This is a genomic window from Cellulomonas sp. WB94 (assembly GCF_003115775.1).
Taxonomy (GTDB): domain Bacteria; phylum Actinomycetota; class Actinomycetes; order Actinomycetales; family Cellulomonadaceae; genus Cellulomonas_A.
In genome coordinates this window covers 2737470-2780765 of sequence record NZ_QEES01000002.1, presented here as the reverse complement: position 1 = coordinate 2780765, position 43296 = coordinate 2737470, and the positions used below count along the sequence as shown (strand labels likewise).

The following is a 43296-nucleotide window of genomic DNA, read 5'->3' as shown; positions in this document are numbered from 1 at the left end:
TCCACGTGGCCGAACGCGTCCAGCGCCATCCCACGGAACTGCTCCGCGATCATCTTGGCGGTCGACGCCGAGCAGTTCACCGACGTCAGGACGCCGACGTAGTTGCGGGTGCCGACCCGGCCGTTCGCGCGGTGGTACCCGAGGAACGTCCGCTCGGGGCCGACGGGCGCAGGCAGGACGGTCCGCTGCGTCCCGAACTCGTACGCGCGCTCCGTGGAGTCCATCCCGAGGTTGTGCACGTGGACGTGGTCGCCCGCGGCGATGTCCACCGTGGCCAGCCCGATCGACTGCCCGTACTTGTGCACCGGTGAACCCGCGGGCACGCTGCGCACCGCCAGCTTGTGGCTGCGCGGGACGTCGTCGCGCACCACCACGGTTCCGGTCGCTGTGACGACGTTCGTGCCGGCGGGCAGCTCGCGCGTGAGCACCACGACGTCGTCGTCGGCGCGCAGGAGCAGCGCGCAGTCGGCGAGCGCGATCTCGTGCGCCTCACTCATGGTCATCTGTCCTGCCTCTCCTCGGCGGCTGCGCCGGTCGGGTCCGTCGGTCGTCGCGGCTCATCGCCGGTCACCAGTCGTGCATCGTGCCGTCGAGCAGGCGGTTCACCGGCAGGTAGGCCGGCGTGTACTCGAAAGACGCGGCCGCCTCGAGGTCGAGCTCCACGCCGAGTCCTGGCAGCTCACCCGGATCGAGCAGCCCGTCGACGAACGTGTAGCTCGTCCGGAAGACCTCGAGCGTCTGGGAGTTGTGCTGCATGTACTCCTGGATCCCGAAGTTGTGGATCGCGACGTCGAGGTGCAGCGCGGCCGCCATCCCGACGGGCGACACGTCCGTCGGGCCGTGGAACCCCGACTTGATCTGGTACATCGCTGCGAAGTCCATGAGCTTGCGGACGGCCGAGATCCCGCCGGCGTGGGTCACGGACGACCGCACGTAGTCGATCAGCTGTTCGGTGATGAGGGTCTGGTAGTCGAAGACGCCGGTGAACACCTCGCCGATGGCCAGCGGGGTCGTGGTCTGCGACCGGACCCGGCGCAGCCCTTCCTGGTTCTCCCCGGGTGTGCAGTCCTCGAGCCAGAAGAGGTCGTAGGGCTCGAGGGACCGACCAAGCTGCGCGCTCTGGTTGGGCGTGAGCCGGTGGTGCGCGTCGTGCAGCAGCGGGAGTGCGGGCCCGAACTCCGCACGGACGGCCTCGAAGACGGTCGGGATGTGGCGGAGGTAGGCACCGGTGTCCCAGCTCTCCTCGACCGGCACCGCGACGCGGCCCGCCGGCTCGTAGTCGTAGCGCTCGCCGGCTGCCAGGTCACGGCCGACGCCGTAGACCTTGCCGAGGCCCGGTACGCCGGTCTGGACCCGGATGGCCCGGAAGCCGTCGTCGAGGTTGGTGCGGATCGACCGGAAGAGCGCCTCGAGGGTGGATCCCGACGCGTGCGCATAGGCGAGCGCACCGCGCCTGCTCCGGCCGCCGAGGAGCTGGTACACGGGAAGGCCCGCGACCTTGCCCTTGATGTCCCACAGGGCCATGTCGACGGCGGCGATGGCCGCCATGGTGACCGGGCCGCGCCGCCAGTACGCGCCGCGGTACAGGTACTGCCAGGTGTCCTCGATGTTGTGCGCCTCGCGGCCCACGAGCAGCGGAGCGACGTGGTCGCGCAGGTAGGAGGCAACCGCGAGCTCGCGGCCGTTCAGGGTCGCGTCGCCGAGCCCGACGACTCCGTCGCTCGTCGTCACGACGAGCGTCACGAAGTTGCGACCGGGGCTCGTGACGACGACGTCGACGCTCTCGATCTTCATGGGGCGGTCATCTCGGCACCGCGGCCGTAGACGTGCTGAACGGCTGACATTCCGTCTCCTCATCGAAACAGCATGAGCGTCTCTGCAACGCTTCCCAGAGGCTAGCACCGGAGAGGCCCCTCGCACCGAAATGGCCCCTGACCTGCACGGAGATCCGTCCAGAGCGGTGGTCCGCAACCCCGCCCCAACCTCGTGGTGACGAGCCCTTGACGTGATCCCGCATGCGTTTGCATACTTGCGTGTGCCACACCGCCGTGGCCGATGACGCCGATGGAGGTGGGCGCGTGGCCGTGAACGCCCGCGATGTCGCCCGGGTTGCCGGGGTGTCCGTCTCCACCGTCTCCCGCGCGCTCGCCAAGCCGGACGAGGTCGCGCCGGAGACCCTGGCGCGCGTCCTGGACACCGCCCGGGGCATGGGCTACCGCCCCAACCTCACGGCAAGGGGCCTCATCACCGGTCACCGTGGCGCGATCGGGCTGGTCGTCCCTGACCTCGAGAACCCGTTCTTCTCGTCCGTGACGAAGGGCGTGCAGAACCGCGCCCGCGCCGCCGGCTACGCCGTGATGATCGCGGACTCCGACGAGGACCCCAGCCAGGAGGCCGACCTCGTCCGCGAGATGAGCCGGCACGTCGACGGCATCGTCCTGTGCTCCCCCCGGGCACCCGACTCGGTGATCCACGAGCTCGCCCAGGAGTGCGTCCTCGCGCTCGTCAACCGACGTTGCGGCGAGCTCCCCGCGGTGCTGATCGACAACCTCGACGGGGTGCGGAAGGCGATGGCGCACCTGCGTGCGCTCGGGCACCGGACCATCGCGTACGTCGGCGGACCGGCCATGTCCTGGTCGAGCCAGGAACGGCTCGCGGCAGCCCGCCTGGTCGCGGCCGAGCACGCCGACACCGAGCTGATCGACCTTGGCTCCTTCAAGCCCTACGTGTCCGGGGGCGTCGCTGCGGCGGACGTCCTCATCGCCAGCGGAGCGACCGCTGTGCTCGCCTACAACGACCTCGTCGCGCTCGGGCTCCTCGAGCGCCTGCGCCAGCGCGGCGTCGCTGTCCCCCACGACATCAGCGTCGTGGGCGTCGACAACATCCCGATGTCGGCGCTGAGCTCACCCGCCCTGACCAGCGTCGGGATCCCTCTCGTCAACTGCGGCCGGGCCGGCGTCGACATGCTCCTCGGTCTCCTCCGAGACCCTTCAGCGCCGGCGACGCACCACCACGACCTGTCGTTCCAGCTCGTGGTGCGCGAGTCGACCGGTCCCCTCGCGGCCGAGCGCGGCCTGCGAAGCACGGCCTGAACGTCACCTGTGCGGCCAGCGGTTCGGGCAACGGTGCCCCGACCAAACAAGAGAGAAGGCTGTCAATGAGAATCTCCCGACCACTTCAGATCGTCGCCGGTGTCGCGGCGCTCGGTGTCGTCCTTGCCGCATGCAGCGCACCGAACTCGGGTGCGACCGCCAAGACGCCGGCAAGCACCGCGTCCGGGGCAGCGACCGGGGCGGCGAGCGACGTACCGGACAAGCCGTCGGCTCCCGTCAGTCTGCACATCCTCGATGTCGCGGGGAACCAGAAGCTCACCGGTCCGATGGTCGACGAGTTCGTCAAGACCCACCCGGACATCGTCTCTGCCGTGACCTGGGAGAGCGCGGGCGCGCCCGACCTCGTCGGGACGATCAAGCCGCAGGTCGACAGCAAGAACCTGTCCGTCGACCTCGTGATGACCGGCACGGACGGCCTGTCCGCGGGCGTCGGTCAGAACCTGTGGACGCCGATCGCCGCGGACTTCGCCGACCGCCTGTCGAACATGAAGACCTACCTGGACCCCGCAGCGAAGATGCAGGCCCTGGCCGGCGACTTCGGCGTCGTCACCACGTACTACCCGTCGGGCCCGCTCATGCAGTACGACCCGGCAGTGGTCAAGGACGTGCCGAAGACCCCCGAGGCGCTGCTCGCCTGGGCCAAGGCCAACCCCGGCAAGTTCGGCTACGCACGTCCGGCCAACTCCGGTCCGGGTCGGACGTTCCTCATGGGTCTGCCCTACATGCTCGGAGACAAGGGCCCGAGCGACCCGGTGAACGGCTGGGAGAAGACCTGGGCCTACCTCAAGGACCTCGGCCAGTACGTCGACAACTACCCGACCGGCACCGGTCAGGTCATCTCGAACATGGCGGACGGCACCTGGAGCCTGATCCCGACGACGACCGGCTGGGACATCAACCCCCGCGTCCTCGGCACCGAGCCGAAGACGATCGAGGCGGCAGCCTTCGACAAGTTCACCTGGGTGACTGACGCCCACTACGCCGTCGTGCCGAAGGGCCAGAGCGCCGACAAGATGTCGGCGATCCTCCAGCTCCTGCAGTACATGCTCACCCCCGAGGTCAACGCCATGGCGTACGACAACGGCTACTTCTACCCCGGGCCGGCCGTCAAGGGCGCCACGCTCGACAAGGCGCCGGCAGCGAGCCAGACCGCGATCAAGGACTTCGGCCGTGACTGGTACGACGCCCTCATCGAGAAGATGCCCAAGGCGACTCCGCTCACGCCCGCCAACCTGGTCACGGCGTTCGACATGTGGGACCGCGAGATCGGTACCGGAAAGTACACGGTGAAGTAGGCCATGTCGACGCCGACCAGAGCATTCCAGTCCCTCCGGCTGAAGAACGTCGGACGCAGCTTCGGTGGTCAGGACGCCCTGGTCGGCCTCGACCTGACGATCCGGCAGGGCGAGTTCATCGCCCTGCTCGGACCGTCGGGCTGTGGCAAGTCGACGGCGCTCAACTGCCTCGCCGGGCTGCTCCCCCTCACGCACGGCGAGATCCTCATCGACGACCAGCGCGTCGACCTGCTCCCTGCCGAGAAGCGCGACTTCGGCATGGTCTTCCAGAACTACGCGCTGTTCCCCCACCTGACGGTGGAGAAGAACATCGCGTTCGGCCTGGAGATGCGCAAGATCCCCAAGGCCGAGATCAAGCGACGCGTGGCCGACGCCATCGCCCTCGTCAAGCTCGAGCAGCACGCGACGAAGCTGCCCGGACAGCTCTCGGGCGGCCAGCAGCAGCGCGTCGCGATCGCCCGGGCCGTGGTCGTCGAACCGCGGCTGGTCCTCATGGACGAGCCGTTGTCGAACCTCGACGCCAAGCTGCGGCTGGAGATGCGCACCGAGATCCGGCGCCTGCACCAGTCGCTGGGCCTCACGACGCTCTACGTGACCCACGACCAGGAGGAGGCCCTGTCCATGGCGGACCGGCTCGTCGTCCTGCGCGAGGGCCGCGTCCAGCAGATCGGCACGCCGGCGGAGCTCCACAACCATCCGGCGAACTGGCACGTCGCCGACTTCATGGGCTACCGCAACCTCGTCGACCTCAAGGTCACCGCCGTCGACGGCTCGGCCATCACGGTCGGCGCGCCCGGGTTCACGCTCCGGGGCACCGCGGCCCAGCCGGTGACCGTCGGCGAGAACGTCCGGGTGGCGATCCGGCCCGAAGACCTCGTGGTCGTCTCCCCCGATGTCCCCGTGCACGCAGGGAACTCGGTGCGGGCGACGGTGTCCGTGGTCGAGTACCACGGTCGCGAGTTCGCGGTCGGCGTCACGGGTCCCGACGGCCGGAACCTCCATGTGCGCGCGGACCATGCCCCCGACGTCGGCAGCGTCGTCGAGCTCACAGCGGACCCCGCGCGTGTGCTCGTCTTCGCGGCGGACCTCCTGGACCCGGCGACCCTGTCGGTCGAGGAGAGGGAGCTGCTGGAGGTGCGCACATGAGCGCGCCGACAGCTCCGGGACCGACGCGGACCCGGTCGACGGCGAGCCTGCGGCACCGGCTCGCCGAACGCGGGGTCGACAAGTCCCTGTGGATGCTCGCCCCGGCCCTGTTCTTCGCCGTGGCCCTGTTCATCTACCCGTTCTCCTACGGGATCGGTCTGACGTTCCAGCCGTCGCCCGCGATGCAGGAGAAGTGGGGTGCGGGGATCTGGTCGAACTACGTCGGGTTCTTCAAGGACTCGTTCGTGTTCGACTCGATCTGGCTGACGATGCGCCTGGCCTTGCCCGTCGCCCTGTTCAACGTCCTGGCTTCCGTGCCCATGGCCTTCAAGCTCCGTCGTCGCTTCCGCGGCAAGAAGCTGCTGACCACGCTCCTCGTCCTGCCCATCACGCTCGGCACGGTGCTCACCGCACAGGGCCTGCTGATCTTCGCGGGGCGCCAGGGCTGGCTCAACCGGTTCCTCATCCAGATCGGCGTGATCGACCAGCCGCTCGCCCTCGTCAACAACTACCTCGGCGTGGTCTTCTCGCTGGTCATCTCCGGGTTCCCGTTCGCGTTCCTGCTCATCTCGTCCTACCTGTCCGGCATCGATCCCTCGATCGAGGCGGCTGCGAAGACGATGGGCGCGAACTGGGTCCAGCGGTTCCGGCGGGTCATCCTCCCGCTGCTTGCGCCCGGCCTCGCGACGACGTTCATCCTGACGTTCGTGCTCGCGTTCAGCGTGTTCCCGTCCGCCCGACTCGTCGGTGACGCCATGGGTTCGACCCGCGTCATGTCCCTCATGGCGTTCCGAGCGTTCGGCGAGCAGAACGACTACCCGATGGCATCGACCATCGCGGTGATGATGGGCGTCGTCGAGCTCGTCGTGATCGCGCTGGTCCTCCTGTGGAGGTCGTCCATGTACAAGGGTTCGACTGGAGGCAAGGGCTGATGGCGACACAGACTGCTCCGCTGGGCACGCGCGCACCGATCCAGCGCGGACGCGCTGCGCGGAACGCGCGCAACGCCGCAGCCCGCGCACCCGGCGAGCGCTCGCTCACGGCCGCACCCTCGACCTGGTTCGTGTGGGCCGGCACAGCCGCGTTCTTCATCTTCCTGGTGGGGATCCTCGTCAGCGTCGTCGTGGACTCGTTCGGGAAGGGATGGTTCAGCACCTGGCTCCCCGAGTCCTTCTCGACCAGCTGGTACTCGGGGGCGTGGGAGACCTTCGGCATGGCGCAGATCATCGGCGTCACGCTCACAGTCGCCCTGCTCGTCATCGTGATCTCGGTGCTCATCGGCGTCCCGGCCGCCTACCTGCTCGCCCGACGCAGCTTCCCGTTCAAGAAGGCCGTCACCCTGCTGTTCCTGCTGCCGGTCATGATGCCGCCGATCACCTACGGCATCCCGCTGGCCACCGTGATGTACAACTTCGGCCTCGGACGCACGCTCACGGCCGTCATCCTCGTGAATCTCGTGCCGTCCGTCCCGTTCGTGATCATGACGATGACCCCGTTCATCGAGCAGATCAACCCGACCATCGAGAACGCGGCGCGGATGTCCGGTGCCTCCATCGGGAAGGTCTTCACCAAGATCCTCTTCCCGCTGCTGATCCCTGGTGTCCTCGCCGCCTCGATCCTCGTCCTCGTCCGCACCGTGGGGATGTTCGAGCTCACGTTCCTCGTGTCAGGCCCGCAGTCCGACACGCTCGTCGTCGCGATGTACCGCGCGATGACCGCCGCCGGCGGCGGCACGGAACGTCCGCTCATCTCCTCGATGGCCGTCGTCTACACGGTCACGATGATGGTCATCCTCATCATCGCGCTGCGCTTCGTGAGCCCCACGCAGCTCGTCGCCCGGGTCAAGGAGTCACGCGAGGACTGACGGCATGCCGGACCCCAGCGGCACCCGAGCCGTGTCGATACGTTGGGTGCCGTGGGGTATCGCTCCGAGCCGGGCCTGACGGCCGTCGAGGCCGCGGTCCGGCTTGCGACCGACGGTCCGAACCAGCTGCCCGAGCCCGCGCGGCCGCACCCGCTGCGCGAGCTCGCGCGCCAGATGGTGGGTTTCTTCGCCGTCATGCTGTGGGTCGCGGCCGGGCTCGCGCTCGTCGCGGGGATGCCCGCGCTCGGCGTCGCGATCGCCGTCGTCGTGGTCATCAACGGGCTCTTCTCGTTCGCGCAGGAGTACCGGGCCGACCGGGCCGCCGAGCGGCTGCGAGACCTGTTGCCGGCGCGCGCGACGGTCCGCCGGGACGGGCGCGCCCAGGTGGTCGATGCTGCCGACCTCGTCGTCGGCGACGTCGTGATCCTCGAGGCGGGTGACCGGGTCTCGGCGGACCTGGTCCTTGCGCCCGGCGGACAGGTCGGGGTCGACGAGTCGATGCTCACGGGCGAGAGCATCACGCGCGTGCGCGACGCCGGAAGCGACCTGCTCGCGGGTACGTACGTCGTGGAGGGCCACGGCGAGGCCGTCGTGAGGGCCACCGGCGCGGCCACCCGGCTGGCCGGGATCTCCGCCGTCACCCAGAGCGCGGTCCGGCCGCGCAGCCCGCTCGCCCACCAGCTGCACCGCGTCGTCCGGGTCGTCGCTCTCGTCGCGGTCGGGGTCGGGGCGGTGTTCTTCCTCACGGCCCTGCTCCTGGGTCGGACGGGGAACCAGAGCTTCCTGTTCGCGATCGGGGTGACGGTCGCCCTCGTCCCGGAGGGGCTCCTGCCGACCGTGACGCTGTCGCTCGCCCGCGCCGCGCAGCGCATGGCCGGCCGACACGCCCTGGTCCGCCGGCTCGAGGCCGTCGAGACGCTCGGCCTGACGACGTACATCTGCACCGACAAGACCGGCACCCTGACCCGCAACCAGATGTCGGTCGTGCAGGCGTGGACCCCCGCCGGGGTCGTGGACGTGGTCGGGCTCGGCTACGCGCCCGCGGCGACCCTGCACGGCTCCCCCGAGGCACTGGGCGCGTTGCGGCTCGCGGCGTCGAGCGCGGAACGCTGCTCCCCGGATGCGCACGCGGTGCAGCACGGCGAGGACTGGGCTCCCGTCGGCGACCCGATGGACGTCGCGATCCACGTCCTCGCGAGGCGGGCCGGCGCTCCCCCGTTTCCCGTACGGACCTCGCGCCACCCGTTCGATCCCCGGCGCCGGCGGTCCTCGGTCGTGGACCACCACGGCGTGCACGTCGTCGGCGCCTCGGACTCCGTGCTCCCGCTGTGCCGCGACGCACCCGCCGCGGCCGACGACGCCGTCACCGCGATGGCCGCCCGCGGACTGAGGGTCGTGGCTGTCGCGGGGCGCGCGGCGGGCGCGGGCGACGTCGGGACGGACGCCGCCGACGTCGAGCGCGACCTTCGCCTGCTCGGGCTGCTCGGCCTCGAAGACCCACCACGGGACGATGTCGCCGACGCCATCGCGTCGTGCCGGTCGGGCGGGATCCGCATCGCGATGATCACCGGCGACCACCCGATCACCGCCCTGACCATCGCCCGCGAGGTCGGCCTGGTGCAGGGCGAGGCCCTCGTGGTCGAGGGCAAGGACCTGCCCGCGGACGACGACGCGCTGGGCGAGCTGCTCGACCGCGACGAGGTCGTGGTGGCCAGGGTCGCTCCCGAGGACAAGCTGCGGATCGCCCGCGCGCTGCAGTCCCGGGGCCACGTCGTGGCGATGACGGGTGACGGGGTCAACGACGGTCCCGCGCTGCGCACCGCGGACGTCGGCATCGCCATGGGCGCCTCGGGCACCGACGTCGCGCGCGAGGCGGCCGACCTCGTGCTGCTCGACGACCACTTCGGCAGCATCGTGGCCGCCGTCGAGCTCGGCCGGTCCACGTTCGCCAACATCCGCAAGTTCCTCACGTACCACCTCACGGACAACGTCGCCGAGCTCACACCGTTCGTCGTGTGGGCGCTCTCCGGGGGCTCGATCCCCCTCGCGCTGACCGTGCTCCAGGTTCTCGCCCTCGACATCGGCACCGACCTGCTGCCTGCTCTCGCGCTGGGCGCAGAACGACCCAGCAAGCGGACGATGACCGGTCCGTTCCGGCTCGGCTCGCTCATCGACCGCCGAGTCCTGCGTCGCGCCTTCGGCGTCCTCGGCCCGACCGAGTCGCTCGTCTCGATGGCGGCGTTCGTCGTGACGCTCCGCCTCGGCGGCTGGTCGGTGGGCGCTGACCCTGGCCCCGCCCTGCTCGCGGCCGCGTCCGGGACGGCCTTCGCCGCGATCGTCCTCGGGCAGCTCGCCAACGCGTTCGCGTGCCGAAGCGAGAGCCGTTGGATCGGAGCGACGGGGTTCACCGGCAACCGGCTCCTGCAGCTCGCGGTCGCCACCGAGGCTGCCGTCCTGATCGCCTACCTCGCTGTGCCACCCCTGTCCGACCTGCTCGGCGGTGCGCTGCCCGACGCCACCGGGTGGTTGCTGGCCCTCGTGGCGATCCCGGCGGTCTGGGCCGTCGACGCCGCCGACAAGTGGCTGCGGCAGCGCTCCCGGACCAGCCACCCGACGCGTTGGCCGGGCCCGCCGGGTGATCGAGCCTGGCGGCGCGCAGAGCGCGTCTGACACCGCTCCTCCCCCGCATCGTCGTCGCCTCGGCACCGTGCGTCGACACCGGTGGACAGCCCCCGGCGTCCGGCGGACAGTGAGAGTGGAAGCAGGTTCTGGCGAGGACATCGACGAAGGAGAGACGCCATGGCACGCACGGTCGTCGTCGGGATCGAAGGGACGGACTCGAGCCGCGCCGCCTTGATCTGGGCGGCGGCGGCCGCAGCCTCGCGCCACGACACGCTCGAGATCCTGCACGGGTCAGGGTTGCCCGTGGAGATGTACGACGACGCGCTCGAGCAGGGCGCGCAGTCGCTCCTGCACGACGAGCGCGAACGAGCTCTCGCAGCGCAGCCGAACCTCACCGTCACGACGACGCTGACCCGCGACACCCCCGGCAAGGCGCTCACCGAGGCGTCCGAGCAGGCGGACCTGGTCGTCATCGGCACGCACCCGTACAGCCTTCTCGAGCGGGTCTTCTCGGGCTCGCTCGCCTACCAGGTCGCCGCGGGGTCGCACTGCCCGGTGCTGATCGTGCCGCAGGAGACGGGTGAGGGCGGCTCCGGTGTCGTCGTCGGCGCGGACGGGTCCCCCGACTCCGTCTCGGCCGTCGCCCTCGCCGCAGCCGAGGCCGACCGGCTGGGCCAGGAGCTCACGGTCGTGCACGCCTGGCGCTCGCCCGACCTGTTCCTGGCCGGCGACACCGGACAGGGCTACCGCGACGAGCGGGTCGAGGAGGGCGAAGGCGTCGTGCTGGCCGAGTCGATAGCCGGCCTGGGTGAGCGCTACCCGGACCTCGTCGTCCACCGGCAGCTGGTCCAGAGCCAGCCGGCGCAGGCGCTGCTCGACGCGGCCAAGGGTGCCCGGCTCCTCGTCGTGGGCAGCCGCGGGCTCGGAGGTGTCGCCCGCATGCTGCTCGGCTCGGTGAGCCACACCCTCGTGCTGCACCCGCCCTGCCCGGTGCTCGTCATGCGGTGACCGACGGGTCAGGCGACCGCCCCGGGGACGCGCTCGTCGGGCGCGCCGACGCGGGCGGTCCCGGCGCCCGCGCGCGGACCCCACGTGGGCGCAGCCGGCTTGGCGAAGAACAGCACGACGACCGACCCCACGACCGCGGCGCACGCAGGCAGCACGAGCGACTGCGACATGGCCGACGTGAAGCCTGCATGCAGGAACGGCGGCAGAGCCCCCGCCGCGGAGAACCCCGCGGCGGGCGCCGCGCCGCCGGAGCTCGGCAGCTCGGCAGCGAGCCGCGCCTGCATCAGTGCGGCGATGCAAGCACTGCCGAGCACCGCGCCGACCTGCCGGGTCGTGTTGTAGACGCCTGACCCCGCGCCTGCCTGCTGGCGCGGGAGGTTGCGGGTCGCCGTCGTCGAGATCGGCCCCCACATGCACGCGTTCGCAAGCCCAGCACCGCACCAGGCAGGAGCAGCAGGGCGACCGCGGTGTCCGGGGTGAGCAGCTCCGCGTACCAGAACAGCCCGAGCGAGAGCAGCACCAGGCCGGTGAACGCCACGTAGCGCGGGTTGACCCGGTCGATGAGCTTGCCGACGAACGGCGCGAGGACACCGGAGATCACCGCCATCGGCGCGAGCATCAGCGCCGACTGCGTCGGGGTGAGCCCGCGGACGATCTGGAAGTAGAAGACCAACGGCAACGACATGCTCGTGACGGTGAACCCGACCACCGAGATCGCACCGTTGGCGAGGGAGAAGTTGCGGTCGCGGAACAGGGCGAGCGGCAGCAGCGGCTCCCCCGTGTTCCGCGCCTGCCAGACGACGAACCCGACCAGGACGACGACCCCCGCGACGATCAACGACCACACCGAGACCGGACCCGCGATCGTGCCCCAGTCGTACGAGGCGCCCTCCTGGATGCCGAAGACGAGCAGGAGCATCCCGACGGCGCTCAGCACGACACCGGGGATGTCGAACTTGTGCGGGTGCGTGGCGAGCGCCGGCACCAGGCGCCAGGCCAGGACGAACGCGACGATGCCGATGGGCACGTTGATGAAGAAGATCCACTCCCAGCCGAGCCCGTCGACGAGGACGCCGCCAAGGATCGGCCCCACGAGCGTCGCCACCCCGGCCGCCGCGCCCCACAGCCCCATCGCCGCGCCACGGCGGTCGGGCGGGAAGATGCGGGTGATGACCGCCATGGTCTGCGGCGTCATGAGCGCCGCGCCCAGGCCCTGCACGACACGAGCGACGATGAGCGTCGTGATGGCACCCGACAGGCCGCACCACGCCGACGCCGCGGTGAAGACCACGAGGCCGGCGAGGTAGAGGTTCTTCGGGCCGAACCTGTCGCCCAGGCGCCCGGTGATCAGCAGCGGGACGGCGTAGGCCAGCAGGTAGGCGCTCGTGACCCAGATGACGTCGTTGATGCCGGCGTGGAGCCCCGCCATGATCGCCGGGTTGGCGACCGAGACGATCGTCGTGTCGATCAGGATCATGAAGAACCCGATGACGAGCGACCAGAGCGCGGGCCAAGGCTTGGCGACGTTGTCCATGAGGGTCTTTCGCTGAGGGCGGCCGGGGCGCACCGCGTCGAGGCCCGCGAGCTCGGCCCGCAGGGGCACCGCCGGACTCACGAGGAGGCGGACGGTTGCCCATCATCCACTGCTCCGCAGGCCGGCGCGATGCCAGGGCTACGACGCTGCCGTGTCCTTCGCCACAGCTCGGGTCTCGGGCATCGCCACGGTCGTGGCGAACGCCAGGCCGGACACCGCTGCCGTCGCGAGGAACGCCACCTCGAACGACGCGGCGTCGGCGAGCACGCCGGCAACGAGCGGTCCGATGAACGCACCCGCGTCGGACGCCATCTGGAAGGCCGCGACGGGCGCGCCGCCCCGTCCGCCGATGACGTCGCCGACGACGGCCGCCGTCGACACCCCGAGCAGGGCCGAGCCGGTCCCGTACAGGGCCATGCCGACCAGGAAGAGCGGTGCACTGCCCGCGAGCGCCATCGTGAGCCCTGCGGCGAGCGCGAACGCTGCGCCGGCGCGGAGGAACGGCCGGCGCCCGCGGGTGTCGACCATCCGGCCGGCCGGGACGAGGACGAGCGCCTGGACCACGGCCGACAGCACCAGACCCGCGCCTGTCCACGACGGCCCGAGCCGCAGACCCTCCACGACGAACAGCGGGACGAGCGACGCACGGACACCGAAGATCGCCCAGCCGACCGCGAAGTTGTTCGCCACCGCGGCCCGGTACGCCGAGCTCCGCAGCGCGGCGCCCAGCGACGTCGGGAGATGGTCGGCGGTCCCAGCCGCGCGTTCGTGCTCGGTCAGTGCCGTCCGGGCGAGGAAGACCGTCGCGACCGCGCCGGCCACCAGCAGCGTCGCTGCGTACACGACGAAGGGCGCACGCAGCGACCAGGCCGTCAGTGGACCGCCGAAGGCAGGACCGGCGATGCCACCGAGCAGGAAGCCGGTCTGGTAGACGCCGGTCGCCCTGCCTCGCTCAGAGGGCGCGACGACGCGCAGGAGCAGCGCGAACGACGACACCGTGAACATCGCCGAACCGAACCCGCCCACTCCCCGCAGCACCAGCAGCTGGACGTAGCTGTGCGACAGCCCGGCCAGCAGGCTCGACACCCCGACGATCCCGATCCCGCTCGCCAGCACGAGCCGTTCCCCGAGCCGGTCGACCAGACGCCCGGCCACGGGCGCGGAGGCGAAGCGCACCAGCGCGAAGACCGACACGACGGCCCCGGCCGCGAAGTTGCTGACGCCGAAGTCCTTGGCGAACAGCGGGATCGCCGGGGCGACGATCCCGAAGCCCAGCGCCACGGAGAACGCGACCGCAGTGAGCACCGCCACCTCGGGCGGCAACAACCGGAACGGGTTGCTGGTCGTCCCGGCGGGGCGGCTCACGCGTGCCTCACGACGGCTCTCACCGGTGCCGTCAGGACGGGTCTGCCAGGAGCCGGCGGTGCAGCTCGGTGGTCAGTGCGTGGATCTCTCGGGTGATGTCCGTGTTGGTCTTGAGCTCGAGCTCCTGCTCGACGAAGTCGTGGTCCGCCTTCGCCTGCTGGAACGCCGCCTGGCGGTTCTGGCCGATCATGACGAACGTCGACAAGAAGATCGCCTCGAGCGAGACGACCAGCGTCAGCGTCGGCCACGGGCTCTTCTCGACCGCCAGCATCCAGACGGCGAAGACGACAGCATGCAGGTACAGGAAGGTCATCGAGCCCGCGAACGCCGTGATCTTGTCCGCGACCCGGAGCTGCAGGTCCTCAGCCCGACGCTTCGCCAACGCCGACACGACGGGATGATGCGCGGGCCGAGCCTGAGTGGTGGTAGTCATCGAAGCCTCCGGGGTCGTCGCGCGACCGGTTCGCGCGGGCACGGGCCCTGCGCCCATCATGCCGGTGCGGGAGTCGTGACTCCGCGCGACGAGGCCGACAAGGTGCTCGCGGGTGTGCGATGCTAGGGACGTCGAATCCGTTCGCGGTTCTCGACGCACTTGAGGCCCGGTTGATCCCGCCAGATCCCGGGCCTTTCGTGTGCCCGACAAGCGACGGTGCGCGACTCAGGACGACGGTGCGAACCCGCCCGCGCGCCATGGGTCGCGGCTCGCGGTCATGTGAGCAGCTCGAGCACTGCTCGCTCAACCGGCGCGCGGGCCCGTCCCGGCGTGATCATCTGCCCGCGCTCCCAGAGGTCGATCAGGCGAGGGTCGATGTAGGCGGACCGGCACACTGCCGGCGTGTTCCCGAGCACTCCGGCGACATCCTTGACGACGCCCGCCACGACGCGCCGGCGCGCGCGCTCGGAGCGTGGCGGCGGGCCAGCCTGCGCGAGGCCGGTCGCCGCCATGACCGTCGCGTGCCACGTCCGGAAGTCCTTGGGCCGAGCCTCGGGGCCCAACCGCTGCTTCACGTCGGCCTGGATGTCACCGCTCGTCACGTCGTGCCACCCGGCGTCGTCCTGCCAGGCGAGCAGCTCGGTGCCGGGGTCGTCCCTGTCCCTCAGCTCACGGATCAGACCGCTCACGGCCGGATCCTCGACCTGGGACCGCCGGACCTGTCCGCTCTTGGCGGGGTAGCAGAAGGTGACCCGATCCCCGTCGATCTCGACGTGGTCGCGCAGCACCGTGGCCAGGCCGTAGCTGCCGTTCTCCTTGGCGTAGCTCTCGCCGCCGGCCCGGAAGTAGGCGTCGTCCAGCAGCCGGAAGGCGAGCGCAAGGACCTTCTCGCGCGGAATGCCGGGCAGCGCGAGATCCGCGCGCACGCCGCGTCGCGCCCGAGGCAGCCGCTGGGCGACCTCGAGGACCTGCTCGTGCTTGGCGCGATCCCGGCGCTTGCGCCACTGCGGGTGGTAGAGGTACTGGCGGCGGCTGGCGTCGTCGGTGCCCATCGCCTGGATGTGGCCCTGCGGAAAGGGACAGATCCAGACGTCCCGCCACGCCGGCGGGATGACGAGATCCCGGCACCGCGCAACGATCTCCGGATCGGTGATCCGGGTGCCCGTCTCGTCGAGGTAGGTGAACCCGCGGCCGTGCCTGCGCCGTGTCCACCCGGGGTCGCCGGCCCGGACCCTGCGGAGTCGTGGCATCACCCCAGTGTGGGGTGCGTCGCCGCGACTGGCATGCCGAGCGCGGGCAGAGGCCGCACGCTTCAACCCGTTCGAGAGGGCTGTCGTCGTCGGGCGCGAAGCACTCAGCCAGAACCCGGACGTCGGGCCTTCCGCACCTAACCGGGCACGATCTCAGCCGTCGGCTCGGGGCTGTGCCGGGTCCCCGGTACCGCCTTCGCACGGGCTGACACACGAAAGGCTCCGACCCGCGTCTCCGCTGGTCAGAGCCTTACATGTTCGCTGTCTCAACGAGTGTCCGGAGGGGGACTTGAACCCCCACGCCCTTTCGGGCACTAGCACCTCAAGCTAGCGCGTCTGCCATTCCGCCACCCGGACAGGTGGACCAGACGGGTTCGCCAAGCGGTGCTGAGCACTGCCTGTCGACCTGTCAGGTGCGGCGGTAAAGATAGCACGGTGTCGCCGCCGGACAGGAATTCGCGCGACAGGGCAGACTTGCCGCCATGACGGATCAGGACAACCAGGGCGACAGGTCGGCGACGTCGCTGCGGCACCTCGTCGGGGCCAGTCCGGCAGCCCGGAAGGTCGCGGGCGCGCGACGCAACCCGTCGGTCGTCGGGTACGAGCAGACCGCCCCGAAGTGGTTGCGTGAGATGGCCGGCGTGTCGTGGCGGCTGCTGGTCGTCGCCGCCGCGATCGCCGTCGTGTTCTACGCCACGTCGCGGGTCCAGCTGCTCTTCATCGCCGTGTTCATCGCCTTCGTGTTCACCGCCGTGCTGCGGCCTCTCGTCGACCTCCTCGCCCGGGTCATGCCGCGGGGCCTCGCGACCGCCATCGCGCTGCTCGGAGGCATCGCCGTCTTCGCGGGCATGCTCACCTACGTCGGCTACTCGGTCGCGAACCAGTGGGACGCGCTGTCGAAGCAGTTCGGCAACGGCATCGGCGAGATCACGAAGTTCCTGGAGAACGGCCAGCTCCCGTTCACGATCACGAACGACCAGATCGTCCAGTGGATCGACACGGGCCGCGAATGGGTGCAGCAGCATGCCGGCGACCTGGCCAGTCAGGCCGCGGCCAGCGCCGGTTCCGTCGTCCAGGTGTTCACGGCGCTCGCCCTCGCCGTCTTCTGCACCGTCTTTTTCCTCGCCCGGGGCCACGAGCTGTGGACCTGGTTCCTCAACCAGCTGCCCGTGCGCGTGCGCGAGGGCTGGCAGGTCGCCGCGGGCGCCGGGTGGTACACGTTCTCCGGGTACACGCGCGGAACGGTGATCATCGCCACGACGGACGGCTTCCTCGCCTTCATCGCGCTGTCGATCATCGGGGTCCCGCTCGCCGCACCGCTCGCCGTGCTGGTCCTCATCGGCGCGTTCATCCCGCTCGTCGGTGCGCCGGCGGCGATGGTCGTCGCGATGATCGTCGCCCTCGCTGCCAACGGCCCGATCTCGGCCGGCGTCGTCGGGATCTGCATCGCGCTCATCGGGCAGTTCGAGGGCCACATCCTCCAGCCGCTCGTCATGGGCCGGCAGGTCTCGCTGCACCCGGTCGTCATCGCGGTCACCGTCACCGCCGGGACGCTGACCGCGGGCATCCTGGGGGCGGTCATCGCGGTTCCGCTCGTCGCGGTGGCGTGGGCCGTCTTCTCCAAGCTCCGGCGGATGGACCCACCGATGGACGAGGAGCAGGAGGCCGAGTCGGACGAGGACGTCGAGTTCCCCGAGCCCGCGACGCCCGCCGACGCCGGTTAGCACCGAGGAACCTCAACGGAAGTCGCGCGACGTCGCCCGGACCCGCAGCGAGAGCGGGGCCAGGTGCTCGGCGAGCAGGTTCGTCGCACCGTCGGCCCGCTCGACCCGCCCGCGCACGACGAGGGCCGACGACGTGCGCGCCACCTTGCGGAACCGCTGCCACAGGCCCGTCGTGCAGATCACGTTCAGGAGACCCGTCTCGTCCTCGAGCGACAGGAACGTGACCCCACCCGCCGTCCCCGGACGCTGGCGGTGCGTGACCACTCCGGCGACCGCGACCCGACGGCCCGCCTCGTGGCGGTACACCTGCTCGACCCGCAGGACCCCGGCGGCGTCGAGCCCGGCACGCACGTGCTGCGTGGGGTAGGAGTCGACCGAGATGCCCGTCGCCCACACGTCCGCCACGGCGAGCTCGACGTCGCTCATCCCCGGGAGCATGGGAGCGCTGACCCCCACCGACACACCCGGCAGCGTGTCGGGGCCCTCCTGTGCGAGCGCCCCCGCAGCCCAGAGGGCCTCGCGACGCGTCGCACCGAGGCTGTCGAGCGCACCACCCGTCGCGAGCGCCTCGAGGTGGCTGGTCGACAGCCGCACCCGGCGGACCAGGCCGCGCAGGTCGGCGAACGACCCAGCCTGGGCGCGCTCGGCCACGAGCCGCTCCGCGACCTCCGTACCGACGTTGCGGACCGACGCGAGGCCGAGCCGCACCGCGAGCGACCGACCTGCTGACCCGGAGGCGTGCTGGTCGCTCGGCGCCGTCCCCGACGGGGCGGGGACGAGCCGGGGCTCACCGTCGACCGGCGCCGGCGCCGTGCGCTCGACGGTCGCCTGGACCGCGGACGCCTGCACGTCAGGGCGTAGCACCGTCAGACCGTGCCGCCGCGCGTCGGCCACGAGGGACTGCGGGGAGTAGAAGCCCATCGGCTGCGCGGCGAGCAGCCCCGCGTAGAACGCCGCCGGGTGGTGCACCTTGAGCCAGGCGCTCGCGTAGACGAGGTAGGCGAACGAGTAGGCGTGCGACTCGGGGAACCCGAAGTCTGCGAACGCCTTGAGCTTGTCGAAGATCTGCTCGCCGACAGCGGCCGTGATGCCGTTGGCTGCCATCCCCTTGAGCAGCCGTCCGTGCAACGCCTCCATGCGCTCCGTCGACCGCTTGGACCCCATCGCGCGGCGCAGCTGGTCGGCCTCCGTCGGGGTGAAGTCGGCGACGTCGATCGCCATCTGCATGAGCTGCTCCTGGAACAGCGGCACGCCGAGGGTCTTCGCGAGGGACTTCTCGAGCTTCGGGTGCAGGTACGTGACCGGCTCCCGGCCGTGGACCCGGTTGATGTACGGGTGCACCGACCCGCCCTGGATCGGTCCGGGCCGGATGAGCGCGACCTCGACGACGATGTCGTAGAAGCGTCGGGGCTGCAGGCGCGGCAGCGTCCCCATCTGGGCGCGCGACTCGACCTGGAACACCCCGACCGTGTCCGCCGCGCACAGCAGGTCGTAGACGAGCGGGTCCTCGTCCGGCAGCCCGTGCAGGTCGAGGCTCACCCCCTCGTGCTCCCGGACCAGGTCGAACGCGATCCGCAGCGCCGTGAGCATGCCGAGCCCGAGCAGGTCGAACTTCACGAGGCCCGCGTCGGCACAGTCCTCCTTGTCCCACTGCAGCACCGTGCGTCCGGGCATCCGGGCCCACTCGACCGGGCACACCTCGATGACGGGCCGGTCGCACATGACCATGCCGCCCGAGTGGATGCCGAGGTGGCGCGGCAGCCGCAGGAACCGCTGGGCGAGGTCGATCACGGGTGCCGGGATCTCGTCGAGGTCGTGCGCGGGGGGCTCGGGTGCCGCACCCCACATCGCGTCCCGATGCTTGGCGCGCTCCTCCCGGCCGGTCACCGCGTCCCGCCCGTCCGCTGTGACGGGGTCCGGTCCGCGCAGGCTCCCCCACCGGTCGATCGACTTGCTCCAGGCGTCCTGCTGCCCGACGTCGTGACCCAGCGCCCGGGCGGCGTCCCGGACCGCCGAGCGGGGCCGGTAGGAGATGACGTTCGCGACCTGCGCCGCATGTGTACGACCGTGGGTGGCGTAGACGTACTGGATGACCTCCTCGCGCCGCTCCGACTCGATGTCGACGTCGATGTCCGGCGGACCGTCCCGCTCCGGAGCAAGGAAGCGCTCGAAGAGCAGCCCGTGCTTGACCGCGTCGACCGCCGTGACCCGCAGCGCGTAGCAGACCGCCGAGTTGGCGGCCGAGCCGCGGCCCTGCGCAAGGATCCCGTTGCGACGGCAGAAGTCGACGAGGTCGTAGACGACGAGGAAGTACCCGGGGAAGCCGAGGCCCTCGATGATCCGCAGCTCGTGCTCGAGCTGCGCATACGCGCCCGGCACCCGCTCGGACTCGGGCGGTCCGTAGATCTCCAGGGCGCCGCGCCGGACCAGCTCGCGGAGCCAGGTCGCCTCGGTGTGGCCGGCCGGGACCGGGTACGGCGGGAGCTTCGGCGCCACGAGCGCGAGGTCGAACGCGCACTCGGCACCCAGCTCCGCAGCCGTCGCGACCGCCTGGGGGTGACGACGGTGGCGCGCGAGCATCTCGGCCGGCGAGCGCAGGTGGGCCGTCGGGGCGCCGGGCAGCCAGCCGTCGAGGTCCTCGAGCGACGAGCGCGCCCGTACCGCCGCGAGCGCAGCCGCGAGGTCGGCGTCGCGCGGTGTCGCGTAGTGGACGTTGCCCGTCGCGACGAGGGGGAGCCCCGTCGCGGCCGCGAGGGCTGCGAGGGCGTCGTTGCGCTCGCCGTCGAGCGGGTCACCCGACTCCGTGACCTCGACCGCGACGTTGTCCCGGCCGAAAAGTGCGGCGAGCCGGTCGAGCTCGCCGCGTGCCGCGACGAAACCCTCGGGTGTGACGGCGGCGCCGGTGGGCGACCCGCCCGCGAGCGCGCGTCGCACCGCACCCTTGCGGCAGCCGGTGAGCACGAGCCACTGCCCGGCAGCCTGCTCGGCGAGCTCCTCCGGGCGGTAGCGCGCTGCGCCCTTGGTCCCGGTCGCGAGGTGCGCCGTCGCGATCGCGCTCGACAGCGCGCGGTAGCCGTCGGGTCCGCGCGCGAGGACGAGCAGGTGCGTGGCCCTCGGGTCGGGGATGCCGGTCGGTGCATCGAGCACGTCGGGGCCGGGCCGCGTCGACCCGGCGGGCCGGGCCGCGCCGGTGGTCACGCCCGAGGCCCGCGACCCGAGACGCCCGGGCGCAGGCAGGTGCAGCTCCGCGCCGAACACCGTGGGGAGCCCGACCGCCCGGGCCGCCTCGGCGAACCGGACCACGCCGTACAGCCCGTCGTGATCCGTCACCGCGAGCGCGGACAGGCCGAGCCTGGTCGCCTCGGCGGCGAGCTCCTCGGGGTGGCTCGCTCCGTCGAGGAAGCTGAACGCCGAGTGGGCGTGCAGCTCCGCGTACCGCGGCGCCGAGGACGAGCCCATGCGTCACGCTCCCTCGAAGTTCGAACAGGTGTTCGAACCAGTGAACGACGGTGGTTCGGCGTTGTCAAACGCCTTGGACCGCACCGTCAGTCGTAGACCGCTTCGCACGTCCAGGTCTCCGCGGTGTGCGCCAGCAGCAGCGCCGAGCCGTCCTCCAGAGCGACCTGGAGGTGCGTGCGGTACCGGGGCTCGTCCGACCACCACCGCTCGGCGAGCGGCCACGGCCCGGCCCAGCCGACCACGACGCGACCCCGGCCGACGCCCGGGCCACGCCGGGCCAGCGTCGCGGGTGACGCACTCAGAGCGAACCGGGTGTCGAGACCGACGGGCACCCCCGCGGCGTCGAGCAGGTCGACAGGCTCGGGCTCCCGCAGGACGGTCGCGGGGGCAGGCGGGGGCAGCTGCCCGGGCCACGGTCGATCGACCGGCCGCTGCGCGGGCGCCTGCTCCCCCCAGGGCCGCAGGTGCACCTGGTCCCGCATGTCCCGGCCGCCCTGCAGCGCAGCCGTCAGCACCCCCCACCGCCGATGAGCCCCTGCACACGGTCCAGCGCGCGGTGCGCACGCCGGTCCCCGCCCGACGGACCGCCCCACAGCCGTCCCTGCTCCGCCCCCGCCGGTGCGACCTCCTGAGCCGCGATCGCGAGATGCACGAGGGCCGCGCGGGTCGGCACCTCGCGATCCGCGGCGCCGCGGCTCCCCCGCGTCCGGCCTCCCTCGGCGAGCGCCCCTGCGGTGAGCCAGCCCTCGAGCTGCCAGCGGATGCGGTCGGTGATGCGGGCGGCGGTCAGCCCACCGAGCCCGCCCAGGTCGGTGCGCCAGGTGCGCACGAGCTCCTCGCCCGCCTCCGTGCGGGCGGTGATCTGCAGCCGCCCGCACATCGCCGAGTGCTCGAGGAGCAGCGCGTGGAGCTCCTCCGCGAGGCGCCTGCCGACGAACGTGGCCGTGTCCACGCGCTCCGCGGGCGGGTCGAGCGCGCAGGACACCTCGAGGTCCGTCTCGGGTCGTCGGAGGGCCGGTGGCCGGGAGTCGTCGCCGCGCGCGAGCATCTGAGCCCACGCGCCGAGGCGCCCGAACCGCGCGTGCACATCCCCTGCCGGGAGCACTGCGAGATCACCGAGGGTGCGCAGCCCGAGCCGTCCGAGCAGGTCGACGAGCTCCGCGACGTCCTGCACGCCGCCGTCCTGGACCGCGGCGTACGCGAGGTCCTCGACCCCCCGCGGTGCCAGGAACTCCCGCGACGCGCCCGGCTCGACGACGCTCCCGGTCCGGGCTGCGAGGATCGAGGCGAGCAGCCCGTCGGCCGTGCCGACGTGGGCCTCGTGCCCGGTCTGCTCCGCGACCGCCGTGACGAGGCGCTCCGAGAGCACCTCCTCCGAACCGTGATAGCGGCTCGCGCCGTCCGCAGGCAGCAGGAGCAGCCCGGCGCGGACCACCTCGACCCCGGCCACGACGGTCTCGACCGCCGCGGCGACCGGTTCGAAGAGCCGGACGTCCCGCCCCTCGTCGACGGGGATCAGGACGAGCTCGGGGCAGCAGCCCTGCGCCTGGCGCCGACGCATCCCACGGCGGACCCCCTGGGCGCGCGCGAGAGCCGACACGGCCGTGACGCGACGCGCGTCGTGCACCGCGGCGGGCAGGTGGGGCGGGACCTGCTCGGCCTCGGTCGCTGCGACGACCGGCCAGTCCGGGACCCACAGGACGGTCGTCCGGGTGCTCATCGTTGCCACCTCATCCCCGCCGTCTCATCCGACGAGCCGCAGCGGCACAGGGGGGACCGACGGCTCGACGGGCTCGACCGGACCTGTCAGCACAGCAGGCGCCACGGGACCGAGACCCCGGACCAGCGGCAGGGTCAGCTCCACGCTCTGACGCACACCGGCACCACCGCGCCCGGTACGCGTGACCCGCAGCTCGCACGTGCGCAGCCGGCCGTCGCCCGCACCGACCCCGCTCCAGCACCCACGCTCCGCCGTCAGGACGACGTCCGCCCCGGGCCACGTCCCGCTCGCCAGGAGCACGGACCCGCGCTCGCGCGCGCGAGAGACCAGGCGACGCCGGTCACCGTCCGTGAGGACGGCCTCGGGGCCGACCAGCACGACGTCCACACCGTCGAGCAGCGCGGCAACCACTGTGGGCGCCTCGATCCCCGGCTGCGGCACGACCGCGAGCCGCTCGAGGTCGACCCCGGCCTGGGCGGCTGCCAGCAGACCGACGGTCGGCTGCCCCACGACGGCGGCCCAGGCCCCGCCGCTGCACGCCTCGGCGAGCAGCGCCAGGACGAGCGAGGTCGACCCGAGCGCAGCCACGGTGCTGCCCCGACGCAACCCGTCGGGCAGCAGACCTGAGAGCACGCGGGGAACGGGCAGCGAGGGACGCTCGCTCGTGACGAGAGAGGTACGGCGGACCGGGGCGCCGTCCCACGCCCGCGTCCGGGGCGTCGGGACCTCGGGCATCAGCACCGCGGGCTCGGGGACCGTGGGCGCGGCGACCTGGGGCGCGAGGACGTGGGGCACGGGGGTCTGGGGAGCAGGCCGGCGCAGGCTCCGCGCCCCGGTCAGCAGCTCCGCGCGTGCGAGGGTGGCCCGAGCGAGGGCGGCGCGCTCGTCCCGTGTCCCCGCCACCGCCCCGACCCGCGTCTCCACCACCGCCCCGACCACCGCTTCCCTCACCGCCTCCGACATCGCCCCTCCCTCGCCTGCCCGACGATCGCTCATGCTCGCGGTCGCAGTTCGAACACATGTTCGATCATGCCACCAGATGCCGACACTGCGAACCTGGCAGTCCGCTCGCCCTGCCGTCGTAGAGCGCATGCACGTCGGGCTCGGCATGATGGAGGAGACGGCCGCACCGGCCGTCCCCGGACCGAGGAGAATCCCGTGGCCGTGTCCCTGACCCGCCCGCTCGCGCCGGACCCGTACTCGCTGCTCCCCGTCGTCCCGTCCTTCACGCTGACGAGCGACGACCTGCGCCACGGCGAGCGCCTGCCCGACGGGCACGCGGCGCCCCCGAACGCGAACGTGTCCCCGCACCTGCACTGGGAGGGCTTCCCGCGCGAGACACGCTCGTTCTTCGTCACCGTGTTCGACCCGGACGCGCCGGGCCCGTCGGGCTGGTGGCACTGGGCCGTCGTCGACCTGCCGGTCACAACGACCACCCTCACGCGCGGCGCGGGGTCGCTCCACGCCGACAACCTGCCCCCCGGGGCGTTCCACCTGCGCGGGGACGACGGGGTCGCGGGATACGTCGGCGCGGCGCCACCTCCGGGTGACCGCGAGCACCGGTACTTCTTCGCCGTGCACGCGCTCGACGTCGAGCACACGGCCACCGGCCCGCAGACCATGCCGGGCGCCGCGGCGTGCGGCGCCACCTTCCACACGATCGCCCGGGCGGTTCTCGTCGCCACCTGCCGTCGCTGAGGGCGACACCCCGGGACTGGCGCGGACGGCACCACCGGCGTCCCGCGGCTAGCCTTCCTGCCATGCTGCAAGCGACCTTCGGAACACTCACCTGGCTCCGTGCCGTCGACCGCCCCGACCTGCTCGCACCGAGCACGTCCGCGGCGATCGAGGCGTGGGCACGGCTCGACCCGCAGATCGCCGACGCCGTTGCGGTCGCGGAGATCGACCCGGATCTCGCCGACACCGCCGCCATGACCGAGGCCTACGGGCTTCCGCTCGCGGCGTCCGCCAACTGCGTGCTCGTGTCCGGCCGGCGCGAGGGTGTCGAGCGCATCGCGGCCGCCGTCGTCCGCGCGACGACACGGGCCGACGTCAACAACGCCGTGAAGCGACTGCTCGACGTCCGCAAGGCGTCGTTCCTCCCCATGGACCGTGCGACCGCCGAGTCGGGCATGGAGTACGGGGGGATCACCCCGCTGGGGCTCCCGGCCGGCTACCGGGTGCTCGTGGACGCGCGGATCGCCGCGACCCACCCGACAGCCGACGGGATGGTCATCATCGGCAGCGGGCTGCGTCGTTCGAAGCTGGCCCTGCCGGGCTCCCTGCTCGCCGCCGCACCTGGGGTCGAGCTGGTGGACGGGCTCGCGCTGGGGTAGGTCGGCTGCCCGCCCACGCTGTCAGGTCAGGTCAGGCCTCGGGCGTCCGACGCGTGACGCGCTGGCTCGCGTTCCAGTCCCGCATGCGCTGCGGGTAGCCGGTCCGGTGCACGTCGTAGACCGGGATGCCGAGGTTGCGCGCGAGCTCGTACGCCTCCTTGGCGCCCGGCACCTTGCGCCGCGTCCACTCGCCGGTCGTCGCGATGAGCATGAGCGTCGTCTGCGTCACGTGCGTCTCCGGCTCGACATAGGCCTCGACGCCGACGCGGGTCGCGACGAAGTCGCGCAGGTGCGCGAGGGTCGCCTGCTGCGCCTGGCGGGGCGACGGCGCATCTGGTGCGCCGTCAGCGGTGCGCGCCCGACGACGCGAGAACAGACCCATACCAGGAGCGTAGCGGGCGAGGTTGACCGACACCTGGGAGACGACTGTCAGGCCTTCGTGCGCCACGCAAGACATGGGACGAATGTTCCCAGAGTCACAGCCGTCGCTCTCCCGTACGGTTCGTTCGCCTCGCACCGGGATGACAAGATGGTCGGCGAGCACCGCAAGTACCACACGTCCTACACAGACCCGCTCTGAGGAGTTGCACGTGGCCGACACGAACGGCACCGCTTTCGACATCGTCGTCCTGGGCGGAGGGAGTGGCGGCTACGCGACGGCGCTCCGCGGCGCCCAGCTCGGGCTCTCCGTCGCTCTCGTCGAGGCCGACAAGCTCGGCGGGACCTGCCTGCACAACGGCTGCATCCCCACCAAGGCACTGCTGCACGCTGCCGAGCTCGCGGACAACGCGCGCGACGGCGCCCACTTCGGTGTGCACACCGAGCTCAAGGGCATCGACATGGCAGGCGTCAACGAGTACAAGGCCGCGGTCGTCGGTCGCCTGTACAAGGGTCTGCAGGGGCTGATCAAGTCCCGCAAGATCACCGTCTTCGAGGGCTACGGCACGCTCGTCGGCCAGGACACCGTCGAGGTCAACGGTGAGCGGATCACCGGGCGGAACATTGTGCTCGGCACCGGCTCGTACGCACGCTCGCTCCCAGGCCTCGACATCGGCGGACGGGTCATCACGTCCGACCAGGCACTCCAGCTCGACTGGGTGCCGCGCTCGGTGATCATCCTCGGCGGCGGCGTCATCGGCTCCGAGTTCGCGTCCGTCTGGCGCTCGTTCGGCGCCGACGTGACCATCATCGAGGCCCTCCCCCACCTCGTCCCCAACGAGGACGAGGCGCTGTCCAAGGCGTTCGAGCGCGCGTTCCGCAAGCGCGGCATCGCGTTCAACCTGGGCGTCCGCTTCTCGGGTGTCACGCAGGACGACAACGGCGTGCACGTCTCGCTCGAGGACGGCAAGACGTTCGACGCCGACCTGCTGCTCGTCGCCGTCGGCCGCGGTCCCCGCACCGAGGGCCTCGGCTACGCCGAGCAGGGCCTCACGCTCGACCGCGGGTTCGTCATCACCAACGAGCGCCTGCACACCGGTGTCGCCAACATCTACGCGGTCGGCGACATCGTCCCGGGCCTGCAGCTCGCGCACCGCGGGTTCGCCCAGGGCATCTTCGTCGCCGAGGAGATCGCGGGACTCGCCCCGCAGACGATCGTCGAGTCGGGCATCCCCCGTGTGACGTACTCCGACCCCGAGGTCGCGTCCGTCGGCCTGACCGAGGCCAAGGCCCGCGAGGTCCACGGCGCCGACGCCGTCGAGACCCTCGAGTACAACCTCGGCGGGAACGGCAAGAGCCAGATCCTCGGGACGACGGGGTTCGTCAAGCTCATCCGCAAGAAGGACGGCCCCGTCATCGGCGTCCACATGATCGGGGCCCGCGTCGGCGAGCTCATCGGCGAGGGCCAGCTCATCGTGAACTGGGAGGCGTACCCCGAAGACGTCGCCTCGCTCGTGCACGCCCACCCGACGCAGAACGAGGCTCTCGGAGAGGCGCACCTCGCGCTCGCCGGCAAGCCGCTGCACGCCCACAACTGACCCCGCGACCGAAGGAGACCAACGGTCATGTCTGACAACGTGCAGCTTCCCGCACTCGGCGAGTCCGTCACCGAGGGAACCGTCACCCGGTGGCTCAAGAACGTCGGCGACACCGTCGCCGTCGACGAGCCGCTGGTCGAGATCTCGACCGACAAGGTCGACACCGAGATCCCGTCGCCCTTCGCGGGCGTGCTCGAGCAGATCCTCGTCCAGGAGGACGAGACCGTCCAGGTCGGCGCCGTGCTCGCCGTGATCGGCTCCGGCCAGCCCGGTGGATCCGCCGACGCCGCACCGGCCGAGGCGGCACCCGCTGAGGCCGCACCGGCCGAGGCCGCGCCTGCTGAAGCCGCGCCGTCCGAGCTCGTCGAGCAGCCCGCGGCACCGGCGGAGCCCGCCCCGGCCGCACCGACCGAGGCCGCACCCGAGGCGCCGGCCGCGACGGGCACCCCCGTCGGCGCCGAGGTCACGCTCCCGGCACTCGGCGAGTCGGTCACTGAGGGCACCGTCACGCGGTGGCTCAAGGCGGTCGGCGACGCGGTCGAGGTCGACGAGCCGCTGCTCGAGATCTCCACCGACAAGGTCGACACCGAGATCCCGTCCCCGTTCGCCGGCACGCTCCTGGAGATCCGTGTCCAGGAGGACGAGACGGTCTCGGTCGGCGCGGTCCTGGCCGTCATCGGCTCCGGCGCGGCCCCTGCACCGCAGGCCGCCGCACCGGCAGCGCCGGCCGAGGCGGCACCGGCACCGGCCGCGGCAGCCCCCGCACCCGTCGCGGCTCCGGCCGAGGCGACGCCTGCTCCGGTTCCTGCTCCCGTGGCCGCTCCCGTCGCTGCGCCCATCACGGCACAGCATGCGGCGCCCGTCCCGGCAGCGTCGGGCACCTACCTGACGCCGCTCGTCCGCAAGCTGGCCGCCGAGAAGAGCGTGGACGTGTCCACGCTCGCCGGCACAGGTGTGGGCGGCCGGATCCGCAAGGAGGACGTGCTCGAGGCCGCAGCCAAGGCGGCTGAGGCGGCCAAGGCGGCTGAGGCGGCCAAGGCGGCTGAGGCGGCCAAGGCGGCCGCGGCGGCGAGCGCACCGGCCCCGGCCACCGCGAAGGCACCGGCCAAGGCCCCAGCACCGCTCGAGGTCTCGCCGCTGCGCGGCACGACCGAGAAGGCCAGCCGTCTGCGTCAGATCATCGCCGAGCGCATGGTGGACGCGCTGCACAGCCAGGCGCAGCTCACGACGGTCATCGAGGTCGACGTGACCAAGGTCGCCCTGCTGCGGGCACGCGCGAAGAACGACTTCAAGGCGCGCGAGGGCATCAACCTCACGTTCCTGCCGTTCTTCGTGCTGGCCGCGATCGAGGCCCTGAAGGTCCACCCCAAGGTCAACGGCGTGCTCGAGGGCAACCAGATCACGTACCACGGCCACGAGAACATCGGCATCGCCGTCGACACCCCGCGTGGTCTGCTCGTCCCGGTGATCCGGGATGCCGGTGACCTCAACCTCGCCGGGATCGCCCGCAAGATCGGTGATCTCGCCGTCCGCACGCGCGACAACAAGGTCACGCCCGACGAGCTCAGCGGTGCGACGTTCACCGTCACGAACACCGGCTCGGGCGGTGCGGTGTTCGACACGCCGATCGTCCCGGGCGGCACGTCCGCGATCCTCGGCACGGGCGCGATCGTCAAGCGCCCCGTCGTCATGACCGACGCCGACGGCGGTGAGGTCATCGCCATCCGGTCGATGTGCTACCTCGCGCTGTCGTACGACCACCGTCTGGTCGACGGCGCCGACGCGTCGCGCTACCTGGCGACGGTCAAGGCCCGCATCGAGGAGGGTGCGTTCGAGTCCGAGGTCGGCATCTGACGACCAGCACTCCCGGACGCCCGGGTGCCGGCCTCTGCGGAGGTCGACGCCCGGGCGTCGTCGTTCGCCCGCCGGCGTCCGGCCTCCGCCGTTCGCCGTCGTCGCCTCGGTTTCGCGCGGCTCCGTAGGGTGGACGCATGGACATCGTCGTTGCCGGCTCGCGCGGACTCATCGGCTCTGCGCTCGTCCCGGCGCTCCGGGCGCACGGTCACCACGTCCGACGCCTCGTGCGAGGGACGCCGTCCGCGCCCGACGACGTCGAGTGGGACCCGGACGCCGGCCGGCTCGACCCGTCGGCGCTCGCGGGCGCTGACGCGGTCATCAACCTCGCCGGCGCCGGCGTCAGCGACCGCCCGTTGACGAGGGCCCGCAAACGGACGGTGCTGCTGTCCCGGACGAGGACCGCCGGCCTCCTGGCCACCACCATGGCCGGCCTCGAGTCAGGTCCCCGGGTGCTGCTCCAGTCGTCGGGGATCGGCGCCTACGGAGACCGCGGCACCGACCTGCTCGACGAGCACGAGCCGCTCGGCACGACGTTCTTCGCGGACGTCGTCCGCCAGTGGGAGGCCTCGACAGCTCTCGCGGTCGAGGCCGGCCTCAGGGTCGCGCACCTGCGCAGCGGCATCGTCCTCGCACCGCGCGGCGGTGCGCTCGGACGTCTGCTCCCACTCGTGCGTGCCGGTCTCGGCGGACCGCTCGGCTCCGGTCGGCAGTACTGGAGCTGGATCACGCTGCCCGACGAGGTGCGGGCGATCATCCACCTGCTCGATGTGCCCGTGCACGGTCCGGTGAACATGGTGGCCGCCGCCGACACGAATGCCGACGTCACTCGTGCGTTGGCCCACGCCGTGCACCGGCCGGCTGTGCTGCGCGTGCCGGCGTGGGCCGTGCGGATCGCCCTGGGTGACTTCGCCCCGGAGCTCCTGGGGTCGATCCGTGCGACCCCCCGCGCCCTCACCGACAGCGGCTTCGTGCCGGTGCACCCGGACCTCGCATCAGCTGTGCGGTACGTCACGGCGTAAGTCCCTCACGCGCCGGGCCCCGGCCCGGCCGGGTCCTGGACGTCGGTGACTCGCAGGCCGTCGCTCGTGGGCACGAGCACGAGCACGACGGTGCGCAGCCGACCTGCAGGCACGGTGCTCTCGGTCGTCCCGTCCGGGCGCAGCAGGCGGTATCCCGAGGTCGTCGAGGTCACCGCGATCTCGGCCCGGTTCTCCACGGCCGACACCAGCTCGGCGGCGGTCACCTCCACAGCGAGCCCCTCGATGCGCAGGCCGCGCGCGGCCAGGTCAGTCAGGATCGCGGCGTCGGCCAGCTGGGCACGCGAGCCAGGGACCTCGACCGACGTCAGCGCGCCGACGTCACCCGCCGAGATCACCTCCGCACGGACCTGGGTCAGACGTCGCGCCGCGTCGACGGGGTCGGCGGCCGCGGTGGCGACCGCCTGGGTCGGTGTCACCGGCGCGACCGCAGGTCCGGCGGGCGCACCCGTGGCACGCCCTGGACGGAGCACGTCGATACCGGACGGGTCGGTGCCACCGAGGGCGGGCGCACGCGCGACGCCGGTGGCACTCGTCTCCACGCCCGCGACTGGCGCATCCGCCTCGGCCGCACCGCGCTGGCTCACCGCGAACGACAGGACCCCGCAGACGACGACCGCGGCCACGGCCGCTCCGAGGCGAACGACGTGTGCCCGCCAGACGCGCCGCCCTCGGTGGCGCGACGAGCGTCGCGTGGTGGTCGCCCGCCCGCCCCGGCTCGCGAGACCGGCCAGCTCAGCCCGGGCGAGGACCGCGCTGTCGGGCAGCATGATCGGCTCGGGGACGTGCGCACGGAAGCACGCGTCGGCGAGCTCGCGCGCCGCCAGCCGCAACCGGGGGTCCGGGTCGGTCGCCGCAGTGAGCAGGTCACGGACGCGCTGGTCGTCGCTCGAGGCCGCGAAGTCCGCGCTGTCCCCGGTCCCGGCTCCGGCGGGGCCGGGCGGGGCGAGCTGGGCGAGCACCACGCTCGCGAGCGCATGGACGTCGCCTGGCGGCTCGCAGGCCTCACCGCGGCACACCTCGGGGGCGGCGAACCCGGGCGTGCCGGCGCTGGGTGTGAGGGCGCCGAGCAGGTCGACGAGGACGGGCCGCCCGTCGAGGCCGATGACGATGTTCGCGGGTGACACGTCGCCGTGGACGAGGCCGGCAGAGTGCAGCGCCTCGAGCGCGTCGGCGAGCGGGACGGCGAGCGTGACCGCCTCGCCCGCACTCAGCGGACCGCGCGCGGGCCGCAGGGCGGCGAGGGTCGGCCCGGGGATGTGGTCCACGAGCAGCGCAGCCGTGCCCGGGCTGACGGCGACCACGTCCCGCACGCGGGCGAGGTGCTCGTGCCGGACGTTGCGCAGCCGGTCGAGGCGCGCACCGTGACGCGGGTCCGCAGCAAGGTCGACGACGCGCACGACGACACGGTCAGGCGCTCCGTCGAGCGCGACAGCCGACCACGCGGGCCCCTGCGCACCGCACCCGATCGGGCCGAGGACGCGATACCCGCCAGTCAGCAGCGCGGCCACGACGTCGGGGGGTGCTGCGGACGGCTCCATGGCGACATCGAACCGTGGATCAGCGCCCTCGCGAGCGTCATCCACAGGCTGAGTGCCGGAGTCGGCCTACCGGAGCGTGACGACGCGGTGCTCGCGCGACGACTCCCGCGCGGCATCGAGCACCGCGGCTGTCCGCACGGCATCCCACGGGTTGACGGGCACCGGGCCACCGACGGTGAGCCAGCGCACGACCGCACGGTAGAAGTCGGACGGGCCGCCGGGTGCACGCGAGACCGGGACGCGCTCGGACCCCCGCACGATCCAGCCCTCGTGCGTGACGTGCGCATGGTCGCGCTTCGTGTGCGGGACGTCGTCGACGACGGAGAAGGGCGTGGGCTCGGCCTCGAACGACGTCACCAGGTAGGCCCCGGCGTCCCCCAGCACCCGGGTGCGCGGACCAGGCGCCCCGACCAGCGCGCCGGTCTGCAGGTGGCTGTGCACCTGCACGCCGTTCGGCCCTGCGGCGTGGTGCAGGGCGAGGAAGACGTCGTCGTCGACTGGTGTCGTGAGCGATCGGAGCTCGGCGTACACGGAGACGACGGGACCGAACAGCTGGACCGCCGAGTCGACGAGGTGCGAGCCGAGGTCGAGCAGCAGGCCGCCCGCGACGACGTCGAGCTCCTTCCACCGCTGCTGCGGGACGGGACGCCACCGCTCCCAGCGCCGCTCGAAGGTGTGGACGTTGCCGAGCTCACCCGAGTCGAGCACCTGACGGAGAGTGAGCTGCTCGGCGTCCCACCGGCGGTTCTGGAAGACGGTCAGTCGGCCGCTGTGCGCCTCGGCGGTGCGTGCGAGGGCTCGCGCGTCGTGGGTCGACGTCGCGATCGGCTTGTCGACGACGACGGGCAGTCGTGCCTCGAGTGCGGCGTTGACGTTCGCCATGTGCGAGCCCGTCGGGCTCGCGACGACGACGAGGTCGAGCTCGGCGGCACGCGCGAGCATGGTCGCGACGTCCGGGTCGATGACGACACCGGGCCAGTCGGTCCTCGCCGCAGCGGCGCGCGACGGGTCGCGCTCGACCACGTGAGTGATCCGCTGACCGACCTCGCGCAGGAGGTGCGCGTGCTGGCCACGCCCCGATGCCCCGTACCCGACCAGCCCGACACGCAACGAGTCGCTCATGTGATTCACCATAGGACCGCGGGCTCGCGCCCGTCAGGTGAGGAGCGCCCCGTGTCGGCCGGTCACCCCTTCGGACGAGCGAGGGCGCTGGGCCACCACGTGCGACGACCGATGTCGTGCACGAGCGCGGGCACGAGCAGGCTGCGCACGATCAGGGTGTCGATCAGCACGCCGAACGACACGATGAACGCGAGCTGGGCGAGGAACAGCAGCGGGATGACGCCGAGGGCGGCGAACGTCGCCGCGAGGACCACGCCTGCCGAGGTGATGACGCCTCCCGTCACGGCCAGGCCGCGCAGCACTCCCTCCCGGGTGTCGACGCGCAGGCTCTCCTCGCGGACGCGCGTCATCAGGAAGATCGAGTAGTCCACCCCGAGCGCGATCAGGAACGTGAAGGCGAACAGCGGCACGGACGGGTCTGCGCCCGGGAACCCGAACACGTGGTTGAAGGCGATCGCCGAGACGCCGAGCGCCGCCGCGAAGGACAGCACGTTCGCGGCCATGAGGACGAGGGCCGCGACGACCGACCGGAGCAGCAGCATGAGGATGAGGAGGATCACCGCGAGCACGAGGGGCACGATGACCCGCAGGTCCCGCGTGCCGGACTGCTGGGTGTCGAGCGACTCGGCTGCCGCACCACCGACGACGGCGTCCGGAGAGGCCGCGTGGACGGCGACCCGGAGGGCCTCGATCGTGCGCACCGCCTCCTGCGTGTCGGCCGCGGCCGTCGTGGCGACGTCGATCCGAACCTGTCCGTCGACGACCTTGGGCGGCGACTGCTCCCCCGTCGTCGAGCCGGCGGGGGCACCTGCTCCCCCAGACCCCGTGTAGGGGGTCACCGTGTCGACACCCGGGACGGCCTCGGCGGCCGCGGCGACCGCGTCCAGGTCAGCCTCGGGCGCGATGACGATCGCCGGCTGCACGGTCCCGGCAGCGAAGTGGTCGGCCAGCACCTTCTCCCCGCTGACGGCGTCGACATCGGTCAGGAAGACGGCGGTCTGGCTCGTCCCGCTCGCGTGGAGCGTCGGGAGGAACGCCGCGCCGGCGGCGAGGACGAGGGCGGTGACGACCCACACCGGGCGGGCGTGGGCTCCGACGAACCGGGCGATGCGCCCCCACAGCCCGGTCAGGACGTCCGCCGTGGGCCGCGCGATCGCGCCGATGGACGTGGTCTGCGACACGTCGTCGATCACCCGCGGGCGACGCGGCCAGAACAGGGCGCGCGAGCGGCGTCCGAGGACGAGGAGCAGGGCCGGCAGGAAGGTCATCGAGGCGAGGAACGCCGAGAGGATCGCAATGGCGCCGACGGGTCCGAGGCTCCGGTTCGACGCGAGGTCGGAGAGCATGAGGCACAGCAGACCCGCGATCACGGTGCCCGCGCTGGCGGCGATCGGCGCGATCGAGGCACGCACGGCGCGCGCCATGGCGGTGTGCGGGCTCTCGGTGTGGTGCAGCTCCTCGCGGTAGCGCGCCACGAGCAGCAGCGCGTAGTCGACCGAGGCGCCGACGACGAGGATCGACATGATTCCCTGCGCCTGGCCGTTGAGGGTCAGCAGGCCCGCGTCGGCGAGGTGGTAGACCGCGAGCGCCGCGGCGCAGAGCGCGAAGACCGCCGAGAAGATCACCATGAACGGCAGGAACGGCGAGCGGTACACGACCACGAGGATGAGCAGCACCGCGCCGAGCGCGACGAGCAGGAGGACGCTGTCGATCCCTCCGAACGCGTTGACGAGGTCGGCAACGAAGCCCCCGGGCCCGGTGACCCAGGCCTGCAGGCCCACGCTGCCTGCGCTGGTGGCCGTGGCGCCGAGCTGGCTGTCGAGCGTGTCCCGCAGGCCCTGCACGACCGCTCCGGTCACCCCCTTCTCGCTGGCGAGCACGTCGCCCGCTCGCGCGCCGTCGAGGGACAGCGGGACGAGCAGCGCCTTCCCGTCCTGCGACGGGACCACGACCGCGGGCCCGACGAGGACGTCGCCGAGGGTTGCGGGGTCGCCGGTCGCCGGGTCGGCACCCGGGATCGCCGTTGTCCCGATCTCGGCGGCGAGTCCCTGCACCGCGGCGAGCTGCGCGGGCGTGACCGCGGTACCGTCCTCCGGCTGGAGCACGACGAGCACCGGCAGCGTCTCGACGTCGACGAAGCCCGTGCTGGCGGTTCCGGCCCGGGCCGACTCGGCCGATGCCGGCAGGAACGCGGCGGCATCGTTGGTCTGGACCTGCGAGAGCTTGCCCTGCGCCATGCCGCCGAGCCCGCCGACGCCCAGCCAGGCGAACAGGACGGCGACGATGACGATGGCGCGCAACACCGGGCCACGAGATTTACTCAGCATGCTGAGTATCATGGGCCACGGTCCGGGTGCGCGCAAACGAGAGGAGGTGGAAGGCGTGGCTACCGAGATGCCAGGGGCGCCTGAACGGCGGATCCCTGCGCGCGCGACGTCGACCGACCCCGCCGACTGGCCCGTCGGGCGCCTTCTCTCCGCCGCTGCACGGCGCGTCGAGCGCGAGTGGAACGCCCACCTGGCCACCTGGGACCTCAACCACGCGAGCATGCCGGTGCTGCTGCACCTCCTGCAGCGCCCGCGCTCACAACGTGAGCTCGCGAGCGCGAGCGGCGTCACCGAGCAGACGATGAGCCGGATCCTGGCGCGCGTGGAGCGCACGGGCTACGTCACGCGTGCGCCCGACGAGAACGACCACCGCAAGTACGTCATCACCATCACGGACGTGGGTCGTTCTGTCGCGATGCTCGCCGCCGATCCCCGCCCGGCCGAGGCCATGACCACGCGCGGCCTCACCCCGGAGCAGGTCGAGCAGCTTCGGCGACTCCTCGCCATCGTCGCCGCCCCCCACGTCGACGGGCCGGCGCCCTCGACCTCTACCCGGCCCGTGGCCGACGACGAGCCCGACGAGGTCGCGGGTTAGCCTGACGCCATGCAGTTCGTCGAGCTCGACCTCGGGACCCGCCGGGTGGCGTACCAACCGACCTGGGACCTGCAGCGCGAGGTGCACGCCCAGGTCGTCTCCGGTGAGCGCGAGGACACGACGCTGCTGTGCGAGCACGAGAGCGTGTACACCGCGGGACGCCGCACCGCGTCGTGGGACCGCCCTGCCGACGGCACACCCGTCATCGACGTCGACCGCGGCGGCCGCATCACGTGGCACGGCCCCGGTCAGCTCGTCGGCTACCCCATCGTCCGGCTCGCGAGCCCGATCGACGTCGTGCGCTACGTCCGGGCGCTCGAAGAGGCGGTCATCCGGGTGTGCGCCGACCTCGGTCTGGTCGCGGTGCGCGTCGACGGCCGCAGCGGGGTCTGGTTCCCCGCGGACGACCCGTCCGTTCCCGGGGCCAGACGCGACCGCAAGGTCGCGGCGATCGGGGTCCGGGTGGCGCGCGGCGTGACCATGCACGGTTTCGCACTGAACTGCGATCCCGACCTCACCGACTTCGACCGGATCGTGCCGTGCGGGATCTCGGATGCGGATGTGACGTCGCTCTCGCAGGAGGCGGGTCGTCGCGTCACGATCGAGGAGGCTCTCCCGCTCGTGCGTGCCCATCTCCCCGTGGCTCTCGCTGCGGTCACCGCAGCGGGCAGGTCCTCGGCGTCGACCGCGGCCGTCCCAGCCTGAGACTCAGCGCCCGCTGCATCGACCGCAGCATCGTCGGGCGCAGCAGCAGCCCGCACCGTCAGCGGCGCGGCGGCCTCCCGGCGAGCTGGTCCACGATCGAGCTCGCCCAGGAGCGCACGTCGTCCATGTCCCGGAAGTCGCCCTGCTCGGCATCGATCATCGCGACGAGCGCGCGCTCGGCCAGCCCGAGCTTCTGGCGGTCGAGACGGCCCGCGAAGCACCGCGGCGGGTGCGCTCCCGTCCGGGTGGCGACCGAGGCGACGTCGTCGGGCGGGGCCGGCGGAACGAGCGGGTCGCCCACGGGACCGGACCAGAACAGCCACACGGGTCGCGCCGCGAGCTGACCCGCCTCGCGGTCGACGAGCTCGCGCAGGGCTGCCGCCAGCCGTCCGACGTACACCGAGGAGCCGAGAACCGCCGCGTCATACGTCTCGACGGTCCGGACCTCGTCGGGATCGAGCGCTTCGACCTCGTGGCCGGCCTCGCGCAGCACCTCGGCGACGACCTCGCCGATCTCGCGCGTCGCACCATGGCGTGACGCCACCGTGACCAGGATCCGCATGTCGAACCTCCTCGGGGCGTGCGCGAGGGGAGCTGTCCCGTGCTCCGTCTCGCCATGTTGCCCCCCGACCTGGGCGAACGCCTGGGCCGGAGGTCCCCTTGCGCAAGCGGGCCGGCCGTGCTGGTCGCATGCTCGCGTAGGGTGAGGAATGTGACGATCGCTCCTGAGGGCCGCCGGATGCTCCGAGTCGAGGCCCGCAACGCCGAGACTCCCATCGAGAAGAAGCCGGACTGGATCAAGACCCGGGCGACCATGGGACCCGAGTACTCCGAGCTCAAGGGGCTCGTGAAGCGCGAAGGTCTGCACACGGTGTGCGAGGAGGCGGGCTGCCCGAACATCTTCGAGTGCTGGGAAGACCGCGAGGCGACGTTCCTCATCGGCGGCGACCAGTGCACGCGCCGGTGCGACTTCTGCCAGATCGACACCGGACGTCCCGCAGACTTCGACGCCGACGAGCCACGCCGGGTCGCCGAGTCGGTCCAGGCGATGGGCCTGAAGTACGCCACGGTCACAGGGGTCGCTCGCGACGACCTGGACGACGGTGGCGCATGGCTGTACGCCGAGACCGTGCGACGGATCCACGCGCTCAACGTCGGAACGGGCGTCGAGCTGCTCATCCCCGACTTCAACGCGGTCCCCGCGCTGCTCGACGAGGTCTTCAGCTCGCGCCCCGAGGTCCTCGGCCACAACCTGGAGACCGTGCCCCGGATCTTCAAGCAGATCCGGCCCGGCTTCCGTTACGACCGTTCGCTGTCGGTGCTCGCGGCCGCACGCGCGGCCGGACTCGTCACGAAGTCCAACCTCATCCTCGGGATGGGCGAGACGAACGACGAGGTGGTCGAGGCGCTCCACGCACTGCACGACGCGGGCTGCGACCTCCTGACCATCACGCAGTACCTGCGGCCGTCCGTCCGTCACCACCCCGTGGACCGTTGGGTCCGGCCCGAGGAGTTCGTCGAGCTGTCCCAGGAGGCGGAGCGCATCGGGTTCCTCGGCGTGATGGCCGGGCCGCTCGTCCGCTCGTCGTACCGCGCCGGCCGGCTGTGGGGTCAGGCGATGGCCCGCCGCGGCGAGGAGATCCCGGCGAACCTCGCCCATCTCGGTGAACCCCGGACCTCACGGCAGGAGGCGTCGAGCCTCCTCGCGAGGTAGACGCGACGACTCTCTGCGATCGGTAGACTTCCGGCTCATGGCCCGTCAGAGCACTCCCTCCCCCGCCTCGCCGCCCAAGGTGAAGAAGACCCGGTGGTACCACCAGGTGTGGCAGGCGTACACGATGACCCGCAAGACGGACCCGGCGGTCACGTGGTTCGTGCTCGGCGCCGTCGTCGGCATCCTGGCGATCGGCCTCATCATCGGCCTGGTCATCGACCGGTGGCTGTACATGCTGCTGCTCAGCCTCCCGTTCGCGGTGCTGGCCGGCATGTTCATCCTCGCGCGCCGGGCCGAGTCGGCGGCGTACGCGCAGATCGAGGGCCAGCCCGGTGCTGCCCGCGCCGCGCTCGGCACGATCCGGCGCGGCTGGACCTTCGCGGAGGAGCCCGTCGCCGTGGATCCCCGCACGCAGGACCTCGTGTTCCGCGGCGTCGGCCGCGCGGGCGTGGTCCTCGTCAGCGAAGGTCCGCCGAACCGCATCGGGAAGCTGCTCGAGTCCGAGCGCAAGCGCACCGCGCGAGTCGTGTCCGGCGCTCCGATCACGATCATCCAGGCCGGCGACGGCGAGGGCCAGGTGCCGCTGCGCAAGCTGCCGCGGGCCGTCCAGCGCCTCAAGCCGACGCTCACCAAGCAGGAGGTCGCCGAGGTCATGAAGCGGCTCACCGCGCTCGGTGCGATCCGTCTGCCGGTCCCCAAGGGCGTCGACCCGATGCGCGCGCGCCCGGACCGCAAGGGCATGCGCGGCCGCTGAGGGCCCGGCACACCGTCGACCTCGATCGAGCTGCATCCCGTGGCGTCCGGAGCCCGATCGTCCTGGAACCACAACACGCACTTCCACCCGCTCGTGCTGCGCGGTCTCCGGATCGGCGCCACGGCGCTCGACGTCGGCTGCGGCGAGGGTCTGCTGTCGCGCCGGATGCTCGCCGCAGGAGCCGGCCACGTCACCGGCCTCGACGCCTCAGCGCCGATGATCGAGCTCGCGCGAGGGCTCTCCGCCGGTGAGCCGAGGGCCACTGCCCTCGACTACGTCGTGGCCGACGTCCTCGATGCGGCAGAGCTGGGGACCTTCGACCTCGTCGCGTGCGTGGCGACGTTGCACCACCTCGGTCTCGACCGTGGACTCGAGCGCCTGCGCGGGTTGACCGCCCCGGGCGGACGTCTCGTCGTCGTCGGCCTTGCTCGCCCCTCGACCGCGCTCGACCGGGCGCTGGACGGCTGGAGCGTCCCGGTGAACCGTGTCGCGACAGCCGTGCGGGGCTACTGGGAGCATCCAGCGCCCGTGCGTGACGCCGACGAGACGTACGACGACGTCCGCGCCGCGGCGGCCCGGACCCTGCCCGGCAGCACGTTCCGGTCGCGGCTCTACTGGCGCTACACGATCGAGTGGCGGGCGCCTGCCTGACGCCGCTGCGCTAGCGGCGGACGATCACCGTGCCGGCGAGCCTGTCATGCATGCCGCGGCCGTCGGCGTCCCACACGACTGCCGGGATGACGAGGCACAGCAGCACCGCGCGGACCGCGCCCGCGAGCAGACCGGGTTGCGCCGCGGGCTCGACGGGACCTGTTCGTTCGGGATCCGCGCGGACCACCCGGACGACACGCAGGCCGAGCAGCCGGTGGCCGAGCGTCGTCCCGAGGGTGCCGACGAGCACGACGTTCTCGATCGCCAAGACCCCGACGACCGCCATCGCATCGCTCTGGAAGAACGCCGCCGAGATCGCGCTGCACGCGGCCCAGTCGACGAGCAGGGCGACCAGCCGGCGTCCGAGCGGCGCAAGGGACCCGGAGCCCGTCGGCGGGAGGCCGAGCCGTGCTCCGCGCGACGTCCCGCTGTCCCCCGCCGCACCCGCGGGTGGACCGTCGAGCCAGCCACCCATGCTCGCGCGCATCTCCACCCCGCTACCCTAACGAGCGAGAGCAGGTCCGCCCGGACGCTGCTCCCGGTCGCAAGCGCCTCCCGGTCGACAGACCGTGACACGGGACAGCGCGGCGTAACACCGTCGAAACATTCGGTACACGACCGGGAAACCGTCCGGGCCTAGCCTCAAGGCGCCCGATCAGGGGCACATCGAACCGAGGAGCAGCGGATGTTCAGCAAGCCGGAGGAAGTCCTGGCGTTCATCAAGAGCGAGGACGTCAAATTCATCGACGTCCGCTTCTGTGATCTGCCCGGCACGATGCAGCACTTCAACGTCCCGGCGTACTCGCTGCCCGACGACTTCTTCGAGAACGGCCAGATGTTCGACGGGTCCTCGATCCGCGGCTTCCAGGCGATCCACGAGTCGGACATGAAGCTGATCCCGGACATCAAGACGGCCTACCTCGACCCGTTCCGGGTCGAGAAGACGCTGAACATCAACATGCACATCGTCGACCCGTACACCGACGAGCCCTACAGCCGCGACCCGCGTCAGGTCGCCGCCAAGGCCGAGGCCTACCTGCGCTCGACGGGCATCGCGGACACCGCGTTCTTCGCCCCCGAGGCCGAGTTCTACATCTTCGACGACGTGCGCTTCCACACGAAGCAGAACGAGTCGTTCTACTCGATCGACTCCTTCGAGGCGGCCTGGAACACCGGTCGCAAGGAGGAGGGCGGCAACCTCGGCCACAAGATCCCCTACAAGGGCGGCTACTTCCCGGTCCCGCCGGTCGACGGCTTCTCGGACATCCGCGACCAGATCAGCCTGCACCTGGACGCCCTCGGCCTCGGTGTCGAGCGCGCCCACCACGAGGTCGGCACCGCCGGCCAGCAGGAGATCAACTACCGGTTCGACGAGCTCGCGATCTCGGGCGACAAGGTCATGCTCTTCAAGTACGTCGTGAAGAACGTGGCGCACGCCAACGGCAAGACCGCGACCTTCATGCCGAAGCCGCTCTTCGGCGACAACGGCTCCGGCATGCACGTCCACCAGTCCCTGTGGAAGGACGGCAAGCCGCTGTTCTTCGACGAGAAGGGCTACGGCGGCCTGTCCGACATGGCGCGCTGGTACATCGGTGGCCTGCTCAAGCACGCCCCGTCGCTGCTCGCGTTCACGAACCCGACGGTGAACTCCTACCACCGCCTGGTCCCCGGCTTCGAGGCGCCGGTCAACCTCGTCTACTCGGCCCGCAACCGCTCCGCGTGCATCCGCATCCCGGTCACCGGTTCGAACCCGAAGGCCAAGCGCATCGAGTTCCGCGTCCCGGACCCGTCGTCCAACCCGTACCTCGCGTTCGCCGCGATGCTCATGGCTGGCCTCGACGGCATCCAGAACCGCATCGAGCCGCCCGAGCCGGTCGACAAGGACCTCTACGAGCTGCCCCCCGAGGAGCACGCCCTCATCCAGCAGGTCCCGGGCTCGCTCGCCGAGGTGCTCGACACCCTCGAGGCCGACCACGACTACCTGACGGCCGGCAACGTGTTCACGCCCGACCTGATCGCGACGTGGATCGACTACAAGCGCTCGCAGGAGGTCGACCCGATCCGGCTGCGCCCGCACCCGCACGAGTTCGAGCTGTACTACGACTGCTGAGGTCGACTGTCCCCTGACCTGGACTAACGCAGTCACGACGTCTGTCTAGTCCGCAGAGAGTCCGCACGCGCCGCCATCGCTGCTCCGACAGCGGCGCGTGTGGACTCTTCTGTGTCCGGCCACAGATGGGCGTAGGTGTCGAGGGTCGTCTTGGCCGAAGCGTGCCGGAGCCGCGCCTGGACGACCTTCACATCAGCGCCGGAGGCGATGAGCAACGAGGCGTAGAAGTGCCTGAGATCGTGGAACCGAAAGCCTTCAGGGAGCGCCTCGGCCTGCGCCGCGTCGACGTCGGCGGGCTTCACCTTCGGCTTCCGCGCAGCACCCTCGGCCCTTGCGTTGAGCTCCGCTCGTGCCGCGCGGACGGCCCGATCGATCTGCCACGGGCCGACCTGCTCGCCCACGCTCGTCTCGACGATCCACCTGCGCCCACCCGCGCCGTCGGCAAGCTCGAGCACTAGCGCCTGCGGGATCGGAACCGCCATGCGACCCGTCGCCGACTTCAACGGCTCCTGCGGATACTGCACCGCCGGGTTGATGACGCCCCGCTTGAAGTCCACGTCCGTGACCCGGAGCCCACATACCTCAGCGACGCGCAGGCCGGCGAACGCGCCGAGCAAGACCGCCGTCCGCAGATGCTCCGGCACGGCGTCGACGAGCGCCCACAGCTGCGTCTCTGTGGCGACGTAGGCCCGCTGCCGGCCCGCGCCCGGCGACGTGCGCCGCGAGCAGGGCGAGCGCGGGATCACGCCGTCGTGCACCGCGTCGGCCATGATCTGTGCAAGGCGGGCGTGCAAGGCGTAGACGTAGGAGTCGGCCGCGCCCTCGGACTTGAGCTTGGCCGTCCATGCCTTCACGTGTGAGGGGCGCACGTCCCCGAGCCGCTTCGGCCCAAACTCCGCCACGATCCGGGCCACGTGCACCCGTGCTTGGCGGACCGTCGAGGCGCGCCGAGTGCCGTAGCCGGCCAGCCACGAGGTGCACCACTCCTCGACCGTCGTGCGCGCCATCTTCGGGTCCACGTAGGTGCCCGTCACCACAGCTGTAGTGACCTCGTCCAGCCACCGCTGCGCGTCGACCTTGCGCGGGAAGTGCTTGGCGTGCTCGCGGCCCGCATCGTCCCGGTACCGGGCCCGCCACACCCCGTCAGGACGCTTCTTGATGCTGGCCACCGTCAGCCTCCCCCACCAGTTGCGGCACTGGAAAACTCGACAGCGTACGAGGGGACCGGCGGGCCGAGTCCATAGGAGCGTCTGTTGCTCATTGACCGAGCCCAATCCCGTCAGTGCCCGAACGCTCGGTGTACGCGACGGTGTTGGCTCGCTCTGCGTACGTACGGCCCGCGAGGGGCGCGGCCTTCGCGGGACTGGCACCCGCGCGGCCGGCCTCGGCGTGGCCCGGCATCGTTTGGAGAATCCGCTGCGTCGCACTGCGTCGGGCACTCTCGTGCAGCTCGTCGAGCAGTGGGTCCCACTCCCCCGACGTGTCGATCGGTGCATCGACGAACTCGACAGCGATGGTCACGCCGCGTGCGGAGAGGGACTCGCGGATGTCGTCGGCGTAGGCCGCACGGTAGGCGGCCTTGTCGTGCTCCCACAGATCGTCGACGGCGTCGCACGCGGCCAGCGCCTTGGCATGCGCGTCCACCACCGGGCCACCGGCGATCTGGGCGCGCTCGGTGACCGCCGTCACGATCACCCACGCTTCGCCAGCAAGCTGTGCGGCGCGCTCACGCTCCAGCTCGCCAGCGCCGCCCTCGCCGAGCAGTTCGACGGTTCGCGAACGGATCTCCGCGATCCTCGTCTTCTCCTCGGGCGTGGCGAAGTCCATGATCATCGTCTCGTGAGCGTGGTTCTCGCGTCGGGCGGCGGCGTCCGCCGCGTCCTCGTACTGCTGCTCCAGGCCGAGGTCGGCGAGCTCGGCCTCGGTGTCGAGGACGAGTGTCAGTGGTTCGGTGCGCCAGCGCAGCAGGTCCTCGATGCTGTCGCCAGCGGTGCTCAGAACAATTTGGCGGACGTAGTCCGCCTCCCACGAGCTCGGC

The 43296-nt window shown here is 71.8% G+C and carries 36 protein-coding genes, 1 tRNA gene and 1 pseudogene (1 of these 38 cut by a window edge); 19 read left to right on the top strand and 19 right to left on the bottom strand.

The window, feature by feature from the left end:
* On the bottom strand, positions 1-503 hold a 503-nt coding region (locus DDP54_RS13905; protein ID WP_242448417.1), incomplete at its 3' end, for a UxaA family hydrolase.
* A gap of 64 nt (positions 504-567) precedes the next feature.
* Positions 568-1794 carry a D-mannonate dehydratase ManD gene (gene manD, locus DDP54_RS13900; protein WP_109132237.1) on the bottom strand — a complete coding sequence of 409 codons (1227 nt, stop codon included), beginning with the start codon at positions 1792-1794 and terminating at the stop codon, positions 568-570.
* 290 nt (positions 1795-2084) lie between these two features.
* Here manD and DDP54_RS13895 point away from each other — a divergent pair, with 290 nt between their 5' ends.
* The 7 genes from DDP54_RS13895 to DDP54_RS13865 all read left to right on the top strand — a co-directional run bounded on the left by DDP54_RS13895 (position 2085) and on the right by DDP54_RS13865 (position 11048).
* Positions 2085-3092, top strand: coding sequence for a LacI family DNA-binding transcriptional regulator (locus DDP54_RS13895; protein WP_242448416.1), 1008 nt, complete (start codon positions 2085-2087; stop codon positions 3090-3092).
* Positions 3093-3157: 65 nt separating this feature from the next.
* The gene (locus DDP54_RS13890; RefSeq protein WP_109132235.1) at positions 3158-4408 is read left to right on the top strand and encodes an extracellular solute-binding protein; all 1251 of its coding nucleotides are present in this window, start codon (positions 3158-3160) and stop codon (positions 4406-4408) included.
* Between the two features lie 3 nt (positions 4409-4411).
* Complete coding sequence (locus DDP54_RS13885; protein ID WP_109132234.1) at positions 4412-5554, top strand: ABC transporter ATP-binding protein; 1143 nt, start codon at positions 4412-4414, stop codon at positions 5552-5554.
* On the top strand, positions 5551-6486 hold the full coding sequence (locus DDP54_RS13880; protein ID WP_109132233.1) for an ABC transporter permease subunit: 936 nt from the start codon (positions 5551-5553) through the stop codon (positions 6484-6486). The genes DDP54_RS13885 and DDP54_RS13880 overlap by 4 nt, the downstream gene beginning before the upstream one ends.
* Entirely contained in the window at positions 6486-7418 is a 933-nt protein-coding gene (locus DDP54_RS13875; protein ID WP_109132232.1) for an ABC transporter permease, read from the top strand. Before DDP54_RS13880 ends, DDP54_RS13875 begins: the two co-directional genes overlap by 1 nt.
* A gap of 51 nt (positions 7419-7469) precedes the next feature.
* Positions 7470-10088: a cation-transporting P-type ATPase gene (locus DDP54_RS13870; protein WP_197711405.1), complete on the top strand. Its 2619-nt coding sequence runs from the start codon at positions 7470-7472 to the stop codon at positions 10086-10088.
* A gap of 129 nt (positions 10089-10217) precedes the next feature.
* Positions 10218-11048 (top strand): universal stress protein, encoded by an 831-nt coding sequence (locus DDP54_RS13865; RefSeq protein WP_109132230.1) that lies wholly within the window; start codon positions 10218-10220, stop codon positions 11046-11048.
* Between the two features lie 8 nt (positions 11049-11056).
* Here the strand turns inward: DDP54_RS13865 and DDP54_RS13860 are convergent.
* From DDP54_RS13860 to DDP54_RS13840, 5 genes and pseudogenes are all read right to left on the bottom strand, one after another.
* Positions 11057-12582: pseudogene (locus DDP54_RS13860) on the bottom strand (MDR family MFS transporter).
* 138 nt (positions 12583-12720) lie between these two features.
* Positions 12721-13947, bottom strand: a complete 1227-nt coding sequence (locus DDP54_RS13855; protein ID WP_109132229.1) for an MFS transporter — start codon at positions 13945-13947, stop codon at positions 12721-12723.
* A gap of 31 nt (positions 13948-13978) precedes the next feature.
* Positions 13979-14380, bottom strand: a complete 402-nt coding sequence (locus DDP54_RS13850; RefSeq protein WP_109132613.1) for a DUF1003 domain-containing protein — start codon at positions 14378-14380, stop codon at positions 13979-13981.
* A 275-nt stretch (positions 14381-14655) separates the two neighbouring features.
* Complete coding sequence (locus DDP54_RS13845; protein WP_109132228.1) at positions 14656-15630, bottom strand: DNA topoisomerase IB; 975 nt, start codon at positions 15628-15630, stop codon at positions 14656-14658.
* 274 nt (positions 15631-15904) lie between these two features.
* Positions 15905-15987 (bottom strand) — tRNA-Leu (locus DDP54_RS13840).
* 125 nt (positions 15988-16112) lie between these two features.
* Between DDP54_RS13840 and DDP54_RS13835 the strand changes: the two genes are divergently transcribed.
* Positions 16113-17354, top strand: coding sequence for an AI-2E family transporter (locus DDP54_RS13835; protein WP_109132227.1), 1242 nt, complete (start codon positions 16113-16115; stop codon positions 17352-17354).
* Positions 17355-17366: 12 nt separating this feature from the next.
* Here DDP54_RS13835 and DDP54_RS13830 read toward each other — a convergent pair whose 3' ends face one another.
* The 4 genes from DDP54_RS13830 to DDP54_RS18225 form a co-directional block, all read right to left on the bottom strand.
* Complete coding sequence (locus DDP54_RS13830; protein ID WP_109132226.1) at positions 17367-20813, bottom strand: error-prone DNA polymerase; 3447 nt, start codon at positions 20811-20813, stop codon at positions 17367-17369.
* 86 nt (positions 20814-20899) lie between these two features.
* The gene (locus tag DDP54_RS18935; protein WP_347338527.1) at positions 20900-21328 is read right to left on the bottom strand and encodes a hypothetical protein; all 429 of its coding nucleotides are present in this window, start codon (positions 21326-21328) and stop codon (positions 20900-20902) included.
* A complete protein-coding gene (locus tag DDP54_RS13825; protein WP_347338526.1) occupies positions 21322-22533 on the bottom strand; it encodes a DNA polymerase Y family protein in 1212 nt (403 codons plus the stop codon). The genes DDP54_RS18935 and DDP54_RS13825 overlap by 7 nt, the downstream gene beginning before the upstream one ends.
* A gap of 24 nt (positions 22534-22557) precedes the next feature.
* Positions 22558-23496, bottom strand: coding sequence for a hypothetical protein (locus DDP54_RS18225; RefSeq protein WP_158274531.1), 939 nt, complete (start codon positions 23494-23496; stop codon positions 22558-22560).
* A gap of 195 nt (positions 23497-23691) precedes the next feature.
* Here DDP54_RS18225 and DDP54_RS13815 point away from each other — a divergent pair, with 195 nt between their 5' ends.
* The gene (locus DDP54_RS13815; protein ID WP_242448415.1) at positions 23692-24231 is read left to right on the top strand and encodes a YbhB/YbcL family Raf kinase inhibitor-like protein; all 540 of its coding nucleotides are present in this window, start codon (positions 23692-23694) and stop codon (positions 24229-24231) included.
* A gap of 62 nt (positions 24232-24293) precedes the next feature.
* Complete coding sequence (locus tag DDP54_RS13810) at positions 24294-24869, top strand: YbaK/EbsC family protein (RefSeq protein WP_109132224.1); 576 nt, start codon at positions 24294-24296, stop codon at positions 24867-24869.
* A 31-nt stretch (positions 24870-24900) separates the two neighbouring features.
* Here DDP54_RS13810 and DDP54_RS13805 read toward each other — a convergent pair whose 3' ends face one another.
* Positions 24901-25251: an oxidoreductase gene (locus DDP54_RS13805; RefSeq protein ID WP_109132223.1), complete on the bottom strand. Its 351-nt coding sequence runs from the start codon at positions 25249-25251 to the stop codon at positions 24901-24903.
* A gap of 208 nt (positions 25252-25459) precedes the next feature.
* Here DDP54_RS13805 and lpdA point away from each other — a divergent pair, with 208 nt between their 5' ends.
* The 3 genes from lpdA (at position 25460) to DDP54_RS13790 (ending at position 29721) form a co-directional block, all read left to right on the top strand.
* Positions 25460-26845, top strand: a complete 1386-nt coding sequence (lpdA, locus tag DDP54_RS13800; RefSeq protein ID WP_109132222.1) for a dihydrolipoyl dehydrogenase — start codon at positions 25460-25462, stop codon at positions 26843-26845.
* Between the two features lie 27 nt (positions 26846-26872).
* Positions 26873-28699, top strand: a complete 1827-nt coding sequence (gene sucB / locus DDP54_RS13795) for a 2-oxoglutarate dehydrogenase, E2 component, dihydrolipoamide succinyltransferase (RefSeq protein ID WP_109132221.1) — start codon at positions 26873-26875, stop codon at positions 28697-28699.
* A gap of 137 nt (positions 28700-28836) precedes the next feature.
* Entirely contained in the window at positions 28837-29721 is an 885-nt protein-coding gene (locus DDP54_RS13790) for a TIGR01777 family oxidoreductase (RefSeq protein WP_109132220.1), read from the top strand.
* Between the two features lie 5 nt (positions 29722-29726).
* Here DDP54_RS13790 and DDP54_RS13785 read toward each other — a convergent pair whose 3' ends face one another.
* The 3 genes from DDP54_RS13785 to DDP54_RS13775 all read right to left on the bottom strand — a co-directional run bounded on the left by DDP54_RS13785 (position 29727) and on the right by DDP54_RS13775 (position 34741).
* Positions 29727-31280, bottom strand: coding sequence for a hypothetical protein (locus DDP54_RS13785; RefSeq protein WP_109132219.1), 1554 nt, complete (start codon positions 31278-31280; stop codon positions 29727-29729).
* A 66-nt stretch (positions 31281-31346) separates the two neighbouring features.
* On the bottom strand, positions 31347-32402 hold the full coding sequence (locus DDP54_RS13780; protein WP_242448414.1) for a Gfo/Idh/MocA family oxidoreductase: 1056 nt from the start codon (positions 32400-32402) through the stop codon (positions 31347-31349).
* Positions 32403-32464: 62 nt separating this feature from the next.
* Positions 32465-34741, bottom strand: coding sequence for an MMPL family transporter (locus DDP54_RS13775; RefSeq protein ID WP_109132217.1), 2277 nt, complete (start codon positions 34739-34741; stop codon positions 32465-32467).
* 43 nt (positions 34742-34784) lie between these two features.
* Here DDP54_RS13775 and DDP54_RS13770 point away from each other — a divergent pair, with 43 nt between their 5' ends.
* Together DDP54_RS13770 and lipB are read left to right on the top strand one after the other, a co-directional pair.
* Positions 34785-35324, top strand: a complete 540-nt coding sequence (locus DDP54_RS13770; RefSeq protein WP_242448413.1) for a MarR family winged helix-turn-helix transcriptional regulator — start codon at positions 34785-34787, stop codon at positions 35322-35324.
* Positions 35325-35333: 9 nt separating this feature from the next.
* Positions 35334-36029: a lipoyl(octanoyl) transferase LipB gene (gene lipB, locus DDP54_RS13765; RefSeq protein WP_109132215.1), complete on the top strand. Its 696-nt coding sequence runs from the start codon at positions 35334-35336 to the stop codon at positions 36027-36029.
* A gap of 58 nt (positions 36030-36087) precedes the next feature.
* Here the strand turns inward: lipB and DDP54_RS13760 are convergent, their stop codons facing one another.
* Entirely contained in the window at positions 36088-36591 is a 504-nt protein-coding gene (locus DDP54_RS13760) for a flavodoxin domain-containing protein (RefSeq protein ID WP_109132214.1), read from the bottom strand.
* Between the two features lie 150 nt (positions 36592-36741).
* Here DDP54_RS13760 and lipA point away from each other — a divergent pair, with 150 nt between their 5' ends.
* The 3 genes from lipA to DDP54_RS13745 are packed head-to-tail and all read left to right on the top strand — an operon-like array spanning position 36742 to position 39148.
* The gene (gene lipA / locus DDP54_RS13755; protein ID WP_109132213.1) at positions 36742-37743 is read left to right on the top strand and encodes a lipoyl synthase; all 1002 of its coding nucleotides are present in this window, start codon (positions 36742-36744) and stop codon (positions 37741-37743) included.
* A 37-nt stretch (positions 37744-37780) separates the two neighbouring features.
* The gene (locus DDP54_RS13750; protein WP_109132212.1) at positions 37781-38497 is read left to right on the top strand and encodes a DUF4191 domain-containing protein; all 717 of its coding nucleotides are present in this window, start codon (positions 37781-37783) and stop codon (positions 38495-38497) included.
* A 39-nt stretch (positions 38498-38536) separates the two neighbouring features.
* Complete coding sequence (locus DDP54_RS13745) at positions 38537-39148, top strand: class I SAM-dependent methyltransferase (RefSeq protein ID WP_158274530.1); 612 nt, start codon at positions 38537-38539, stop codon at positions 39146-39148.
* Between the two features lie 10 nt (positions 39149-39158).
* Here DDP54_RS13745 and DDP54_RS13740 read toward each other — a convergent pair whose 3' ends face one another.
* Positions 39159-39635, bottom strand: coding sequence for an RDD family protein (locus DDP54_RS13740; RefSeq protein ID WP_242448472.1), 477 nt, complete (start codon positions 39633-39635; stop codon positions 39159-39161).
* 198 nt (positions 39636-39833) lie between these two features.
* On the opposite strand from DDP54_RS13740, the gene glnA reads away from it, so the two are divergent.
* The gene (gene glnA / locus DDP54_RS13735) at positions 39834-41258 is read left to right on the top strand and encodes a type I glutamate--ammonia ligase (protein WP_109132210.1); all 1425 of its coding nucleotides are present in this window, start codon (positions 39834-39836) and stop codon (positions 41256-41258) included.
* A 32-nt stretch (positions 41259-41290) separates the two neighbouring features.
* Here the strand turns inward: glnA and DDP54_RS13730 are convergent, their stop codons facing one another.
* Both DDP54_RS13730 and DDP54_RS18700 read right to left on the bottom strand, forming a co-directional pair.
* Complete coding sequence (locus tag DDP54_RS13730) at positions 41291-42427, bottom strand: site-specific integrase (RefSeq protein WP_242448412.1); 1137 nt, start codon at positions 42425-42427, stop codon at positions 41291-41293.
* A gap of 88 nt (positions 42428-42515) precedes the next feature.
* Positions 42516-43296, bottom strand: the 3' portion of a protein-coding gene (locus tag DDP54_RS18700; RefSeq protein WP_242448411.1) for a hypothetical protein. The gene runs 191 nt beyond the window's last position; 781 of the gene's 972 nt are visible here — the last part of the coding sequence; its start codon lies off the right edge, out of view; it ends in the stop codon at positions 42516-42518.

Coding starts and splice junctions, on each gene's coding strand:
- manD (WP_109132237.1), bottom strand. CDS start 1,794: ATGAAGATCGAGAGCGTCGACGTCGTCGTCACGAGCCCCGGTCGCAAC.
- DDP54_RS13890 (WP_109132235.1), top strand. CDS start 3,158: ATGAGAATCTCCCGACCACTTCAGATCGTCGCCGGTGTCGCGGCGCTC.
- DDP54_RS13885 (WP_109132234.1), top strand. CDS start 4,412: ATGTCGACGCCGACCAGAGCATTCCAGTCCCTCCGGCTGAAGAACGTC.
- DDP54_RS13880 (WP_109132233.1), top strand. CDS start 5,551: ATGAGCGCGCCGACAGCTCCGGGACCGACGCGGACCCGGTCGACGGCG.
- DDP54_RS13875 (WP_109132232.1), top strand. CDS start 6,486: ATGGCGACACAGACTGCTCCGCTGGGCACGCGCGCACCGATCCAGCGC.
- DDP54_RS13865 (WP_109132230.1), top strand. CDS start 10,218: ATGGCACGCACGGTCGTCGTCGGGATCGAAGGGACGGACTCGAGCCGC.
- DDP54_RS13850 (WP_109132613.1), bottom strand. CDS start 14,380: ATGACTACCACCACTCAGGCTCGGCCCGCGCATCATCCCGTCGTGTCG.
- DDP54_RS13845 (WP_109132228.1), bottom strand. CDS start 15,630: ATGCCACGACTCCGCAGGGTCCGGGCCGGCGACCCCGGGTGGACACGG.
- DDP54_RS13835 (WP_109132227.1), top strand. CDS start 16,113: ATGACGGATCAGGACAACCAGGGCGACAGGTCGGCGACGTCGCTGCGG.
- DDP54_RS13830 (WP_109132226.1), bottom strand. CDS start 20,813: ATGGGCTCGTCCTCGGCGCCGCGGTACGCGGAGCTGCACGCCCACTCG.
- DDP54_RS13825 (WP_347338526.1), bottom strand. CDS start 22,533: ATGAGCACCCGGACGACCGTCCTGTGGGTCCCGGACTGGCCGGTCGTC.
- DDP54_RS18225 (WP_158274531.1), bottom strand. CDS start 23,496: ATGTCGGAGGCGGTGAGGGAAGCGGTGGTCGGGGCGGTGGTGGAGACG.
- DDP54_RS13810 (WP_109132224.1), top strand. CDS start 24,294: ATGCTGCAAGCGACCTTCGGAACACTCACCTGGCTCCGTGCCGTCGAC.
- DDP54_RS13805 (WP_109132223.1), bottom strand. CDS start 25,251: ATGGGTCTGTTCTCGCGTCGTCGGGCGCGCACCGCTGACGGCGCACCA.
- sucB (WP_109132221.1), top strand. CDS start 26,873: ATGTCTGACAACGTGCAGCTTCCCGCACTCGGCGAGTCCGTCACCGAG.
- DDP54_RS13790 (WP_109132220.1), top strand. CDS start 28,837: ATGGACATCGTCGTTGCCGGCTCGCGCGGACTCATCGGCTCTGCGCTC.
- DDP54_RS13785 (WP_109132219.1), bottom strand. CDS start 31,280: ATGGAGCCGTCCGCAGCACCCCCCGACGTCGTGGCCGCGCTGCTGACT.
- DDP54_RS13780 (WP_242448414.1), bottom strand. CDS start 32,402: ATGAGCGACTCGTTGCGTGTCGGGCTGGTCGGGTACGGGGCATCGGGG.
- DDP54_RS13775 (WP_109132217.1), bottom strand. CDS start 34,741: ATGATACTCAGCATGCTGAGTAAATCTCGTGGCCCGGTGTTGCGCGCC.
- lipB (WP_109132215.1), top strand. CDS start 35,334: ATGCAGTTCGTCGAGCTCGACCTCGGGACCCGCCGGGTGGCGTACCAA.
- DDP54_RS13760 (WP_109132214.1), bottom strand. CDS start 36,591: ATGCGGATCCTGGTCACGGTGGCGTCACGCCATGGTGCGACGCGCGAG.
- DDP54_RS13750 (WP_109132212.1), top strand. CDS start 37,781: ATGGCCCGTCAGAGCACTCCCTCCCCCGCCTCGCCGCCCAAGGTGAAG.
- DDP54_RS13740 (WP_242448472.1), bottom strand. CDS start 39,635: ATGCGCGCGAGCATGGGTGGCTGGCTCGACGGTCCACCCGCGGGTGCG.
- glnA (WP_109132210.1), top strand. CDS start 39,834: ATGTTCAGCAAGCCGGAGGAAGTCCTGGCGTTCATCAAGAGCGAGGAC.